The sequence below is a fragment of the Crenobacter caeni genome, assembly GCF_010435965.1.
Lineage (GTDB): Bacteria > Pseudomonadota > Gammaproteobacteria > Burkholderiales > Chromobacteriaceae > Craterilacuibacter > Craterilacuibacter caeni.
The window spans coordinates 275923-331238 of record NZ_JAAGAA010000002.1 but is presented as its reverse complement, the minus strand read 5'-3'; the positions used below and the strand labels follow the sequence as shown (position 1 = coordinate 331238).

The 55316-nt window shown below is 66.7% G+C and carries 57 protein-coding genes and 3 tRNA genes (2 of these 60 only partly in view); 10 read left to right on the top strand and 50 right to left on the bottom strand.

Annotation, left to right across the window (positions count from 1 at the left end; translation table 11 throughout):
* On the bottom strand, positions 1–204 hold the beginning of the coding sequence (gene phaR / locus GZH52_RS03725; RefSeq protein ID WP_163315152.1) for a polyhydroxyalkanoate synthesis repressor PhaR. It extends 363 nt beyond the left edge of the window; the window shows 204 of its 567 coding nt (coding positions 1–204); the start codon lies at positions 202–204; the stop codon falls past the left edge of the window.
* Between the two features lie 255 nt (positions 205–459).
* Here phaR and GZH52_RS03720 point away from each other — a divergent pair, with 255 nt between their 5' ends.
* Positions 460–1008 carry a phasin family protein gene (locus tag GZH52_RS03720; RefSeq protein WP_163315151.1) on the top strand — a complete coding sequence of 183 codons (549 nt, stop codon included), beginning with the start codon at positions 460–462 and terminating at the stop codon, positions 1006–1008.
* A 124-nt stretch (positions 1009–1132) separates the two neighbouring features.
* Entirely contained in the window at positions 1133–2260 is a 1128-nt protein-coding gene (locus GZH52_RS03715; RefSeq protein ID WP_163315150.1) for a M14 family metallopeptidase, read from the top strand.
* Positions 2261–2321: 61 nt separating this feature from the next.
* On the opposite strand, the gene GZH52_RS03710 is transcribed toward GZH52_RS03715, so the two are convergent.
* The 3 genes from GZH52_RS03710 to ygfZ form a co-directional block, all read right to left on the bottom strand.
* The gene (locus tag GZH52_RS03710) at positions 2322–4013 is read right to left on the bottom strand and encodes a cyclic-di-GMP receptor FimW-related protein (RefSeq protein WP_163315149.1); all 1692 of its coding nucleotides are present in this window, start codon (positions 4011–4013) and stop codon (positions 2322–2324) included.
* Positions 4014–4173: 160 nt separating this feature from the next.
* Positions 4174–4479 (bottom strand): H-NS histone family protein, encoded by a 306-nt coding sequence (locus GZH52_RS03705; protein ID WP_163315148.1) that lies wholly within the window; start codon positions 4477–4479, stop codon positions 4174–4176.
* Positions 4480–4557: 78 nt separating this feature from the next.
* On the bottom strand, positions 4558–5565 hold the full coding sequence (gene ygfZ / locus GZH52_RS03700; protein ID WP_163315147.1) for a CAF17-like 4Fe-4S cluster assembly/insertion protein YgfZ: 1008 nt from the start codon (positions 5563–5565) through the stop codon (positions 4558–4560).
* Between the two features lie 173 nt (positions 5566–5738).
* On the opposite strand from ygfZ, the gene GZH52_RS03695 reads away from it, so the two are divergent.
* The 3 genes from GZH52_RS03695 (at position 5739) to GZH52_RS03685 (ending at position 7192) form a co-directional block, all read left to right on the top strand.
* Positions 5739–5814 (top strand) — tRNA-Asn (locus GZH52_RS03695).
* A 139-nt stretch (positions 5815–5953) separates the two neighbouring features.
* Positions 5954–6412 carry a large-conductance mechanosensitive channel protein MscL gene (gene mscL, locus GZH52_RS03690; protein WP_163315146.1) on the top strand — a complete coding sequence of 153 codons (459 nt, stop codon included), beginning with the start codon at positions 5954–5956 and terminating at the stop codon, positions 6410–6412.
* Positions 6413–6634: 222 nt separating this feature from the next.
* Entirely contained in the window at positions 6635–7192 is a 558-nt protein-coding gene (locus GZH52_RS03685; protein WP_163315145.1) for a TMEM165/GDT1 family protein, read from the top strand.
* 57 nt (positions 7193–7249) lie between these two features.
* Here GZH52_RS03685 and GZH52_RS03680 read toward each other — a convergent pair whose 3' ends face one another.
* The 28 genes from GZH52_RS03680 to uvrB all read right to left on the bottom strand — a co-directional run bounded on the left by GZH52_RS03680 (position 7250) and on the right by uvrB (position 33183).
* The gene (locus GZH52_RS03680) at positions 7250–9043 is read right to left on the bottom strand and encodes a methyl-accepting chemotaxis protein (RefSeq protein ID WP_163315144.1); all 1794 of its coding nucleotides are present in this window, start codon (positions 9041–9043) and stop codon (positions 7250–7252) included.
* 169 nt (positions 9044–9212) lie between these two features.
* Positions 9213–10823, bottom strand: a complete 1611-nt coding sequence (locus tag GZH52_RS03675; RefSeq protein ID WP_163315143.1) for a methyl-accepting chemotaxis protein — start codon at positions 10821–10823, stop codon at positions 9213–9215.
* Between the two features lie 154 nt (positions 10824–10977).
* Positions 10978–11235 (bottom strand): acyl-CoA-binding protein, encoded by a 258-nt coding sequence (locus GZH52_RS03670; protein WP_163315142.1) that lies wholly within the window; start codon positions 11233–11235, stop codon positions 10978–10980.
* Positions 11236–11313: 78 nt separating this feature from the next.
* Complete coding sequence (locus tag GZH52_RS03665; protein WP_163315141.1) at positions 11314–11997, bottom strand: energy transducer TonB; 684 nt, start codon at positions 11995–11997, stop codon at positions 11314–11316.
* Between the two features lie 3 nt (positions 11998–12000).
* Positions 12001–12774 (bottom strand): DsbC family protein, encoded by a 774-nt coding sequence (locus tag GZH52_RS03660; protein ID WP_163315140.1) that lies wholly within the window; start codon positions 12772–12774, stop codon positions 12001–12003.
* An 11-nt stretch (positions 12775–12785) separates the two neighbouring features.
* Positions 12786–13943 carry a UbiH/UbiF family hydroxylase gene (locus GZH52_RS03655; protein ID WP_163315139.1) on the bottom strand — a complete coding sequence of 386 codons (1158 nt, stop codon included), beginning with the start codon at positions 13941–13943 and terminating at the stop codon, positions 12786–12788.
* Entirely contained in the window at positions 13940–15085 is a 1146-nt protein-coding gene (locus tag GZH52_RS03650; protein WP_163315138.1) for an FAD-dependent monooxygenase, read from the bottom strand. Before GZH52_RS03650 ends, GZH52_RS03655 begins: the two co-directional genes overlap by 4 nt.
* Positions 15082–16377, bottom strand: coding sequence for an aminopeptidase P N-terminal domain-containing protein (locus GZH52_RS03645; protein WP_163315137.1), 1296 nt, complete (start codon positions 16375–16377; stop codon positions 15082–15084). The genes GZH52_RS03650 and GZH52_RS03645 overlap by 4 nt, the downstream gene beginning before the upstream one ends.
* A gap of 26 nt (positions 16378–16403) precedes the next feature.
* Positions 16404–16772, bottom strand: a complete 369-nt coding sequence (locus GZH52_RS03640) for a VanZ family protein (RefSeq protein ID WP_163315136.1) — start codon at positions 16770–16772, stop codon at positions 16404–16406.
* 70 nt (positions 16773–16842) lie between these two features.
* Positions 16843–17568 carry a YebC/PmpR family DNA-binding transcriptional regulator gene (locus GZH52_RS03635; protein WP_136553979.1) on the bottom strand — a complete coding sequence of 242 codons (726 nt, stop codon included), beginning with the start codon at positions 17566–17568 and terminating at the stop codon, positions 16843–16845.
* Positions 17569–17652: 84 nt separating this feature from the next.
* Positions 17653–18444: a flagellar biosynthetic protein FliR gene (gene fliR, locus GZH52_RS03630; protein WP_163315135.1), complete on the bottom strand. Its 792-nt coding sequence runs from the start codon at positions 18442–18444 to the stop codon at positions 17653–17655.
* Between the two features lie 4 nt (positions 18445–18448).
* A complete protein-coding gene (fliQ, locus tag GZH52_RS03625; protein WP_136553975.1) occupies positions 18449–18718 on the bottom strand; it encodes a flagellar biosynthesis protein FliQ in 270 nt (89 codons plus the stop codon).
* A 19-nt stretch (positions 18719–18737) separates the two neighbouring features.
* Entirely contained in the window at positions 18738–19487 is a 750-nt protein-coding gene (gene fliP / locus GZH52_RS03620; RefSeq protein ID WP_163315134.1) for a flagellar type III secretion system pore protein FliP, read from the bottom strand.
* Positions 19484–19909, bottom strand: a complete 426-nt coding sequence (gene fliO, locus GZH52_RS03615) for a flagellar biosynthetic protein FliO (protein ID WP_163315133.1) — start codon at positions 19907–19909, stop codon at positions 19484–19486. Before fliO ends, fliP begins: the two co-directional genes overlap by 4 nt.
* Positions 19906–20304 (bottom strand): flagellar motor switch protein FliN, encoded by a 399-nt coding sequence (gene fliN / locus GZH52_RS03610; RefSeq protein ID WP_203525611.1) that lies wholly within the window; start codon positions 20302–20304, stop codon positions 19906–19908. The genes fliO and fliN overlap by 4 nt, the downstream gene beginning before the upstream one ends.
* Before the next feature lie 34 nt (positions 20305–20338).
* Entirely contained in the window at positions 20339–21349 is a 1011-nt protein-coding gene (gene fliM, locus GZH52_RS03605; RefSeq protein WP_163315131.1) for a flagellar motor switch protein FliM, read from the bottom strand.
* A 6-nt stretch (positions 21350–21355) separates the two neighbouring features.
* Positions 21356–21847: a flagellar basal body-associated FliL family protein gene (locus GZH52_RS03600; RefSeq protein ID WP_163315130.1), complete on the bottom strand. Its 492-nt coding sequence runs from the start codon at positions 21845–21847 to the stop codon at positions 21356–21358.
* 100 nt (positions 21848–21947) lie between these two features.
* Complete coding sequence (locus tag GZH52_RS03595) at positions 21948–22856, bottom strand: flagellar hook-length control protein FliK (RefSeq protein ID WP_163315129.1); 909 nt, start codon at positions 22854–22856, stop codon at positions 21948–21950.
* A 68-nt stretch (positions 22857–22924) separates the two neighbouring features.
* On the bottom strand, positions 22925–23365 hold the full coding sequence (gene fliJ / locus GZH52_RS03590) for a flagellar export protein FliJ (RefSeq protein ID WP_163315128.1): 441 nt from the start codon (positions 23363–23365) through the stop codon (positions 22925–22927).
* Positions 23366–23369: 4 nt separating this feature from the next.
* The gene (gene fliI / locus GZH52_RS03585) at positions 23370–24758 is read right to left on the bottom strand and encodes a flagellar protein export ATPase FliI (RefSeq protein ID WP_163315127.1); all 1389 of its coding nucleotides are present in this window, start codon (positions 24756–24758) and stop codon (positions 23370–23372) included.
* Positions 24751–25584 carry a FliH/SctL family protein gene (locus GZH52_RS03580; RefSeq protein WP_163315126.1) on the bottom strand — a complete coding sequence of 278 codons (834 nt, stop codon included), beginning with the start codon at positions 25582–25584 and terminating at the stop codon, positions 24751–24753. Before GZH52_RS03580 ends, fliI begins: the two co-directional genes overlap by 8 nt.
* Positions 25574–26572 carry a flagellar motor switch protein FliG gene (fliG, locus tag GZH52_RS03575; RefSeq protein WP_163315125.1) on the bottom strand — a complete coding sequence of 333 codons (999 nt, stop codon included), beginning with the start codon at positions 26570–26572 and terminating at the stop codon, positions 25574–25576. Before fliG ends, GZH52_RS03580 begins: the two co-directional genes overlap by 11 nt.
* Positions 26565–28286, bottom strand: a complete 1722-nt coding sequence (gene fliF / locus GZH52_RS03570; protein ID WP_163315124.1) for a flagellar basal-body MS-ring/collar protein FliF — start codon at positions 28284–28286, stop codon at positions 26565–26567. The genes fliG and fliF overlap by 8 nt, the downstream gene beginning before the upstream one ends.
* Before the next feature lie 49 nt (positions 28287–28335).
* The gene (gene fliE / locus GZH52_RS03565) at positions 28336–28656 is read right to left on the bottom strand and encodes a flagellar hook-basal body complex protein FliE (protein WP_163315123.1); all 321 of its coding nucleotides are present in this window, start codon (positions 28654–28656) and stop codon (positions 28336–28338) included.
* 15 nt (positions 28657–28671) lie between these two features.
* Positions 28672–29988: a sigma-54-dependent transcriptional regulator gene (locus tag GZH52_RS03560; protein WP_163315122.1), complete on the bottom strand. Its 1317-nt coding sequence runs from the start codon at positions 29986–29988 to the stop codon at positions 28672–28674.
* A complete protein-coding gene (locus GZH52_RS03555) occupies positions 29985–30683 on the bottom strand; it encodes a chemotaxis protein CheB (protein ID WP_163315121.1) in 699 nt (232 codons plus the stop codon). The genes GZH52_RS03560 and GZH52_RS03555 overlap by 4 nt, the downstream gene beginning before the upstream one ends.
* Positions 30680–31159, bottom strand: coding sequence for a low molecular weight protein-tyrosine-phosphatase (locus GZH52_RS03550; protein ID WP_163315178.1), 480 nt, complete (start codon positions 31157–31159; stop codon positions 30680–30682). The genes GZH52_RS03555 and GZH52_RS03550 overlap by 4 nt, the downstream gene beginning before the upstream one ends.
* 5 nt (positions 31160–31164) lie before the next feature.
* Positions 31165–33183 carry an excinuclease ABC subunit UvrB gene (uvrB, locus tag GZH52_RS03545; RefSeq protein ID WP_163315120.1) on the bottom strand — a complete coding sequence of 673 codons (2019 nt, stop codon included), beginning with the start codon at positions 33181–33183 and terminating at the stop codon, positions 31165–31167.
* 119 nt (positions 33184–33302) lie between these two features.
* On the opposite strand from uvrB, the gene pbpG reads away from it, so the two are divergent.
* Positions 33303–34163 carry a D-alanyl-D-alanine endopeptidase gene (gene pbpG, locus GZH52_RS03540; protein ID WP_163315119.1) on the top strand — a complete coding sequence of 287 codons (861 nt, stop codon included), beginning with the start codon at positions 33303–33305 and terminating at the stop codon, positions 34161–34163.
* A 48-nt stretch (positions 34164–34211) separates the two neighbouring features.
* Here the strand turns inward: pbpG and GZH52_RS03535 are convergent, their stop codons facing one another.
* From GZH52_RS03535 to GZH52_RS03505, 7 genes are all read right to left on the bottom strand, one after another.
* Positions 34212–35261, bottom strand: coding sequence for an ABC transporter ATP-binding protein (locus tag GZH52_RS03535; RefSeq protein WP_163315118.1), 1050 nt, complete (start codon positions 35259–35261; stop codon positions 34212–34214).
* On the bottom strand, positions 35258–36871 hold the full coding sequence (locus tag GZH52_RS03530; RefSeq protein WP_239057993.1) for an ABC transporter permease: 1614 nt from the start codon (positions 36869–36871) through the stop codon (positions 35258–35260). Before GZH52_RS03530 ends, GZH52_RS03535 begins: the two co-directional genes overlap by 4 nt.
* A 127-nt stretch (positions 36872–36998) precedes the next feature.
* Positions 36999–37991: an extracellular solute-binding protein gene (locus GZH52_RS03525; protein ID WP_163315116.1), complete on the bottom strand. Its 993-nt coding sequence runs from the start codon at positions 37989–37991 to the stop codon at positions 36999–37001.
* A 95-nt stretch (positions 37992–38086) separates the two neighbouring features.
* Positions 38087–39358, bottom strand: coding sequence for a flagellar assembly protein T N-terminal domain-containing protein (locus GZH52_RS03520; RefSeq protein WP_163315115.1), 1272 nt, complete (start codon positions 39356–39358; stop codon positions 38087–38089).
* A 2-nt stretch (positions 39359–39360) separates the two neighbouring features.
* Positions 39361–40083 carry an LPP20 family lipoprotein gene (locus GZH52_RS03515; RefSeq protein ID WP_163315114.1) on the bottom strand — a complete coding sequence of 241 codons (723 nt, stop codon included), beginning with the start codon at positions 40081–40083 and terminating at the stop codon, positions 39361–39363.
* Positions 40084–40157: 74 nt separating this feature from the next.
* The gene (locus GZH52_RS03510) at positions 40158–40784 is read right to left on the bottom strand and encodes a response regulator transcription factor (protein ID WP_163315113.1); all 627 of its coding nucleotides are present in this window, start codon (positions 40782–40784) and stop codon (positions 40158–40160) included.
* On the bottom strand, positions 40766–43420 hold the full coding sequence (locus tag GZH52_RS03505) for a PAS domain-containing sensor histidine kinase (RefSeq protein ID WP_163315112.1): 2655 nt from the start codon (positions 43418–43420) through the stop codon (positions 40766–40768). The genes GZH52_RS03510 and GZH52_RS03505 overlap by 19 nt, the downstream gene beginning before the upstream one ends.
* 130 nt (positions 43421–43550) lie before the next feature.
* On the opposite strand from GZH52_RS03505, the gene GZH52_RS03500 reads away from it, so the two are divergent.
* On the top strand, positions 43551–44741 hold the full coding sequence (locus tag GZH52_RS03500; protein WP_163315111.1) for an ABC transporter substrate-binding protein: 1191 nt from the start codon (positions 43551–43553) through the stop codon (positions 44739–44741).
* Between the two features lie 53 nt (positions 44742–44794).
* Here the strand turns inward: GZH52_RS03500 and GZH52_RS03495 are convergent, their stop codons facing one another.
* The 11 genes from GZH52_RS03495 to GZH52_RS03445 all read right to left on the bottom strand — a co-directional run bounded on the left by GZH52_RS03495 (position 44795) and on the right by GZH52_RS03445 (position 53408).
* A complete protein-coding gene (locus tag GZH52_RS03495) occupies positions 44795–45463 on the bottom strand; it encodes a GntR family transcriptional regulator (protein ID WP_163315110.1) in 669 nt (222 codons plus the stop codon).
* Between the two features lie 218 nt (positions 45464–45681).
* Positions 45682–45758 (bottom strand) — tRNA-Pro (locus GZH52_RS03490).
* A 29-nt stretch (positions 45759–45787) separates the two neighbouring features.
* Complete coding sequence (locus GZH52_RS03485; protein WP_163315109.1) at positions 45788–46135, bottom strand: MerR family transcriptional regulator; 348 nt, start codon at positions 46133–46135, stop codon at positions 45788–45790.
* Complete coding sequence (locus GZH52_RS03480) at positions 46122–46418, bottom strand: integration host factor subunit alpha (protein WP_136553916.1); 297 nt, start codon at positions 46416–46418, stop codon at positions 46122–46124. Before GZH52_RS03480 ends, GZH52_RS03485 begins: the two co-directional genes overlap by 14 nt.
* Positions 46419–46496: 78 nt before the next feature.
* Entirely contained in the window at positions 46497–48857 is a 2361-nt protein-coding gene (gene pheT, locus GZH52_RS03475) for a phenylalanine--tRNA ligase subunit beta (protein ID WP_163315108.1), read from the bottom strand.
* Positions 48858–48875: 18 nt separating this feature from the next.
* Positions 48876–49859 (bottom strand): phenylalanine--tRNA ligase subunit alpha, encoded by a 984-nt coding sequence (gene pheS / locus GZH52_RS03470; RefSeq protein ID WP_163315107.1) that lies wholly within the window; start codon positions 49857–49859, stop codon positions 48876–48878.
* A 114-nt stretch (positions 49860–49973) separates the two neighbouring features.
* A complete protein-coding gene (gene rplT, locus GZH52_RS03465) occupies positions 49974–50330 on the bottom strand; it encodes a 50S ribosomal protein L20 (RefSeq protein ID WP_136553910.1) in 357 nt (118 codons plus the stop codon).
* 10 nt (positions 50331–50340) lie between these two features.
* On the bottom strand, positions 50341–50538 hold the full coding sequence (gene rpmI / locus GZH52_RS03460) for a 50S ribosomal protein L35 (protein WP_136553908.1): 198 nt from the start codon (positions 50536–50538) through the stop codon (positions 50341–50343).
* A 158-nt stretch (positions 50539–50696) separates the two neighbouring features.
* Positions 50697–51221 carry a translation initiation factor IF-3 gene (gene infC / locus GZH52_RS03455; RefSeq protein WP_136553906.1) on the bottom strand — a complete coding sequence of 175 codons (525 nt, stop codon included), beginning with the start codon at positions 51219–51221 and terminating at the stop codon, positions 50697–50699.
* 32 nt (positions 51222–51253) lie between these two features.
* Positions 51254–53155: a threonine--tRNA ligase gene (thrS, locus tag GZH52_RS03450; RefSeq protein ID WP_163315106.1), complete on the bottom strand. Its 1902-nt coding sequence runs from the start codon at positions 53153–53155 to the stop codon at positions 51254–51256.
* Between the two features lie 176 nt (positions 53156–53331).
* Positions 53332–53408: transfer RNA gene (locus GZH52_RS03445), tRNA-Val, on the bottom strand.
* Positions 53409–53565: 157 nt separating this feature from the next.
* Here GZH52_RS03445 and tgt point away from each other — a divergent pair.
* The 3 genes from tgt to secD all read left to right on the top strand — a co-directional run.
* The gene (tgt, locus tag GZH52_RS03440) at positions 53566–54678 is read left to right on the top strand and encodes a tRNA guanosine(34) transglycosylase Tgt (protein ID WP_163315105.1); all 1113 of its coding nucleotides are present in this window, start codon (positions 53566–53568) and stop codon (positions 54676–54678) included.
* A gap of 131 nt (positions 54679–54809) precedes the next feature.
* On the top strand, positions 54810–55130 hold the full coding sequence (gene yajC / locus GZH52_RS03435) for a preprotein translocase subunit YajC (RefSeq protein WP_136553900.1): 321 nt from the start codon (positions 54810–54812) through the stop codon (positions 55128–55130).
* 54 nt (positions 55131–55184) lie between these two features.
* Positions 55185–55316 carry the start of a protein translocase subunit SecD gene (gene secD / locus GZH52_RS03430; protein WP_163315104.1) on the top strand. 1719 nt of this gene lie beyond the right edge of the window, so the window shows 132 of its 1851 coding nt (coding positions 1–132); it begins with the start codon at positions 55185–55187; its stop codon lies beyond the right edge, outside the window.

The window sequence follows — 55316 nt, the reverse complement described above, 5'->3', positions numbered from 1 at the left end:
CGAGCCGTTGCCCTCCTCTTCGAGGATGATCTGCAGCAGTACGCTGCGCGTGATGTCTTCCTGCGTCTTGGCGTCGACCACCTGCAGTTCGACATTCTCGAGCACCAGCTTCTTGACGTCTTCGAGCGTGATGTAGGAACTGGTCGCCGTGTCGTACAGCCGGCGGTTCGGATACTTCTTGATGACCCGTTTTTCGGTGTCCATTGGTCTCTCCCCCTTATGTGTTTTGCGCATTGCAGTGATATTACCCCTGCAATGCGCCAACGCAATTACCTTAGCATAAAAGCCACAGACTAGAGCAAGACTTCTAGTCGTATGTTGCACTGCGTGATAGATTGAAGGTGGATTGTGCACAGCACAAATCCATCCCGCAACAGCTTGCGCAACGATAAAGACAGCCCGGAGCAACGGGCGGCGAATTCCGTGACCAAATCCAACCCCGAACGGCAAAGGACGATCATGAACGCGACGACCGAACAGATCAGCAAATTCTCCCTGGGCAACTTCGAAGCAGCACTGCGCGTCGCCCAGATCACGCTCGACAGCACCGAGCGCCTGATGAAATTCAACCTCGAACTGTCCAAGCAGTCGCTCGAGGACAACGCACGCTTCGCGCGCGAACTGTCGGGCTGCACCGACGCGCAGGACGCGTCGCAGCGTTTCAGGCAGCTCGCCGGCGACGCCGTCGAGAAGAGCGTGGCGAACGCGCGCGGCTACTACGAACTGGTCTCGCAGACGCAAGGCGCGCTGACCCAGCTGGCCGAAGAGAGCATGGGCGAATTCAACAAGCGCCTGATCAGCCAGATCGAGACGCTGGCCAAGGATGCGCCGGCTGGCAGCGACGTCGCCGTCAACGCGGTGAAGACCTCGATCGCCGCGACCGCCGCGACGCTCAACAGCGTCGCCAAGAGCGCGCAGCAAGTGGTGCAGTTCGCCGACAGCAGCGTCAAGAACGCGGCCGAAGTGACGGCCGAAGCGGTCAAGGCCGGCGGCAAGCGCTCGGCCTGAGCCCGCCCCTGCGCCCCGCACACCCTGCCGACGGCAGGGTGTTTTGCTTCTGGGGTGCCCTCGGACGCGCGCAGGCAGTACAATTGGCGTTTACACTCGTCTTTTCGCCCGAGGTTTTATCCGGATGAACATCAGCAGCCAGTTCGACGCCGGCAGCGTCGAAGTCGTGAAGTGCGACGATTTTTCAGACATCCAACTGAAAATCCGCCAGGACAACGCGGCCTCCTTCGCCCAGTGGTTCTACTTCCGATTGCAAGGCGCGGCGTACCAGCCGTGCACGCTGCGTTTTATCAACGCGGCCGAATGCACTTACCCGGAAGGCTGGCAGGACTATCAGGCCGTCGCCTCGTACGACCGCAACAACTGGTTCCGCGTACCGACCCGCTTCGAGAACGGCGAGCTGATCATCGAACATGTTCCGCTGTCGGGCAGCGTCTACTACGCGTACTTCGAGCCCTACTCCTACGAGCAGCACCTGAACCTGGTCGGCCAGGCGCAGGGCTCCGGCCTGTGCCAGGTCAGCTGCCTGGGTTCGACCGCGGAAGGGCGCGACATCGACCTGCTGACCATCGGCCACGAGGTCGAGTCAGACCTGAAGATCTGGGTGATCGCCCGCCAGCATCCGGGCGAAACCATGGCCGAATGGGCGGTCGAAGGCCTGCTCAACCGCCTGCTCGACCCGCAGGATGCGAGCAGCCGCCTGCTGCTCGACGCGGCGACCTTCTACATCGTCCCCAACATGAACCCGGACGGTTCGGTGCACGGCAACCTGCGCACCAACGCGGTCGGCGCCAACCTCAACCGCGAATGGAACGCGCCGTCCGCCGAACGCAGCCCTGAAGTGCTCGCGGTGCGCGAAAAGATGCGGGAAACCGGGGTCGACCTCTTCATCGACCTGCACGGCGACGAGGCCCTGCCCTACGTGTTCGTCGCCGGTACCGAAGGCGTGCCCGCGTACAGCGAACACATCGAGATGCTCGAGGACCTGTTCAAGGATCAGTTCCAGCTGGCGTGCCCGGAGTTCCAGGACGAAGTCGGCTACCCGAAACGCGAAAAAGGCAGCGCCGACCTGTCGTGGGCAACCGCGTGGGTCGGCCAGGAATTCAACTGCCTCGCCTTCACGCTGGAGATGCCGTTCAAGGACAACGCGAACCTGCCGGACGACGACTACGGCTGGAGCGCCCAGCGTAGCCTGCGCCTGGGCGAGGCGCTGCTCACGCCGATGCTCGCCGTGCTGCGCTACCTGCGCTAAGCACACGGCGTACAAAAAAAGCCACGCGCTCGCGTGGCTTTTTTACTGGTCGGCTAGCGGATCAGGGCTTGGGCAGCGCTTCGACCGGGCGGATCAGTTCGATCTCGCACAGGCACCAGTCGGCCCCCTTCTCCAATACCCGCCCCAGCGCGATCAGGAAATGCTTGCCGCGCGCCGACATGTACTGCTGCTTGCCCAGCGCGTACGAGGCGCTGGCGAGGATCAGGGCGTTGACCTTGCGCCCCTCGCGCACGCAACCGACGAACAGCGCGATCTCGCCGCCTTGCCACACCCTGTCGGCCGGCAGCTGGGTCTCGGCGACCACCGGCCGGCCATCCTCGGCGCGCAAGGAAGCCGCGACCGGACGCTCGCTGACGATCTCCAGCCCGACAAACAGCTTCTCCGGCGCCGGACGCTTGATGCGGCGCACGATCCCAAGCCCCCACGAGTCCGCCTCCCGGTAGCCGATCAGCGAGCCTAAGTTGACCCACTCGCTGCCGGTCGAGGCCAGCGACAGCCCCAGACCGCTCGTACTCTGGTCCTCGACGTGCCAGGTCGGCAAGGTATCGGCCAGCGCGGCCGTCGCCTCCGTAGCCGGCGAGGCAGGCGCCTGGCGCAGCCGGCTGCGGCTGGTGACAAAGCCGTAAATGCGCAGCGCACCCGCGTCGTCGAACGATGCGTCGTCCTGCTTGGCGCGCACCTCGTCGGGCTGGCGGATCAGCTTGTGCAACACCGCCAGGCGGTGCGCGACCTCGAGCGAACGGCCGTTGACCAGCTGGCGGTCCGCCCGCTGGTAGGGGGTCGGCCGGTCAGCCCACTCGTGCACCAGCCTGTGCAGCAAGCCGCCGTCCAGCCCGTCGATATTCAGCCGCCGCAATTCGTCAGGCATGCGTCCGCTGTCGTACACGATGCGCCACGCGTTCATCGGCTCACAAATATCAGCCGTCCGCCAATAACGCTGCTGCCCCTCCGCACCGCCGGCACGCGGCCGGACAGGCGGCGCCCCGCGGGCCAGATCGACCATGAAGCTTGCATCGGCAGGATCACTCGCCAGATGGGTACGGTTGGCTAGCCTCAAGGCGAGCTGGTGCGCGGCGTAGACCTGCCGCGCCGAGAGGTTGCCCGCGTCAAGCAGGGCCGTCATCAGCAGCGCGATGTATTCGTCCTGGATCGTCGTGCCGGCACGGTCGTCGTACAGCACCAGCGGCAGGCTTTCCAGGCCGGCCCGCTCGGCCCATGCGTACAACTGGTTGACGTTCAGCCAGAACACGGGGTCAGGCGAGAAATGGCGGAAGTACAGCCACAAGGCGTGGTCGGCGCGGAACGCCAGCACCCGCGCGACCGCAAGCGGCAACAGGGGGCGGATCGACGCGTCCGCGAGCGCGTCGGCGCTGAAGAAACGCTGGTACGCGGTACTGAACACCTCGGCATAGCGGAGGATCTGTACGCGCAACTGCTCTTCGAGCACCCTGGGCATGCGGTTATTGAGCAGGTATTGCCCGCGCACGGCCTGCAACTGCGACCAGGACAGGCTGTTGAGCGCCAGCAGTGACTCGAGCTCGGCAAGCCCCAGCCTTGCATTCGCGCTTTCCGCGCAAAACAGCGCGACCCGGGCGCACAAGGCTTCGACGAGCGTGCCGCCTTGCTGCGGCGCCCACTCCGCGTACCAGTCAGAGGCCGCCTGCGCTCCGCCGAACGGGTCACCGGCCTTGCGTTTTGCGGCGCCGAACGACAGGAAATCAAGCTTGCTCAAAATGCCACCTCCATTACCCTTGCGCCCCGACAATGATAGACAGATTCTGTCCCAATGATAGCAACTTCGCTGGCCCGTCGCTTAAGCAGGGCCCAGCTTGCCCGTAAAAAACCAAAAGCCGCGACCGAAGCCGCGGCTTTTTGGCAAATACCCGCTTCAATCAGATCGCCAACTGCTCCAGCGTCTTGCCTGCGGCCAGTTGTTCGACAACCCATACCGGCTTGCGGCCGCGACCGGTCCAAGTCAGCGACGCGTCTTCCGGATGGCGGTATTTGGCCTCGACCGGCTTGCGGGTAGCGGCCGGCTTGGACAGTACATCTTCGACACTCAGACCGAAATTGCGAGCAATTTCAAGGATCTGCTTGCGGGCTTTCGCTTTTTCTTCCTGCTCGCGGCGGGCAATTTCTGCCTCGACGTCGGTTTTCAGCTGGACGAGTTCGACATAAGACAGCGAATCGAGCTGCATATTGGTTTCCTTTGGTGAACAACTCATATACCGACAAATTAGCGAGCGACCGCAAAAAGGTCAAGAACCCCCGCTAAATTAATTATCCAAATCCGGAATCTCATACGGCAATTGCAGCCTCGTCAATACCGAATCGACACTCGGACAAATGATACCCTTCTCCCACGCGGAAACCATCACCACGACCAGGGCTTCACACCCCTGATCGGGTAATTCTGCCGCGTAGGCAACTTGACCGATTTCGGTTTCTGGCGACTCGGCGCCCTGCAACGGCATTCCGGGCGCCAGAGGAGCGGCGGAATATACCCGGAACAGTCGCCGCTTGGTTTTACCCAGATACTGCATGCGGGCGACGATTTCCTGCCCTGGGTAACAGCCCTTGCGGAAATTGACCGCGTCCAGCAATTCCATATTGGCCATTTGCGGCACAAACGCTTCCTGGGTCGCCTGTACGACCCAGGCAAACCCGGACGCAACAAACCGGCCGTCTGCCCAATTGCGCCCGGCCACGCCGATCTTGCTATTTTCAAGCGCAGAGGACAAACGACTGTCGTCGCCATCCCTGGCGACGACCAGCACGCCGGCGTGCGGCAGGCGGATCGCGGTCACGCCAGCAGCTCCGGTTTGCTGCATCGCATTGGCAGGCATTGCCAAATCAAGCCCCGCCAACAGGCGTTCCGCCCCCGGTTCATCGAGCAATAACGGGAGCGTATCGGCCGCCTGGAAATTGACGCGCGAACGCAATACGAACATGCGCAGCCGGCGTACCACCTGTTCGGCCAGGTCGGCGGCCAGCAACATGAAAAAGCCGTCGCCGTCACGCCAGAGCAGCATATTCGCCAGCATCCGGCCTTTGGCATTCGAGTACGTCGTATATTGCGCACGAGCACCGTCCAATTGCCGCACGTCATTGGAAAGCTGCCCCTGCAGGAAGGCCTCCGCATCCTCGCCGTCAATCCGGTACAGGGCGAAATGTGCAAGCGGCGCACACAGCCCCGCATCGTCGCCTTCCTTTGCCCCCAGCCATTCCCCGTCGACCTTGCGTGCGCCCTGTGCCTCAAGCCAGGCCTCGATCAGATTTGCCATTATCGCCATCCTTTGTCTGCGCGCGGCGGAAAGTCCGGCCGCACTTTGCATCGCGCTTGTGAAACAAGATGCCACACAGATGCGGGCGGGCAGCGGCATTTCAATCGTCCGGCGGCCGACACGAAAGGGGTTGACAGTACAAAGCACCGCCAGTATAGTCCGCCTCTACCAATTCCCTGATAGCTCAGTTGGTAGAGCGACGGACTGTTAATCCGCAGGTCGCAGGTTCGAGCCCTGCTCGGGGAGCCAGATTCAAAAAGCCGCGCAACAAAGCGCGGCTTTTTTCATGCCCGCGCGCAATGCACGCTTGCTGCCAGACCGGATGCCCCACTAGGATGGGGAGGTTTCAATCCTATCTTGCATCTGATCCCTGCGGAGATTTCAAATCATGACCATCCTCAAGGAATTCCGTGAATTCGCCGTGCGCGGCAACGCGCTGGACCTGGCTGTCGGCGTGGTGATCGGCGGCGCGTTTGGCACCATCGTCAAATCGCTGGTCGACGACATCATCATGCCACCGATCGGCATCCTGCTCGGCAACGTCGACTTCTCCAACCTGTTCTTCGTCCTGAAGGAAGGCAGCAAGCACGTCGGACCGTACGCTTCGGTCGCCGCGGCGAAGGAAGCCGGCGCCATCACGCTGAACCTCGGCCTGTTCATCAACGCAGTGATCAGCTTCACCATCATCGCCTTTGCCATATTCGCGCTCGTCAAGGTGATCAACCAGTTGCGCCGCGAGAAGCCGGCCGAGGCGCCGGCGCCGGACAGCAAGGCCTGCCCGTACTGCTGCTCGCAGGTGCCCATCGCCGCGACGCGCTGCCCGCAGTGCACGTCCGCTCTCGACTGAGGCGCTTGCCGCGAATGCGGCTTTCAAATATCATGCGTCCCGTTCTGGGGGAGTAGCCTCGGCGCGAACGCGACGCCGGCCGGTATCAACAGACTTGGCGCAAGCCATGGTACCGGCAACCTGATCCAGGTCTGGCAAGACCCATGACGCCACGGGGTGCCCACGCGGGGCTGCCACGCCGTCGCGTCATGGCCTACTTGCAGCCCCCTGGATCTCTCCTCCATGGAAGCCCTGTTCTTCTCCACCGGCATCGTCGCGCTGGCCGAAATCGGCGACAAGACGCAGCTGCTCGCGCTGCTGATCGCCGCCCGCTACAAGAAACCCGTTCCCATCATCCTCGGCATTCTGGTCGCGACCCTGCTCAACCATGCCGGCGCCGCCGCCCTGGGCAGCTGGATCACCGCGCTGCTCGGCCCGGACACCTTGCGCTGGATCCTCGGCGCGTCGTTCATCGCGATGGCGCTGTGGATGCTGATACCCGACAAGCTCGACGACGACACCCGCCTGAGCGAGCGCTTCGGCGTGTTCGGCGCGACGCTGATCGCGTTCTTCCTCGCCGAAATGGGCGACAAGACGCAGGTGGCCACGGTCGCGCTGGCCGCTCGTTACCACGAGACGGTGATGGTCGTCGCCGGCACCACGCTCGGCATGATGATCGCCAACGTCCCGGCCGTGCTGCTGGGCGAAGTCGCCGCCAACAAGCTGCCCAAGCATGTCGTCCACCGCTTCGCGGCCGGCCTGTTTGCGGTGCTGGGCGTGGTCACCCTCGCGCTGCGCTAGCCTGGCAAGCAAACAGCCCCGGCAAGGCCGGGGCTGTTTGGCAGGGGAAAACCCGTTTCAGTCGCCCAGCAGCCGCTGCGGGTCGAAGCCGATGCGCAGCGCGCCCCAGTGCCGGCCGGCGACGCGCACCGGCAGCGCGAGCTCGGACAGCACCTCGCCAGTGTCGCGCGCATAGGTCTGCATCAGCAGCGGCGCTTCGTTGCGCGCCGAGCGCAGGCCGACTTCGTCGCCGAAGATGCGCTTGTCGCGGCTATGCACAAGGTCGAGCGCGGCGTCGCCGCTGGGTGGCCGCGAGAAGGCGGCGTTATGCGTCGGCGCGTATCCGTTGGCGTCGACCAGCAGGCAGTAGCAGGCCCCCCGGTGAACGGAGAGCAGGGCGTCGAGCAACCCCTGCAATTCGCGCTCGATCTCAGCATCGTACGCGGTGTGGTATTTGACCGGGTTGGTGCCGGCGATCTGCCGGTACTGCCTGTCGTCGATAGCGATGCCGGCCGCGCGCCACAGCGCCAGCCGTGCTTCCAGCGTCTGGCGCAGCGCCTTGCCGGCACTCACCAGCGCGTCGAGCGCGCCCTCGCCCAGCACGAAACGCGACACCAGCGCCTGCACGTCCTCGGCGGCACCTGAGAGCTGTCGCGATACCTGCGTCGAGTCGCCCAGCTGGCGACTGACGTCTTCGCTCAGCGCGTGTACCGTCATCACGTTCTGGTTGACCTGGGTGTTGGCGACCGAGAAACGCTCCATGGTCACCGCGATCTCGGCGAGGCTACGCGTCGCCCCCTCGAAGTCGCCGACCATCTTGCCGAAGTGGCTGGACGCCTTGTCGACCGCCTCGCGGGCGTTGACCGTGTCCTGCGAGATCAGGCGCGTCTCGTCCAGCGTCTTCCCGACCAGGTTCAGCATGCCGTCGATATTGCCCGAGATGTCCTCGGTGGCGACGCGCACCTTCTCGGCCAGCTTCCTCACCTCGTCGGCGACCACCGCGAAACCGCGGCCGGACTCGCCGGCGCGCGCCGCCTCGATCGCCGCGTTGAGCGCCAGCAGATTAGTCTGGTCGGAAATATCCTTGATCAGGGTGACCACCTGCAAGATGGTCTGCGAACGTTCGTTCAGGCTGCCGACGGTCTCGCTGAAACGCCCGACCTGGCCGTTGATTTCGCCGATGCGCTGCGCGACTTCGCACAGTTCCTGATAGGACGCGCGGGCGACGGCAAGGTTGTCCTGCGTGGTCGTCGAAATCGCCATGGTCTGCCCGCTGACCTGCTCGATGCCGACCGCGTTCTGCGCGCTGACCGACTGCACTTCGGCCGTCAGCGCGTCCTGCTCGCGCGCGACCTTCAGCGACGCGCCCAGATTGTTGCGCGTGCGCACCGAATCGACCGCGATGCGGATCGTCGTCGACTGCACCTTGCCGATGATCTCGCGCATCTTGTGCAGGAACTGGTTGTGCGCGTCGGAAAGCTCGCGGATCTCGTCGTAGGTGGTCGCCGGGATGCTGCCGGAGAGGTCGCCCTCGCCGGCGCCGATCTGGCGGAAGATGCCGATGATCATCCTGAGCGGCCGCACGATCAGGTAGCGCAAATACCACACCATGAAGGCGGTCAGCACGAAACACAACAGCCAGGTCGCCAGCGACAGCCACTGCGTGCGTTCGATCAGGGCGAGTGCCCCAGCGCGGGCGTCGCCGGACAGCCCGCTGCCCACCAGCGCGCGGATGTCCTCCAGCGCAAAGTAGAGGTAGCCGACCATCGCCAACTGGAACAGGCTGACAAAGAAGAAACTGCACAGCTTGCGCCCGAGCGTGAACCAGAAGGTCCGCTCGACCCATTCGTACGCGCGCATCCAAAATTGCATGGTATCTCCGGCCATTTTTATAGTAGCCCAAGCATAAAAGCGGGGGGTTTAGCGAGTGTATATCCAAATTGGATTTACCACACTCAGACAAAGCAATATTGCCGTGCACATGTAACAAAGCCGCATGCATCCAAGCATACGGCTTTGCCGGCGGGCGCTCTGGCGTCGCTCAAACGCGGTAACGAGCCACCTCGACACGCATTTTCTCAGCCAGCATTTCGAGCGACTGCGAACGCGCGGCCGCCTGTACGGTCGCCGCAGAGTTGGCCTCTGCCATCTGCGCGACCTGCTCGACCTGGCGGGCAATGTTGGCCGCCGCCTGGCTCTGCTCGCCGATGGCGACCGCGATCTCGCCGACCAGTTGGCCGCTTTTCGCCGCAGCGGCAACGACTTCATCCATTCGTGCGCGTGCACTGCCTGCACCTTCCAGCCCGCTGGCGACCTGCTGCTCGGCCGAGCGCATGCGCTCGAGCGCACCACCAGAAACGCGGCGCACTTCGTCGATGATGGTCGCGATATGGCTGGTCGAACCGGCGGTACGCTCGGCGAGCTTCCTGACCTCGTCGGCGACCACCGCGAAGCCTCGGCCGGACTCGCCCGCTCGTGCCGCCTCGATCGCGGCATTGAGCGCCAGCAAATTGGTCTGCTCGGCGACGTCGCGGATGATATTGACCACCGCGATCACCTCGCCCATCTGGCGGTCGAGTTCGGCCAGTTGCCCGCCCGCCTCGCCGACCGATACGGCGACCGCCTCGACGCCGCTGGCGGTATCGCCGATCGCGGCGTGCCCATCGCCGGCCTGCTCACCGGCCTGGCGGCACAAAACGTCAGCCTCCTGGGTGCGCTGGGCGACCATGCCGATGCTGACCGTCACCTCTTCCACCGCAGCTGCCATTTCGGCAGCCGACGCGCTTTGCTGGGTCGACGCCGCCGACACCGCCTGCGCGCCACCAGAGAGCTCGCCCGCGGCTGCCGATACGTCGTCTGCGCCGCTGCGCAACGTCGCCAGGCTCTGCTGCAATTGAACCAGCAGACCATTGAGCTGGGCGAGCATCGCGGCAATCTCGTCGTTGCCCGATGCATCGAGACGGCGGGTGAAGTCTCTCGTTTCGGCGATCTCACGCACACTATCCCCGGCGCGGCGCAAGCTGCCGGCCACCTGCCGCCCGAGCAAGGAGCCGATCACGCCCAACAGCAGCAAGGCCGCGACGAAGGCACTGCCTAACAACCACTGCGCCTGACTATAAGCCGCCGCTGCGTTGGCTTTACCCACCGCCACCCAGTCAAGGTTGTACTTCAGGTAGTCGCTCATCACCTTGTTGAGCGCGTCCATCTTGCCGACCGCGCCCAGCAGCAGCAAAGACGCCTCCTCGTCGCGGTTCTGCCGCGACAGCTCGCGCACCTGATCCAGCACCTGGTCCAGCCCGGCAAGTTGCCGCTTGAGTTCGGCGTACAACGCACGGTCCTGGTCGTCATACAACAGGGGCTCGTAGGCGGTGAGCTGCTTTTGCAGGTCCTGCTCGAGCCTGGCGATCTCGGACTCGATCTGGGCCATCTGCGTGTCGTCCTTGCTCAGCAGGTGCAGCTGGGTGCGCTGCTGTAACGCGAGGTAATCGGCGCGCACGTTGCCGAGGATGGCGACGCTGGGCAGCGTGCTGTCGAACGCACCGTTCAACTCCTCCCCCATCTTCGAGAGCTGGTACAACCCGATTGAGGCGGTCAACGCGGTGGCTGACACCCCGATGGCGACCAGCGCCGCCAGCTTGCTTACGATCTTCATGCTGCGAATCCCCAGTTTATTTTTTAGGTTTGCGTAAACATTCTACCCGCAATGACATTGACACCGCGCGTAACCGAACCCCGACTTGAGCTGTATCAACCCCATGCAAAACGGCCCCTCGCGAGGGGCCGTTTTGCATGGGGTCGGTCCGGGATCAGGCCTTCAGGCTTTCGACCAGGTCGACGTATTTCTGCATCGCCTCGTCGGCGGTCAGGCCCTTGCACTTCTCCCACGCCTCGTACTTGGCGCGGTTGATGAAGTCCATCATGCCCGGCTTCTCGCCCTGCACGTCGCCGGCACTCGCCTGCTTGAACAGCGAATAGAGCTGCAGCATGGTCGCGTTGTCCGGACGCTCGGCGAGGGAGGTCACGTCTTTTTGTGCTTGTTCGAAAATGTTCTTCAGATCGGACATGGTGTTTCCTCGTGTGTCTGCATTATTGATGCGCGGCGGCGATCCGCCTGCGTGCCGCCATCTTAACCCAACCATCAATTACATGGACATACCCACCGCGATCCGCTTGTAATGGCGGACCGCGACGCCGCCCTTCATGCCCGGCTCGAAACGGGCGCGCCCGAACACGTCGAGCGCCACCGCCTCGAGCACGCCAGGCGGCGACGCGCTGACCACCTCGACAGCGTCGACGCTGCCGTCCGCGGCCACGTACACCAATAGCTCGAGCTGGGCGCCACCTTCGGGCGTTGCCGCCGGCGTGGGCAGTTCGATCGGCGAGAGCGGCTGCGAGGGGCTGTCGAGCAGGCGCGCGGGCCAGTACTCGACACTGCCGAAGCCGCGCGGCGCGTCCGGCGCGCCAGGCGGATCGGCCGCTTCGGCTCCGAGCGACGGTACAACGGGCGGCAAGGCCTCCGTCCCGGCGGGGTGGTCACGGGGTTCTGCGGGCGGCGCGGCGTCCGGCTCCGGGGCATCCGGCGGCAAGGCGTCGCGGGCGGACGGGGAAGCGTCCGCTTGGTCAGACCCCTCCGGCAGGTCGGCAGCAGGCGCCTGTGTGACGGCGGAGGGCGTCGGCACGGCCATGGGCGGGGCCGGCGCGAACACGCGCAAGGGCGCGCCCGGCAAGCCGCTGGCCGCCTGCGGCGCCGCCCACAGCCGGACGGCGGCCCAGTGCACGGCAAGCGACGCGGCCAGCGCGATCAGAAGCCCCCTGCCCTCAGCCACGCGTCACTTGCGCGCGAGGCGCTTCTCGATTTCCTCGGCGGGGATCGCGCCGGCGACCAGTTCACCGCTCTCGAACACCAAGGCCGGGGTGCCGGAGATGCCGTACTGCTCGGCCAGCTGGGCGACTTCGGCGATCGGCGCGTCGCACTTGCCGTCGCCCTGAGGCTGCTTGCCCTCGCGCATCAGCGCGGTCCACGCGGCGGCCGGGTCGGCGCTGCACCAGACCGCACGGCTCTTGCGCTCGGCGTCCGGGTGCAGCTGCGAGAGCGGCATCAGGAAGGTGTAGACCGTCACGTTGCCCAGCTTGGCGATGCTGTCCTTCTCCAGACGCTTGCAGAACGGGCAGTCCGGGTCGGAGAACACCACCAGCTTGCGGCTGCCGTCGCCGCGCACGTCCTTGATCGCCTTGGCAAGCGGCAGCTTGGCGAAGTTGATTTTCTCCCTTTCGCCCTCCGCCTTTTTCGCAAGCTGCTCAGCCCTCTCCCCTGTAACGCTCTTTTGATTTACAACGTCAACGATTTCGCCGATCACAAGGTGCTTAGAGTCTTTGTCGCTGTAAATAACTTGGTAATTCACTTCAACGCCGCGCTTGGAGCGAATCACAACCTCGTACAGGCCGGCGACCGGGCTGGGCGCGACGCTGACCACTTCGCGGTCGGGGAAGCGCGCGGTGAACGCCTTCTTGACGGCGTCGGCGCTTGGCGCGGCGTCGCTGGGCGAGCACGCCAGAAGCGGCAGGGTCAGCAAGAGCGTGGTCAAAAGACGGGAGGGAGTCATGCAGTGTCCTTTCAGAAGCCGACCGCGCGGCGCGCGAGTTCGCGCCGCACCATCGGCAGTTTGTCGGTCAGGGTCAGCCCGGTGTTGCGCAGCCAGGAGAGGCCGGGCAAGTCGCGGGCAGTAAACAGGGTGAACAGGCCGTCGCAGGTCGCCTGCATGGTGCGCACCGCCTCGCGCCGGCTGCGCTCGTAGCGGCGCAACAAGAGGTGGCTACCCGCGTCGGGCGCGCGCGCGAGCAAGGCTTGCAGCGCGATCGCGTCGCCGAAACCCAAGTTGACGCCCTGCCCGGCCAGCGGGTGGACGGTATGCGCGGCGTCGCCGACCAAGAGCGCGCGGGTGCCGATCACCCGTTCCGGGCGGATCAGCCGCAAGGGGAAGGCGGCGGCCGGCGTCAAAAGCTCGAACGCGCCAAGCGCATGGCCGCCGGCGGCGGCGACCCGCTCGCACAGCTCGGTGGCCGGCAGCGCGGTGAGCGCGTCCGGGTCTGCGCTCGACCAGACGATGGAGACGCGGTTGCCCGCCATCGGCAGCCAGGCGAGTACGCCGTCGCCGGTGAACCACTGGCGGGCGACACCGCCGTGTGGTTTCTCGCACGCGAAGTTGGCGACCACCCCGCTGTGGCCGTAAGGCTTGACCGAGGCGTTGATGCCCAGTTGCCCGCGCAGCCACGACGACGCGCCGTCGGCGCCGATCACCAGCCGCGCCTCGCGCTCGGTGCCGTCGGAAAAGCAAACGCGGGCGCTGCGGGTGTCGGACGCGAACGACTGTGGCGAGACGCCGGTCAGCCGCTCGACGCCAGCGTCCTCCAGCGCGCGCCACAAGGCGGCGAGCAGCCAGCGGTTCTCGACGATCCACGCCAGGGCGTCGGTGTCGGCGTCTCGCGCGTCAAAGCCGATGCGGCCGCCGGCGTCGCCTCGCACGTCCATCGCCGTGATGGTGCCGACGCGCGCCATGTCCGGCCACGCGCCAAGCGCCTGCAAGAAGGCGCGGTTGGCCGGGCTGACCGCGTAGATGCGCGCATCCCACCCCTCTTCCAGCGCGGAAAAGTCGGGCGCGCGCTGCTCGACGAGCGCGACACGCTGTCCGGCGCGGGCGAGCGCCAAGGCGCTGGCGGCACCGACCAGGCCGCCGCCGATCACCAGGATGTCTTCATTGTGCATGCCGTTCATACCCCGAAAACCAGATGGCCGGCGAAGCGCCGGCGCAAGCCGGGCAAGGCGTCGATCAGCGTCATCGCCGTGCCGCGCGCGAGCGACACCGGCGCGCCGGCGCCGTCGAACACGCGCACCAGGCTATGGGTGAAGCCGACCACCGCGTGGCTGTCGACGCGCCGGGCGGCCGCGTAGCGCGCCAGGAGCGCCGCCTCGCCCGGGTCTGCGGCGCCGGCGAGCAGGTCCGCGAGCGTCGCTGCGTCGCGCAGGCCAAGGTTCAGCCCCTGCGCGGCGACCGGGTGCATGGTCTGCGCGGCGTTGCCTATCATCGCCGTGCGCCGGCTCACCACCCGGTTGAGCTGGCGCAGCGCCAGCGGGAAGCGCGCGACCTCACCCACCTCGCGAACAAAGCCCAGCCTGTCGCCGAACGCCTGCTGCAACTCGGCCGCGAGCGCAGCGGGGTCAGCCGACAGACGCTCGGCATCGGCCGGACTGCGCGTCCACACCAGCACGAAGGCGTCGCCGTGCGGCAGCAGCGCGAACGGGCCGGCCGCGGCGAAGCGTTCAAAGGCGACGCCGGCAGGCGGCTGGTCAAACTTCACGCCGGCGATCAGCGCACACTGTCCGTAGTCGTGCACGCGGCGCAGCACGCCGGGCAAGGCCTCGGCCAGCGGCCCGCCATCGGCGAGCACCGCCAGGCGTGCGGTCAGCGTACCGCCGTTCGCCAGCCGCAACCTCGCGTAGCGCGACAGGGTGTCGACACCCGCGACACGGCAGCCGTATTGCACGGCGACGCCGGCTTGTTCGAGCGCGGCCTCGAGCGCGGCGACCAGCACCGGGTAGTCGACCACCGCGCCCAGATGGGCGAGCCCCAGGTCCGCGCCGTCGATGCGGGTGCGCCCGGCAAAGCCTTGCTGCGACACGTGCACGCGGTCGATCGGCGTCACCGCACCCGGCGGCAGCGGGCAGACGTCTTCGAGCATCGCGAGCGACGCGGACGAGAGCGCCAGCGCGCGCGCGTCGCGCGGCACGCTGCGCGCCTCACGCGCCTCAAGCGCGACCACCTGGCGACCCTCGCGCGCGAGGCGCAGGGCCAACAGGGCGCCGACCGGGCCGGCGCCGACGATCGCCACTTCGGCGTGCAGGTCGGTCTTGCTCATTTCATCCCCATCAGTGCTTCGATGTCGGCGACCGCCTTGGGCACCGCGTCGGTGTACACCTCGCGCCCGATTGCCGTCACCAACACATTGTCTTCGATGCGCACGCCGATGCCGGCAAGCGCGGCCGGCACGTCGTCGGCCGCACCGATATAGAGGCCTGGCTCGATCGTCGTGCACATGCCCGGCTCGAAACGCCGCCATTCGCCATCCAGCCGGCGGCTGCCGACGTCGTGTACGTCCAGCCCGATATAGTGGCCGACGCCGTGCATGTAGTAGCGCTTGTACGCGCCGGACTCGATCGCGCCGTCGACCGTGCCGTCCAGCAGTTTCAGGTCGATCAATCCGCGGGCGAGGCAAGCGAGCGCCGCGTCGGCCGGCGCCGACAGTGAAGCGCCCGGGCGCACCGCGTCGATCGCCGCCAGTTGCGCGGCGAGCACGATCTCGTAGACGTCGCGCTGCGCGCCGGAAAAACGGCCGTTCACCGGGAAGGTACGCGTGATGTCGCCCGCGTAGCCGCCCAGTTCGCAGCCGGCGTCGATCAGCACCAGTTCACCGTCGGCGAGCCGCGCGTTGTTGGCGGTGTAGTGCAGCGTGCACGCGCGCTCGCCGCCGGCGACGATGCTCTCGTACGCGGGCGTGCGCGCGCCGTGGCGGCAGAAGGTCGCCAACAGTTCGGCCTCGAGTTCGTACTCGTAGCGGCCCGGCCGCGCCGCGTGCATCGCGGCGATATGCGCATCCGCCGAGATGCGGCCGGCGCGGCGCAACAAGGAAAGCTCGGCCGCGTCCTTGATCAGCCGCATCTCGTCAAGCGTCGCGGCAAGGTCGGCAAAGCGCGCGGGCGCGCGCCGGCCGCGCGGCTCGCCCCCCCTGAGCACGCCAAGCGCCGCGTTCACCGTCGCATCCAGCGCCGCGTCGCGCCCGAGCGGCCAGGCGACGCTCCCTGCGCCATCGAGCAGGGCCGGCAAGCGCTCGGCAAGCTCGGCGATCGGGTAGGCCTCGTCGAAGCCGTAGGACTCGATAGCGCCCTGCGGGCCGACACGCGCGCCCGTCCAGCGCTCGGCGTTTTCGTCGCGCGCGCGGCAGAACAGCACGCTCTTGCCGCTGCGGCCGTCGATCAGCGCGAGCGCCTCGGGCTCGTTGAAGCCGGTCAGGTAGTAGAAGCTGCTGTCCTGGCGGAACGGATAGGTGTTGTCGCCGTTGCGCGACACCTCGCGCGCGGCGCCGATCAGCGCGACGGCGTCGCCCAGTTGGCGGGCAAGACGGCCCCGGCGGCCGGCATGGTTGGCGTACATCGGGTCCCCTTGCAGAAACGGTGAATTCAGCGGCCAATGAATGACAAAAGTTTACCCGAACGGCCGAGCACTGCCCACCAAAGCGCCAGCGCACAGGCGCCGCCGGCCATGTCTGCCAGCGCGTCGAACGGGTCGGCCATGCGGTCCGCCGTGAACGCGCCCTGCGCAAGTTCGGAGAGCACGGCCCACAGCGCGAGCGCCGACATGAGCTGCCACGCGCGTGCGCGCCAGGCGGGCACCAGCAGCAGGCCCTGCACGAAGAAGAGCAGGAAGTGGCCGAGCTTGTCGTAATGCTCGAACGGCGGCGGCTCGCCCGAGCCTGGCTTGAACAGAAACCACCAGCTCAATCCCCACCACACGAGTGTCAGCACCCGCCACGGCACGCTTGCCGCCATCTCCCCTCCTTGCCTTACGGCACAAAAAAGGCCTGCGCGATGCGCAGGCCGCTGTCGCTTGCCGCCGTGCTTACTCGTCGAACACGGCCGAGGTGTACACGTCCTGCACGTCGTCGAGATCTTCGAGCGCGTCGATCAGCTTCTGCATGCGCAGCGCGTCGTCGCCGGCAAGCTCGGTCTCGTTGAGCGCCTTCATGGTCACTTCGCCCATCTCGGCCTTGAAGCCCTGCCCTTCGAGCGCCGCCTGCACGTCGGAGAACTCCCACGGGCCGGTGACCACTTCGATCGAACCGTCGTCGTTGCTGACCACGTCCTCGGCGCCTGCCTCGAGCGCGGCTTCCATCAGCGCGTCCTCGTCGGTGCCCGGCGCGAACAGCAGGTAGCCGCAGTGCTTGAACTGGAACGCGACGCAGCCGTCGGTGCCCATATTGCCGCCGTACTTGCTGAACGCGTGGCGCACGTCGGCGACCGTCCGCGTCTTGTTGTCGGTCAGGCAGTCGACCATCACGGCCGCGCCGGCAATGCCGTAACCTTCGTAGCGGCATTCCTCGTAGGTGACGCCCTCAAGCTGGCCGGTGCCGCGCTTGATCGCGTTCTCGATATTGTCCTTGGGCATCGACTCGGCCTTGGCCTTGTCGACAGCCAGGCGCAGGCGCGGGTTGGCGCTCAGGTCGCCGCCGCCCATCTTGGCGGCAACGGTGATTTCCTTGATCAGGCGGGTGAAGACCTTGCCGCGCTTGGCGTCCTGGCGCCCTTTGCGATGCTGGATGTTCGCCCATTTGCTGTGACCTGCCATAGTTGCCTCGGTATGCGTGGCGGGGCGCGGGGCCCCGCGGTGGTAACAAGAATCTCAGGCGCGAATTTTAGCAAAAAGCGGCGGCTAAGGCTTGGGCGGCAACCACAAGGCCCGCGCGAAGGCAAAAGACTCGCCGTACAGCGTCTCGATCGCCGGCAGCAACAAGGGCAGCGACAGGTAGAGCATCACGAAGCCGATCAGCAGGGTCAGCGGAAAACCGAAGGCGAAGATGTTGAACTGCGGCGCGGCGCGCGTCATCACGCCGATCGCGAGGTTGGTCACCAGCAAGGCAGCGATCACCGGCAGCGACAGCCACAAGCCCCAGCTGAACAGGTGGCGCCCCCACATCGCGAGCGCCTCGAGGCTGCGCCAGGGAAAAGGCGAGCCCACCGGCAGCACGGTAAAGCTGTCGATGAGCACCGACAGCACGATCTGCGGCCCGCCGAAGGCGAGGAACAGCAGGGTGACGAACACCGAGATCACCCGGCCCAGCGCCGGCACCTGCGCCGACTGCGCGGGGTCGAAGAACATCGCGAAACCCAGGCCCATCTGCATGCCGGAGAGCATGCCGGCCATCTCGACCGCGGTGATCGCGATGCGCAGCACGAAGCCTATCATCGCGCCGATCAGGAGCTGCTGCACCAGGATGGCGACGCCTGCGGCCGACACCAGCGGCACCGCCGGCAAGGGCGGCAGCATGGGCGCGACAAGCACGGTGATCGCCAGCGCGAAGCCCGCCTTGAAGCGGCGCGGGATCGCGCGCGAGGAGAATACCGGCTCGGTCAGGAACACGCCGAAGACGCGCGCGAACGGCCAGACGAAGTAGGCGACCAGCGCGTTGATCTGCGCGTCGGTGATGACGAGGGCCGCCGCCATCGATCTAGCCGATCGCGCCGGGGATGCTGCGGTACAGGCGGATCGTGAAGTCCATGATGGTGTTGAGCATCCACGGCCCGGCCAGGATCAGCACGATGAAGAGCGCGATCAGCTTGGGGATGAAGGTCAGCGTCATCTCGTTGATCTGCGTCGCCGCCTGCAGGATGCTGACCAGGAGGCCGACCAGCAAGGAGACGCCGAGCACCGGCGCCGCGATCAGGATCAGCGTGAACAGCGCCTGCTGCACCAGGTTGATGACAAGTTCCGGACTCATGGCTTACCCCAAAATTGCGTCAGCGCTGCGCGAAGCTTTGCACCAGCGAGCCCAGCACCAGCGTCCAGCCGTCGACCAGCACAAACAGCATGATCTTGAACGGCAGCGAAATGATCACCGGCGACACCATCATCATGCCCATCGCCATCAGGATGCTGGCGACCACCAGGTCGATGATCAAAAACGGGATGAAGATCATGAAGCCGATCTGGAACGCGGTCTTCAGCTCCGAAATCACGAAGGCCGGCACCAGCGTCTTCAGGGGCACGTCGGCCGGGGTCGCCGGTTTCGCGCTGCCGGAGACCTCGATGAAGAACGCGAGGTCGGTCTCGCGCGTCTGCGTCAGCATGAACGCCTTCATCGGCCCGGCCGCCTCGTCGGCCGCCTGCATCATGGTGATCCTGTCGTCCGAGAACGGCACCCACGCCTTCTGGTACACCGTCTCCAGCGTCGGGGACATGATGAACAGGGTGAGGAACAGCGACAGGCCGACGATCACCTGGTTGGGCGGCGACTGCATGGTCCCCAGCGCCTGGCGCAGCAAGGAGAGCACGATGACGATGCGGGTGAACGAGGTCATCATCAGCACCATGGCCGGGATGAACGACAGCCCGGTCATGAAGAGCAGCATCTGTAGCGACAGCGAGTAGCTCTGCGCGCCCCCCGGACCGGGCGTGCTGCTCATCAGCGGCAGGCCGGCGGCGAGCGCCGCACCCGGCAGCGCCAGCAATAGCGCCAGCAATAGCGCCAGCAATAGCCGGCGGCTCATTGGCCGCCCCCCTTGCGCGCCTTGGCCAGCGTATTCGCGAGGATGCGCGAGAACGACTCGGGCAGCGCCGTTTGCGGCGCCTCGGGCGCGTCGTCGGGTTTGGCCTGCTTGTCGAGCAGGGTCACGCTGCCGGCAGTCACGCCGAGCACCAGCCACTGGCCGCCCTGCTCGACGATGACCACCCGTTCCTTCTGGCCGACCATCACGCCGCCGACCACACGCAGGTGGCGGCTCGCGCCCAGCGCGCCGCCACCGAGGCGCCGGGTCAGCCAGGCCGCGCCGACGATCAGCGCGAGCACCAGCGCGAGCGAGAGCAGCACCTGCATGAGGCTCGCCCAGCCGGACGGTGCCGCCTGCACGGCGTTTGCCTGCGCCAAGGCGGCAGGGGGCAGCAGCCACAGCGACGACAGCAGCCGCCTCATTTTTGCAGGCGCCGGATCCGTTCGGTCGGCGTGATGATGTCGGTCAGGCGGATGCCGAACTTGTCGTTGACGACGACCACCTCGCCCTGCGCGATCAGGCAGCCGTTGACCAGCACGTCCATCGGCTCGCCGGCGAGCCCGTCCAGCTCGACGATCGAGCCTTGCGCCAGCTGCAACAGGTTGCGGATCGCGATCTTGGTGCGGCCAAGCTCGACGGTCAGCTGCACCGGAATGTCGAGGATCATGTCCAGGTTCTGCGACAGCGCGCTGCCCGCTTGCGGCGCGGCCTGCGAGAGTTCCTGGAACAGGCCGCTGGCGGGCTGCGCCTCCGGCTGAGGTGCCGCGCCGGCCGTCGCTTCGGCCTGCTCGGCGAACGCCGCCGCCCAGTCGTCCATCACGTCGTCGGCGCTATCCTGCGTCGAAGCGTTTTCACTCACGTTCGGAGTCTCCCTTGTCACTTTCGGCCAGCTCGTGCACGCCGGCCAGTATCTTGTCCACGCTCAGCGCGTAATGTCCGTCGACCGTGCCGTACCGGCCCTCGAGCACCGGGATGCCCGACACGTCGGCGACCACCTTCTCGGGAATGTCGACCATCACCACGTCGCCGACCTTCAGCCCGAGCACGTCGCCCAGCGTGACGCGCGCGTGGGCGAGCGTGGCGGCCAGGTCCACCTCGGCGGCCTGCACCTGGCGCGACATCAGGCTGACCCAGCGGTTGTCCACCTCGGTACGGTCCGCCTGCATGGTGCTCGAGAGCACGTCGCGGATCGGCTCGACCATCGAGTAAGGCAGACAGACGTGGAAGTCGCCGCCGCCGGCGCCCAGTTCGATGTGGAAGGATACCGCGACGACCACCTCGGTCGGCGTCGCGATGTTGGCGAACTGGGTGTTCATCTCGCTGCGCAGGTAGGTGAACTCGATCGGGTGGACCGGCTCCCACGCTTTCTGGTACTCGGTGAACACCACCTGCAGCATGCGCTGGATGATGCGCTGCTCGGTCGGCGTGAAGTCGCGCCCCTCGACGCGCACGTGAAAGCGCCCGTCGCTGCCGAACAGGTTGTCGACCACCAGGAACACCAGGTCCGGGTCGAAGATCAACAGGCCGGTGCCGCGCAGCGGCTTCACATGGACGAGGTTGAGGTTGGTCGGCACCACCAGGTTGCGGATGAACTCGCTGTACTTCTGCACCCGCACCGGCCCCACCGAGATCTCGGCGTTGCGGCGGATGAAGTTGAAGAGGCCGATGCGCAGGTTGCGCGCGAAACGCTCGTTGATGATCTCGAGCGTCGGCATCCGGCCGCGGACGATGCGCTCCTGGCGGCCGATGTCGTAATTGCGTACGCCACTGGCGTCGCCGCCGTCGACCTCGTCCTCGGTGTCGCCGGTCACCCCGCGCAGCAGCGCGTCGACCTCTTCCTGCGACAGGATGTCGTCAGCCATCGCCGCTTACTGCTGCTGGATGATGAAGGAGGTAAAGAGGACGGTCTCGACCGGCTCGGGTCCGGGCTGGCCGATCGCCTCGTTCATGATCTTCTTGACCTGCGCCTTCAGGCGCACCTTGCCGTCCGCCGTCGACAGCTCTTCGGCACTCTTGGACGACAAGAGCAGGATCAGCCCGCTGCGGATCTTGGGCATGTACTGGACCAGGGTCTGCTTGGCTTCGGCGTCATAGAGCTGCGCCTGCAGTTCGACCTGCAGCAGCGCGTCGCCACCGGCGAGGTTGACGACGAAGGGCTCCATTTTCTCGAACACCGGCGGCCCATCCGGCTTTTTTATTTGCGGCTCGGCCTGCGCCTCAGCCGAAGCAGGCTGGTGCAGGAACATGTAGGCGCCAAGGCCGCCAACCGCTGCGATCAGGATCACCAGCAAGGTGATCACGATCAGCATCAGCTTGTTGCCGCCGCCGCCACTGACCGCCTTCTTCTTGTCTTCTGCCATGAATTAAGGTCTCGCGCCTGAAATCAATACGAAATCATGAAAATATATGAACGCATTGTCCCAGAAACGACCATCTGCTGACCAGACGGCAGACGCAAAATCAGGCGCGAATGCTCAGCCCCGATGCAATTGCGTGCGCGGACTGCACAGCGCCATCCAGTTCGGCCACCACGAAGTCACCGTCTTCGCCCCGGCCGCGCCCCTTGCCGGGCGCCTGATCGTGCGACTGGCGACGATCCCCGTAGGAGACCTGCGCGTCGGTCAGCTGGATGCCGCTTTGCGCGAGCATGCCGGAGAGGCGGGCAAGGCCCTGTTCGACCGCGTCACGCGCCTGCGGCGTCGCGGTGACAAAGGTCAGCTGCGCCTGGTCCTGGCCGAGCTTGAGCGACACCTCGATCGGCCCCAGGTTGGCGGGGCTGACCTGGATTTGCGCGCTCTCGGCCTTCATCTGCACGAGGCCGCCGACCTGGGTCGCGAACGCACGCTGCCACGCCTCGTCGCGGCCTAGCGGGGTGGCGATCGACAGCGATACCGGCGCGCCGGCATGCTCGCCGCCGGCACCGGTCACGGCAACAGACGCCGCGCCGGCCGGCAAGACTTGCTGCTCGGCCACCGCCTGCTGCGGCAATTTCTTGCCGCCCTGCCCTGCGCCGTGCGCAAGCTGGCGCGTCAGCTCGAGCAGGGTATCGGCCGCGGCTGCCCCTGCCTCCGCAGCGGGTTCCATGGACAGTCCGGGTTGCGGCAAGGGTTGCGGCTGGATCGCCTGCGGCAACACCGCCAGCATGGGTACGGCCTGCGCGTTCGCCTGAAGCGAGCCGGCGTCAAGCAAGTCAGCCGCCGGCTTGCCTGCCGGACGCTCGCCCGGCGCCGGCGCGGCGGCGGACAGGCTGCCGACCTGCATGTCGAGCAGGTCGGCAAACAAGCCGCCGGGCAAGGCGGCGGCGCGGGCCACGCCCGGCAAGCCAGAGCGGCCGGGCAACATGGAAGCAAGCGTTACGGAAAGCGTCATCGGAACAGGACCGGTCTCAACTCGGGATTTACCCAAATCAAGCAAGAATGGTGCCACAGAAGAAATGCTCAGGAAGTCCCCGGACGCCGGGAATTGCGGGCAGCGAATTCGTCGACCAGCTTCTGCTCCCGTCGCCGCTCCACCAACTGGGCACGGGCCGCCTCGCGCTCGGCGAGCGTCTGGTACGCCTTGAGCTTGCGCCGCTGGGCGAGCCAGGCTTCGCGCTCGAGCACGTAGCGCTGGCGCGCGCGGTCGACCTCGCGCTCCTGCGTCTGGCGCGCGTCGGTGAGCTTGCCGAGGAAGGCGCGAAAGTCGAGATAGCGCTCGACCCCCATGCCGCCGCGGCCGGCGTCGACCAGACGCCCCTGGTAATCGGCGATAAACGCGTCCACCTGCGCGAGCCGCTCCTCCTGTGCCGCAAGCTGCGCCTGCGCCGCCTGCATGCGGTCGGCGGCCTGCTGCTGCGCCTTTTGCGCGAGGTCGATCAGGAAGTCGAATTTGCCGGCCACGGCGTCAGCCTGCCAGCGACTGCTTCAGTTGCTCGCACGACGAGGCAAAGTCATGCGCCTCGTGCTGCGGCTGGGTCAGGAAGGCCACCTGCTGCAACTGGCGGCGAATCGCCTCGTCAAGCAGGGGGTCCGACCCCGGCACGTAGGCGCCGACGCTGATCAGGTCGCGGCTGCGCTGGTAGCGCGAGAACAGCTGCTTGAAACGGCGCGCCGCGTCCAGGTGCTCGCGGCTAACCACGTCGACCATCACCCGCGAGATCGACTGCTCGATGTCGATCGCCGGGTAATGCCCGGCCTCGGCCAGCGTGCGCGAGAGCACGAAGTGGCCGTCGAGGATCGCGCGTGCCGAATCGGCGATCGGGTCCTGCTGGTCGTCTCCCTCGGAGAGCACGGTATAGAAGGCGGTGATCGAGCCGCCGCCTGCCTCGCCGTTACCAGCGCGCTCGATCAGCTGCGGCAGCTTGGCGAACACCGACGGCGGGTAGCCGCGGGTAACCGGCGGCTCGCCGATCGCCAGCGCAATCTCGCGCTGCGCCATCGCGTAGCGGGTCACCGAATCCATCAGGAGGAGCACGTCCTTGCCCTCGGCGCGGAAGTGCTCGGCCAGCGCGGTCGCGTACGCGGCACCGTGCAACCGCATCAAGGGCGGGGTATCGGCCGGCGCGGCGACCACCACCGAGCGCGCGAGGCCTTCTTCGCCCAGGATGTTCTCGATGAAGTCCTTGACCTCGCGTCCCCGCTCGCCGATCAGGCCGACCACCACCACGTCGGCACGGGTGAAGCGCGCCATCATGCCCAACAGCACCGACTTGCCGACGCCGGAGCCGGCAAACAGGCCCAGGCGCTGGCCGCGACCGACGGTCAGCAGGCCGTTGATCGCGCGCACGCCGACGTCGAGCACGTCGCGCACCGGCGTGCGCGTCAGCGGATTGAGGGGGTCACTGTAAAGCGGCGCGGTCGCGTCAAACGGGGCCGGCCCGCGGCCGTCTAGCGGCCGCCCGAGCGCGTCGAGCACCCGCCCGAGCAGGCGCGAGCCGACCGGTACCTGCCGGCCGCTGCCGCGGGACTTGCCGGCGAAAGGCTCGCCGTAGCGGGGCGGCACCCTGTCTTCCAGCGGGACGACCGCGGTCCCCGGCAGCAGACCCTGGATGGGGGCAAGCGGCATCAGGAACAGGCGGTCGGCCGAGAAGCCGACCACCTCGGCCTCGATGCGCTCGCCGTGGCCGCACTCGATCAGGCAGGCGCTGCCCACCGGCAGGCGCAGGCCGGTCGCCTCCATCACGAGGCCGGTCACCCTGGTCAGAAACCCTTGGCGGCGGCCGCGCGGCACGCCCTGCAGGCGCTGCCGGCACGCGTCCAGGTAGTCCTGCTGGCGGGCGAGCCAGTCAGCCATGCGCGTCCAGCCCCAAAGCCTCGCGCAGCTGGGCGGTGCGGGTCTCCAGCGAGAGGTCCAGCCGGACCACCGGCGAATCGATCACGCAACCGCCGCGCGCGAGCGACGCGTCGCCCTGCCAGCGCACCGACAGCTGCGGATATTGCCGCGACAGGAAGTCTTCCAGCGCGGCCGCATCGTCCGGGTGCAGGCGCACCGTCAGGCGGGTCAGCTCGGATGCGAGCGGCGAGAGCGCCTCGTCGACCAGCCGGGCAAGCGCCTCTGCATCGGCGGCGAGCTGCTCGCCGGCCAACCGGCGGCCGACCTCGAGCGCCAGCGCGGCCAGTTGCGGCGCGAGCGACGCCTGCAGCGACGCGAGCCCGGCGTCCCAGGCGGCCAGGCTCTCCTGCAGCGGCTGCCACAACCCGTCAAAGCGTGCCGCCGCCGCGTCTTCGGCCTCGCGCCGGCCGTTTTCCAGCCCCTGGGCGAAGCCTTCCTGCTCGCCCTCGGCACGCCCGGCGCCGTAGCCTTCGCTGCGGCCGGCCTCGAAGCCGGCCTGCCACGCTTCCTGATGGATGGTTTCCAGTTCGGCCGCGGTCGGGTAGCCGACCGCCGGCGCCGCCTCGGCGAGCACCGCTTCGAGCGGCGGCGCCCCGGCAGCGTCTTCCTGCGGCAACGCTTCCAGCGCGCGCACAACCTCCTCGGCAGTCACCTGCGAGAGCAGCGCCAGCGGGTCTGCCGGCGCATGCTGGGCAGCCTTGCCAGGCTGCGCCGAGCCCAGCTCGCCCATGGTCCAGCGTTGCCAGTCGCCCAGGCGCTCGGCGCCGATGATCGCGTTATTCGACAAGGCCCTCGTCCCCGCCCTTGCTCGCCAGCACGATCTGGCCTTCGTCGGCCAGCTTGCGCACGACCTTCAGGATCTCCTTCTGCTCGGCCTCGACCTCGGAGAGCTTGACCGGCCCCTTCGCCTCCAGGTCGTCGCGCAGCATCTCGGCCGCGCGCTGCGACATGTTCTTGAAGATCTTCTCGCGCATCTCGGGGCTGGTGCCCTTGAGCGCGATGACCAGCGAGTCGGACTGCACTTCGCGCAGGATGGTCTGGATCGCGCGGTCGTCGATATCGAGCATGTTCTCGAACACGAACATCTTGTCCTGGATGCGCTGCGCGAGTTCCGGGTCGTATTCGCGGATATAACCGAGCGCGGACGCCTCGACGTTGGAGCCGAGGAAGTTGAGGATGTCGGCGGTGAGGCTGATGCCGCCGGCCGCGCTCTTCTTGATGCGGTCGGAGCCGGACAAGAGCTGGGTGAGCACCTCGTTCAGTTCGCGCAGCGCCTGCGGCTGCACACCTTCCAGCGTCGCGGTACGGATCAGCACCTCGTTGCGCAGGCGCTCGGGGAAGTGGGCGAGAATGCCGCTGGACTGGTCCGGTTCGAGGTGAACGAGGATAGTCGCGATGATCTGCGGGTGCTCGTTGCGGATCAGGTCGGCAGCGGAGCTTGCGTCCATCCACTTGAGGCTTTCGATGCCGCTGTGGTCGTTGCCCTGGGTGATCTTGTCGAGCAGGTTGGCTGCCTTATCCGGCCCCAGCGCCTCGATCAGCACGTTGCGCAGGTACTCGTCGGTCGCACCGATGCTCGCGCGCGCCGCGCACTCCTCGCGGAACTTGGCGACCACGTCGTGGATCTCGCCGTGGCTGACGTTGTTGACCTGCGCCATCGCCAGGCTCAGCTTCTGCACTTCCTTGGGGCCGAGGTACTTGAACACCTCGATCGCCTCGTTCTGGCCGAGGCCGAACAACAGCACGGCGCTACGGCGGATGCCCGCTTCACTCATCGGCAATCCACTCCTTGATGATCTGCGCCGCCATGCGCGGGTCGGTCTTCACCAGTTCGCGCGCCGCCTGCAAGGCGGCGTCGTAGTCGAGACGCTGCTTCTCCTGCGGCGTCATCTCGACGCCGCCAGTGCGGCCATCCATGTCCTCGTCGTCGCCGGCGACCGCCAACAGCTTGCCGCCGCCGACGGCAGCCGCCTCGGCGCTGCCAGGTTCAGGCAAGGGCGGCGCCGGCGGACGCACGATGTCGCGCATGATGGGCCGCACCACACCCAACAGCAGGTAGGCCAGCGCGATCGCCAGCAGCGCGTACTTGAACAGTTCGCCGCCGTTGTCGCTGACGTAGCCGACGACCTTGTCCTGCAGCGTCGGCGGCAAGACGGCGTCGGCGAATGCCGCGTTGACGACGTTGACCGAGTCGCCGCGCTCGGCGTTGTAGCCGATCGCCTCGCGCACCAGCGCGTTGACCTGCTCGATCTCGCGCGCGGTCAGCGCGGTCGGCTTGAGCGCGCCGTCCTTGTCCGGCACCAGCTTGAAATTGACGACCACCGCAGCCGACAGCCGCTTGACCTGCCCCTTGGGCTGGCGCAGGTGCTGGATGGTCTTGTCGACTTCGTAGTTGGTGGTGATCTCGCGGCGGGTAGCGCCGGTGGGCGTCAAGGGCTGTCCCGACAGCGTGACGGTGCCGGGCGCGGCGCCCGGTGGCAAGGACAGCGGCGCCGACGCCGCCGACGGCGGCTGGTTGGATAGCGCGCCCGGCACGCCGGACGGTGTGGGCGCGCCATTGCCCAGGCTTTCCATGATCTGCTGGCTGCGCGTCGCCGACGGGTTGGGCGACGAGTTCGGGCGGTAGGTCTCGGAGGTCTGCTCAAGCTCGGAGAAGTCGACCTGCGCGGTCACCTGCGCGTGCGCGTTACCCTTGCCGAAAATGGGCTCGAGGATGGACTCGACGCGCTGCGCGTAGTCCTTCTCGATCTGGCGCACCAGCCCCAGCTGGCGGCGGTCGAGACCCGAGCCGTTTTCAAGCTCGGTCGCACCGGAAATCAGGTTGCCGTCCTGGTCGACGATGGAGACGTTCTTCAAGGGCAGGTTGGGCACCGAGCTGGAGATCAGGTGCATGATGCCCGCGGTTTGCGCGGCGTCCATCACCCGGCCGGGGTGCAGGGTCAGCATCACCGACGCGGTCGGCAGTTCGCGCTCGCGCACGAACACGCTTTGCTTGGGGATCGCCAGGTGGACGCGCGCCTGGCGGACGGCGGACACCGACTCGATGGTGCGGGCAAGCTCGCCCTCGACGGCGCGCTGGTAGTTGACCTGCTCGGAGAACTGGCTGATGCCGAATTTCTGCCCGTCCATCAGTTCGAAGCCGGTACCGCCGGCCTTGGGCAGGCCCTGTGCGGCAAGCTTGAGACGCACGTCGTACAGTTGGTCGGCCGGCACCGAGATCACGCCGCCTTCGCCCAGCTTGTACGGCACGTTCATCTGCTGCAAGGCGGCGGTGATCTGGCCGCCGTCGCCGTCGGACAGGTTGGAGAACAGCACGCGCTCGTCCGGCGCGCGGTTGAACAGCACCAGCGCGACGACCAGCGAAAACACCGCGGCGAGCGCGGCGAAGAAGAGCAACTTCTTGTTGTTGGGCAGCGCCTTGAAGCGGTTTGCCGCCTCTGCTACCCGGCCTTTCCAGGCCGGCGTCGTGTTGTCGACCAATTCAGCCATATGGGAGAAGTTTCATCCGATGTCCCCAGCCATCGGAACGCCGACGACATCAGACCTGGGTGTTCATAATTTCCTGGTAAGCCGACACCAGCTTGTTGCGCGCCTGCGTCATGGTCTGGAAGCTCAGGCTCGCCTTCTGCATCGACACCATGACGTCCTGCACATTGACCGATTCGTCGCCCAGCTCGAAACGCTTCTGCAAGTCCTGCGACGCCTGCTGCACGCTGTTGACCTGTTCGAGTGTCGCCTTCAGCACGTCGCCGAACTCGACCGCGGGTGCGGCCTGGGGAGCGGCGGCACCCTTGCCCGCCGCCAGCGCCTGCATCGCGCGCATCTCGCCGAGCAACTGGTTGATTCCCTGCGCCGACATGCCCTGACTCCTTAATTACTCGGCCCCTTCGCGGTAGCGTTGCAGCTTGTAGCGCAGGGTCCGTTCACTGATTCCCAGCCTTTCGGCCGCCATTTTCCTGACACCGCCCACCTGAGAGAGCATCTCGAGGATATGGCGCTTCTCCAGGGTCTTGATGTCTGCGTCGTCACCGACGCTTGCGGCAGGAAGGGAATCTACGGCAAAACCGCCACCCAGCATCAATTCGGCGGCAGTAACTTCCGCCGAACCGGCAAGAATTGCCGCCCGCTGCATGGCATTGTCGAGCTCGCGGATGTTACCGCCCCAGTCATAGGCCGTCAAATGACGGGCGGCGCCGGCCGACAGCGCGACGCGCGGCAGTCCTTCCTGTTCGCGATGTTTATCCAGCAAGAAGCGCGCCAGAGGCAGGATGTCGTCCCTGCGCTCGCGCAAGGCGGGCACCCGCAGCGGAAACACGTTGAGGCGGAAATAGAGGTCTTCGCGGAAACGCCCGGCCGCCACTTCGGCGGCCACGTCCCGGTTGCTGGTCGAGAGCACGCGGATATCCAGGCGGATGGTGCGCGTTCCGCCGACCCGTTCGAGCTCGCGCTCCTGCAGCACGCGCAAGAGTTTGGCCTGCAGCGCGAGCGGCATCTCGGTGATCTCGTCGAGCAGCAAGGTGCCGCCCTGAGCCTGCTCGAACTTGCCGGGCAGCGCCTGGGTTGCGCCGGTGAACGCGCCCTTCTCGTGGCCGAACAGGGTGGACTCGAGCAGGTTCTCGGGAATCGCCGCGCAGTTGACCGCGACAAACGGACCGTCGGCGCGCTTGGAGTGGCGGTGGATGTAGCGCGCCAGCACTTCCTTGCCCGAACCGCTCGGGCCGCTGACCAGCACCGACGCGTCCGAACGCGCGACGCGGCCGGCGACCGACAGCAACTGCCGCATCGCGGCAGACTCGGCGACGATGCCCTCGTCCGCCCCGCCAGGTGCGAAGAGCGCGTGCTTTTCGACTTCGGCGATCAAGGCGGCGGGCTCGAAGGGCTTGAGCAGGTAGTGCGCGGCGCCGGCGCGCAACAACTCGATCGCGCGTTCGATCACCCCGTACGCGGTCATCAGCACGAAGGGCACGCCGGGGTGGCGCTCGGCTATCCGGGCGAACAGGGTGTAGCCGTCCATCGGCGCCATCTGCGCGTCGGACACCACGAGGCCGACCGCCTCGCGCGCGAGCACGTCAAGCGCGGCCTCGCCGTCGGCAGCCTCGAGCACCGGGTAACCGGCCAGCGACAGGGTGTCGACGATGGCTTCGCGCAGGTCTGCGTCGTCCTCGACGACCAGGATGGGCAAGGTATTCATGGGGAAGTTCTGACAGGAATGCGCTGGCGGCACAGCGCCGTCAGCCTGGGAGCGATTTCGGACAAGGACAGCACCTCGTGCGCAGCGCCGCGCAGGATCGCCTCGCGCGGCATGCCGAACACGACGCAACTTTTCTCGTCCTGCGCGAGCGTGTAGGCGCCCACCTCGCGCATCTCGAGCAAGCCCTCGGCGCCGTCGCGCCCCATGCCGGTGAGGATCACGCCGAGCGCCTGGCGACCGGCGACGTTGGCGACCGAGCGGAACATCACGTCGACCGACGGCCGGTGGCGGTTGACCGGTGCGCCGCGGTCAAGCTGCACCGTGTAGCCGCCGGCGGGTGTCGCGCGCAGCAACAGGTGGGAATGGCCGGGCGCGACGTAGGCGACGCCGGCTTGCACCGGCTCGCCCGCCTCGGCCTCCTTCACGCGGATCCGGCACAGCGAGTCGAGCCGTTCGGCGAACGAGCGGGTGAACATCTCGGGCATGTGCTGCGAGATCACGATGGCGGGGGAGCCCGCCTCCAGCGCCGAGAGCACGACGCGCAGCGCCTCGGTGCCGCCGGTCGACGCGCCGATCGCGATCAGCGGCTGCCGCCCGGGCGCCGGCGCGCGCGCGCGCGCGAGGATCGCGTCGGCGCTGAGGCTGGGCGACACCTCGATCGGGGGCAGCATGGTGCCGCTCGGTCGCGCGCTCATGCCAACACCCCTTCGGCCGCCAGCCTGGCGACCCAGCGCTCCGCGGCCGCCTCGGCAAGGTCGAGCACCGCGTCGAAGCCCTCGCCTCCGCCGTAGTAGGGGTCGGGAACCTCCATGCCCGGCTCGATCACCGACAGCGCGAGCTCGACGCGCGCGCGCGCGCGGGCCGGGCGCAGGCGGGCAAGCGCGGCGAGGTTGGCCGCGTCGGCGGCGAGGATCAGGTCGAAACGGCTGAAGTCGGCGACGACCACCTGCCGCGCACGCTGACCCGACAAGTCGTAGCCGCGCCGCGCCGCCGCCTGCTGTGAGCGCCTGTCCGGACGCTCGCCGGCGTGGTAGCCGTGGGTGCCGGCCGAGTCGACCGTCACCCGCCCAGCGAGGCCCGCTTCGCTCAAACGCGCGCGCAACACCGCTTCGAATGTTGGCGAGCGGCAGATATTGCCCATGCAGACAAACAGGATCGCGTAGTCGGTCATCGTCTTCACAGGTCGTTGACAAAAGCCAGCTCGCGCAGCGCCTTGAGCTGGTCGCGCAGGCCGGCGGCCTTTTCGAATTCGAGGTTGCGCGCGGCTTCCTGCATCGCCTTCTCGAGGTCGCGGATCTCGCGGGCGAGCGCCCTCTCGTCCATCATCGCGACGCGCGCCTCGGCCTCGACATGGCCGCGCTCGCGCTTGTCCGGCGCGTACACGCCGTCGATGATGTCGCGCACCTTCTTCTCGATGCCCCTGGGCGTGATGCCGTGCTCGAGGTTGAACGCGATCTGCTTGGCGCGGCGCCGTTCGGTCTCGTCGATCGCGCGGCGCATGCTGTCGGTGATGCGGTCGGCGTACAGGATGGCGCGCCCGGCCAGGTTGCGCGCCGCGCGGCCTATGGTCTGGATCAGGCTGCGCTCGGAGCGCAGGAAGCCTTCCTTGTCCGCGTCGAGGATGGCGACCAGGCTCACCTCGGGGATGTCCAGCCCCTCGCGCAGCAGGTTGATGCCGACCAGCACGTCGAACATCCCCAGGCGCAGGTCGCGGATGATCTCGACCCGCTCGACGGTGTCGATGTCCGAGTGCAGGTAGCGTACCTTCACGCCGTGCTCGGTGTAGTAATCGGTCAGCTGCTCGGCCATCCGCTTGGTCAGCGTGGTCACCAGCACGCGCTCGCCGCGCCCCTGGCGCAGGCGGATCTCGGAGAGCAGGTCGTCGACCTGGGTCGCCACCGGGCGGATCTCGATCTCGGGGTCCACGAGGCCGGTCGGGCGCACCACCTGCTCGACCACCTGGCCGGCGTGCTCGTGCTCGTAGGTCGACGGCGTCGCCGACACGAACACCGCCTGCGGCATCAGCCGCTCGAACTCGGGAAACTTCAGCGGCCGGTTGTCGGCTGCGGAGGGCAGGCGGAAGCCGTACTCGACCAGGTTCTGCTTCCTCGCGGCGTCGCCCTTGTACATCGCGCCGATCTGCGGGATGGTCACGTGGCTCTCGTCGATGAACATCAGCGCGTTCTTGGGCAGGTAGTCGATCAGCGTCGGCGGCGCCTCGCCCGGGCCGCGCCCGGAAAACAGCCGCGAGTAGTTTTCGATGCCCTTGCAAAAGCCCATCTCGTACAGCATCTCGAGGTCGAAGCGGGTGCGCTGCTCGATGCGCTGCGCCTCGACCAGCTTGCCTTCCTTCTGGAAGTGCGCGACGCGCTCGGCCAGTTCGACCTTGATGCGCTCGCACGCGGCGAGCACCTTGTCGCGCGGCGTCACGTAGTGGCTGGACGGGAACACCGTGTAGCGGCCGACCCGCTGCCGCGTCTCGCCGGTGAGCGGGTCGAACAGCGACAGCCCCTCCACTTCCTCGTCGAACAGCGAGATGCGCAGCGCGAGCTCGGCCGATTCGGCCGGGAACACGTCGATCACGTCGCCGCGCACGCGGAAGGTACCGCGCGAGAAGTCGACGTCGTTGCGGTCGTACTGCATGGTGGTCAGCCGGCCGATGATCTCTCGCTGGGCGAGGCGCTCGCCCTCCTTCAGGTGCAGGATCATCTGGTGGTAGGACGTCGGGTCGCCGATACCGTAGATCGCCGACACCGTGGCGACGATCACGCAGTCCGGCCGCTCGAGGATGCTCTTGGTCGCCGAGAGCCGCATCTGCTCGATATGCTCGTTGATGCTCGAGTCCTTCTCGATGAACAGGTCGCGGCTGGGGACGTAGGCTTCGGGCTGGTAGTAGTCGTAGTAGGAGACGAAGTACTCGACGGCATTTTCCGGGAAGAACTCGCGCATCTCGCTGTAGAGCTGCGCGGCCAGCGTCTTGTTGTGTGCCATGATGATCGCGGGACGCCCGGTGCGCGCGATCACGTTGGCCATGGTGAAGGTCTTGCCCGAGCCGGTCACCCCGAGCAGCGTCTGGTAGGCGAGACCGTCGTCCAGGCCCTCGACCAGCTGGCCGATTGCCACCGGCTGGTCGCCCGCCGGCGCGAACGCCTGGTGCAGGCGGAACGGGCTGTCGGGGAAGGTTTGCACGCTCATTTTCGTCTCCGGCGAAAGTCTGTCGCAGCCGACCTATAAAACGGCTGCGCAGCAACGGGTTTTACGCTTAAAATCGCGCACATACGCAATCGACAACCCGTCACATGGAGCCTCACGGGATGCTGAAACTCATCTCTGCCCTCGCAGCTGGCGTGTTCGCCCTCTCCCCGCTCGCCCAGGCAGCACAGCCAGTTTACCATCTTGCCGCGTTCCAGCAGAGCGCGCCGCACCTCAGTTCCAACTCGGTGCTGGTCGTCAACACCAGCACCGGCGACACCCTGTACCAGAAAAACGCGAATGCGCGCGTGCCGATCGCGTCGATCACCAAGCTGATGACGGCGATGGTGATGCTCGACGCCGGCCTGCCGATGGACGAGGTGCTGACCATTTCCGACGCAGAGATCGACCGCCTGAAGAACACCAGCTCGCGGCTGGCCGTCGGCACCTCGCTGACCCGCCGCGAGATGCTGCTGCTCGCGCTGATGTCGTCGGAAAACCGCGCCTCGCACGTCTTGTCCCGCTACTACCCAGGCGGCACGCAAGCCTTCGTCGCGCGCATGAACGCCAAGGCCCGCGCGCTCGGCATGCGCGACACGGTGTTCTACGACCCGACCGGGCTCGACATGCGCAACAGCTCGACCGCGCAGGACCTCTCGCGCATGGTGCGCGCGGCGTACGGCTACCCGCTGATCCGCCAGTACAGCACCTCGACCGAACACGACGTGTACGGCCGAGGCGGCCGCGCGTTGCACTACCGCAACAGCAACGCGCTGGTGCGCGAGGGCGAGTGGAACATCGGCCTGTCCAAGACCGGCTACATCCAGGAAGCCGGCCGCTGCGTGGTGATGCAGGCGACCGTCGGCGGCCAGCCGCTGGTGATCGTGCTGCTCGACGCCAACGCGCCCAGCGCGCGCACCAACGACGCGCGCACCATCAAGACCTGGCTCGAGGCCCAGCCGGGCCACTGGCTGGCCGGCTAAACCCGGTCAATCGCTGACGTAAAGAAGCCCCGCGCAGCGGGGCTTCTTTCATTGGCGCCTGAACGCGATCAGGTGGTCGAGTTCGAGGCGGATGCCGATCGGCTCGCCCAGCGCGTGGTCGTGGTGGCTCGCCACCTGCGAGAGCACCCGCTGGCCGGACGGCAACGCGAGCGTATACAGGAAGTCGGCGCCGCGGAACACGCGGGCGACCACCGTCGCCTGCACCGGGCTTGCGTCGTCGTGCACCACGTCGTCCGGGCGCAGCAGTACGTCGACGTCGTCGCCGGCGGCAAAACCCAGCGGCAACAGGCCGCAGAACTCGCCCAGCTCCAGGCTCAGGCAGCGCGGCGCGGTCACTCTGCCCGGCACCAGCACCCCCTGCCCGATGAAGTCGGCGACAAAGCGCTGCGCCGGCTCGTGGTAGAGCGTGTACGGCGTCGCCCACTGCAGGAGGCGCCCGCCCTGCATCACGCCGACCTTGTCGGCGACCGCGAATGCCTCGTGCTGGTCGTGGGTGACCAGGATCGCGCTGACGCCTTCGTGCTTGAGGATGTCGCGCACCTCGCGGCCGAGCCGCTCGCGCAGGTCGACGTCGAGGTTGGAGAACGGCTCGTCCAGCAGCAACAGGCGCGGCCTGGGCGCGAGCGCCCGTGCCAGCGCGACGCGCTGCTGCTGGCCGCCGGAGAGCTCGTGCGGGTAGCGGCGCGCCTCGGCACCCAGCCCGACCAGGTCCAGCATCGCTTCGACCCGCGCGCGCCGCTCGGCACGAGGCAGCGCGGACAGGCCGAAGCCGACGTTATCCTCGACATTCAGGTGCGGAAACAGTGCGTAGTCCTGGAACACCATGCCGATCTCGCGCTCGTGCGCAGGCACGCTGACGCCGTCGCCGGCGAGCAGCCGCCCGCCCAGCCGGATGCTGCCCGCGGCGATCGGCTCGAAGCCGGCGATGGCGCGCAGCACCGTCGTCTTGCCGCAGCCCGAACTGCCGAGCAGGCAGCCGATCTCGCCATCATGCAGAGTGAAGCTCATGTCGTCGATCACGCGCGCTACGCCGTAGGCGTGGCTGACCGACTCGAAAACCAGCAGATCCTTCGTCATCCTTTGTTTTCCTCACGCGAGAGTAGGATCACCGGCAGCAGGCCGGAGAGCACCAGCAGCACGGCCGGCAAGGCGGCGCGCTCCCACTCGCCTTCGCTGGTCAGGGTGAAGATGCGCACCGCCAGCGTGTCCCAGCCGAAGGGGCGGGTCATCAGCGTGATCGGCATCTCCTTCATCACGTCGACAAATACCATCAGGAGGGCGGTAAAGAGGCCGCCCTTAAGCAGCGGCAGGTGCAGGCGGGCAACCAGGCGCGCGCCGGTCAGCCCCAAATTGCGCGCGGCCTCTTCCTGCGAGCGGCTGATTCGGTGCATCGCGGCGTCGACCGGTGCGTGGCCGACCGCCATGAAGCGCGCGACGTAGGCGAGCAAAAGGACCGCGAGCGAGCCCTTCAGGATCGAGCCGGTACCCTCGGGCAGCCACGCGCCGAAGAGCGCGATCAGCTGGTTGTCGAGCCACGCCACCGGCACGAACACGCCGACCGCGAGCACCGTCCCGGGCACCGCGTAGCCGAGCGTCGCGACGCGCGACAACAGCCGGTTGAAGCCGCCGCCGTCGCGGCGCACCGCATACGCGAGCAGCAGCGCGGCCGCGCCGACCAACAGCGCCGCCATCGCCGAGAGCATGAGCGAGCGCAGCGCGTTGTCGACGAGCACCGCGTTCGCTTCCTCGGCCCAACCCTGGTACGCCCACCACAGCACCTGGCCGAAGGGCAGCACGAAGGCCATCAAGAGCACCAGCGTCGCCCATGCCGCCGCCGCCCACCCCTGCACGCCGGCAAGCGCGATCCTCGGCTGCTGCCCGCCGCGCGCGCTGGCGGTGTACGCGCGCCGGCCGCGCGCGCGCTGCTCGAACACCACCAGCACGAACACGATGAACACCAGCATCGACGCGAGCTGCTTGGCGGTGTCCAGCGAGAAGAAGCTGAACCAGGCCTTGTAGATCGCCGAGGTGAACGCGTCGAAGTTGAACACGGCGACGGTGCCGAAGTCGGCCAGCGTCTCCATCAGCGCGAGCATCAGCCCGCCCATGATCCACGGCCGCGCCATCGGCAGCGCGACGCGCCAGAAGCCCTCGGCACGCGACAGGCCGAGCGACTGGCCGACCTCGAGCGCGCGCCGCCCCTGCGTCGCGAACGCACCGCGCGCGAGCAGATAGACGTAGGGGTAGAACGCCAGCGACAGCACCAGCACCACGCCGCCACTGGAACGCACCGACGGCACCCACTCCGACGACCCCGTCCACGCCCGCGCGAGCGTCTGCACGGGGCCGGTGTAGTCGAACAGGCCAAGTTGGGAGAAACCCAACACGTAGGCAGGCATCGCCAGCGGCAGCATCAGCGCCCAGTTAAAGAAGCGCCGCCCCGGAAACTCGTACACGGCGACCAGCCACGCGAGCGTGACGCCGATGGCGAGCACGCCGGCGCCGACGCCAATGAGCAGAATCGCGGTATTGACGGCCAGTTGCGGCAGCAGGTAGTCGATCAGGTGCGCCCAGATCCCGGGGTCCGGGTTGAACAAGGCAGGCAGCAGCACGCCCAGCGGCACCAGCGTGCACAGGCTGAGCAAGAGCACCGGCAAGCGCCAGCGCCAGACGGCGGCAGTTTTCAAGGCAGGCAAAGCAGACATCTTGGGCAGGCGCCGCAACGGCGCCCGGGTTCCGGGCATCATCAAGACTGACGATTATACCCGCATAAAAACGGCGGCAGCCCGGAGGCCGCCGCCGGCAGGTCATCGCTTAGCGGTAACCGGCACGGTCCATCAGCATCACCGCCTCGGCCTGGCGGCTGCCGGCGTTGGAGACGTTGATCAGGTTCTGCTTGAACGGGCCCCATGCGGCCACCTTGACGTCCGGCTTCACCTTCGGGTTGACCGGGTATTCCATGTTCACGTCGGCGAACAGGTTCTGCGCCTTGGTCGACGACAGCCATTCGATGAGGCGGGTCGCCGCAGCTTCCTTCTTGGTGTAGCGCGCCAAGCCGGCGCCGGAGATGTTGACGTGGGTGCCCTTGCCCTTCTGGTCGGCCCAGAAGATGCCCAGCGGCAGGTCCGGCTTCTTCTCCATCAGGCGGCCGTAGTAGTAGGTGTTGGCGATGCCGACGTCGCACTGGCCGGCAGCGATCGCTTCGAGCAGCTTGGTGTCGTCCGGGAAGACGTCGGTCGCCAGGTTGTCGACCCAGCCCTTGACGGTCTTCTCGGTGGCGACCTTGCCCTGCTCGGCCAGCATCATCGCGACCAGCGACTGGTTGTACACCTTCTTCGAGGTGCGCAGGCACAGCTTGCCCTTCCACTTGGACGAGGCGAGGTCGGCGTAGCTTGCAAGGTCGGCCGGCTTGACCTTCTGGGTGTTGTAGAAGATGGTGCGCGCGCGGATCGACAGGCCGGTCCAGTTGTGCGCCGGGTCACGCAGGTGGGCCGGCACGTTGGCGTCGATCAGCTTGGACTTGTACGGCTTAAGGAGGCCCATCTGGCTGGCCTGCCACAGGTTGCCCGCGTCGACGGTCAGCAGGATGTCGGCCGGCGAGTTCGCGCCCTCGGCCTTCATCCGCTCCATCAGCGGGCCTTCCTTGTCCATCACGTAGCGGACGCTGTCGCCGGTTTCCTTCTGGTAGGCGTCGAACAGCGGCTTGACCAGCTGCTCGCCACGCGCGCCGTAGACCACCAGCTCTTCGGCCTGTGCAACACCGGCCACAGCGGCCAGCACCGCCCCCATCATCAGCGTCTTCTTCACGTCACAACTCCCGGTTATCGGATTAGGTGCGAAAATGATAATCGCAATGATAATGGTTATCAAGTACCAGATGAACGACGCGGTTTCCCGCCCGCTCAACGCCGCGGGAAACGCAACAGGTCGCCGGTCTGCGCCGCGCCGCCGCGCATCACGCCGATGGCAAGGCGGGGCTGCACCTGGCTGAGCATCAGGTCGCCGACCAGTACCTCGCTCATGCCGATATCGCGCCCGGCCGCGTCGCGCACCTCGCTCGCCGGCTGCGGCCGGTACACCATCAGCCGGTCGCCGGCCTTCAGCCCGTCTACCGCACCGGCGTCGACCACCACCTGCCCGCCCTCTGCACGCGCGACGCGCGCGGTAAACGGCAGGCAGCCGATATTGAGCGCCAAGCGCTCGACCGCCCGGTCGAGCACGGCGGACAGCATCCGTCCATAGTCGCTGCTGCCCAGTTGCCAGGGCGTGAACGCGCGCGCCGACGACGGCGCGACATCTCCGCTGGCCTCACCCTCGAAACGCTCGTCCATCAGCAAGGCGCCGGTCAGCCCGTCGTACAGCCAGACGTCGACCACGAAACGGCGCGCGGTGGGCGAAACCTTCAGGCTGCCGCCGACCAGACCGGCAAACGGGCCGGTGTAGTCGGCAGCGCCGGCCGTCGTCCCCGGCGCACCGAACAGCGAAAAGCGCGGCGCCTGGCGTACCACGGCGGTGTCGACGACACGCCCGGCGAGCACGAACTGCGCGCCGCTGCGCTCGGCAAAACCGCGCGCGGCGGCGCGACCGGCCAGCGGCGACGCCCCCTGGCCTGCGAACAGGGTGTAGCGGCTGCCATCCTCCACACTGGCGACGTCGCGCATCGACAGGCGGCGCGCCAGTTCGGCGGGCAGCCAGGCGGATATTTCGCCCAGACCCGCCGCCTCGCGCGGCACATCCAGCGGGAAGAAGGTCGTCAGCGCGCGCCGCTTGAGGAAACGCCCGTCGGGCAAGGTGCTCCCGGCACACGCCGGGGCGGCGCTGACCGGCGTGGAGGCCGGGATCACCGCAGGGGCCGGAATGGCCGGCTCGTCGTCGACGACCACGCGCAGGTAGAGCAGGCCGTCTGCCTCGCGCTCGCCGACGACGCGAACCGTCCCCTGCACGGGCGGGGCGGCCAGCATCGACGACTCGGCGAGCACGCCGGACGCCGACTCGCTCTGTCCGGCGTAGCGCCCGCCCTGCTGCACCGCGACCTGGCGTCTGGCGTCGTCCAGCGCGAGTTCTCGCGCCGCGCTGCGCCCGGCCCCCAGCGAAGCGATCCCCTCGGCCTCGTAGCGCGCGCCGTGTGCCGCCGTGGCAAACACGCACGCCAGCAGGCAGGTCAGGCGCCGCATGCTCATTTGGACAGGTAGAAGTCGCTGCCCCAGGCGCAGCCGTTGCCGGTGCACGCGGAGAGCTTTTGCGGTTGTGCAGGCGCGGGCATCGCCTCGGCGGCACGCTGCACCGGCGGCGCAGCCAGTGCGCCTTGTTGGCGCAGCGCGTTCTGGTACGCCTTGTAGAACGACTCGTCGAGCACCAGCTCGGCGACCGTCTCGGCGCTGCCGTCGACCTTGACCTGGGTCGAGACGATGCGTACGCCGCGCAGGTAGGCATCGACGTAGACACGGAAGATGTCGTTGACCGCGATCAGGTTGGACACCGCGCTGCTGCCGGTCAGGCGGAAGCCCTGCACCTCTTCGGCGATCGCGCGGTAGGCGTCGAGCTGCGACGCACGGATCGCCAGCAAGCGGCGCTGCGGCGCCGACAGCGAACTAGCGAACGGCGGTGCGCCGCGGCCGGTCACCCGCACGCGGTACGCGTCGAAGGCGGCGACGGGCGCAGCTTCGGTCTTGACGACGACTTTCTCCTGCACCACGACGCGCGGCGGCTCGCCGACGCCGGCGTAGCCGCCACCGAGCAAGGTGCCGCCCCGCCCCGTTGCCGGCTGGCTGGTGACGCCGGCCGGCGCCTCGGCGACGACCATCCAGCCGCCCGTACGCGCGGCAGGCAGCCCGCCGGCCGCCGCAAGGCCCGAAACACCGGCGAGCACACCGGCGAGGATAGATTTGCAGACTTTCATCGGTTTTACCGCGTGGACGATGGGGGAATGATACTTTATCGACCAATACGCCACATGCTTTATGGCAGGCAGGCTCAAGGCAGTGCGCGTTCGTCCGCCGCGCTCATCACCGCGTGGATCAGCTCGGCAACCGAACGCACCTGCATCTTGTCCATCATCTTGCCGCGGTGCACCTCGACGGTCTTGATGCTGATCCCCAGCGCGTCGGCGATCAGCTTGTTCATCTTGCCCTGCACCACCAGCTCGAGCACCTCGCGCTCGCGCTGGGTCAGCGACTCCAGGCGCGCGCCCACCCGGGCCCGTGACTGCGCCTGCGCCTGCTGCTGCGACGCCAGCGCCAGCGCACGGTCAACGGACGCGAACAGCGCCGCCTGGTCGAACGGTTTCTCGTGGAAATCGAACGCCCCCTGCCTGAGCGCCTGCACCGCCATCGGCAAGTCGCCGTGCCCGGTGATGAAGATCACCGGCCAGCGCACGTCCCGCGCGCGCATTTCATCGAGCAGCTCGAGCCCGGACAGGCCGGGCATGCGCACGTCGGCGACCAGGCAGGCCGACTCGGCAGGCGAGATGGTTTCGAGCAAGGCCTCGGCGCTGTCGTGGCCGCGCGCAGGGTAACCGTGGCTGTCGAGCAGCCACAACAGGGAATCGCGGAAGGCTTCGTCGTCGTCAACGACGTGGACGGTCAGGGCAGGCTTGGACATATCTGTTCGGCGATCGGCAAGGTGAGGTGGAAAACGGCACCAGCGTCGGCGTGCCCGAGCCACAAGTGGCCGCGGTGCTGCTCGACGATGGTGCGGCAGATATTGAGCCCCATCCCCATGCCGTCAGGCTTGGTGGTGAAGAAGGCGTCAAACAGCGAAGCGCGCAGCGACTCGGGCACACCCGGGCCCTGGTCGGCGACGGTCAGCTCGACCTGGCGCGTGCCGGCCGTCGCGCTGAGCACGACGACGCGGCGTGCGGGAGGCAAGGCGCGCATCGCGTCAAAACCGTTCCTGATCAGGTTGAACAGCACCTGCTCGATCAGCACCGCGTCGACCTCTACCGGCGGCAAGCCTGACGGCAGCCTCACCTCGACCCGCGCCGACTGACGCCTCGCCTCGATCTCGGCCAGCGCCAGCGTGGCGTCGACCAGCTCGGCGAGCGCGTGCGGCGAGCGCACCGGCGCACTTTGTTTGACGAAGTCGCGCACGCGGTGGACGATCTGCCCGGCCCGTTCGGCCTGCACGGCGACCTTTTCCATCACCGGCAGCAGCGCCGCCGGGTCGGCACGCCCCTGGTGCAGCCGTTCGATGCAACCGCGCTGGTAGTTGGCGATCGCGGACAGCGGCTGGTTCAATTCGTGCGCGAGGGTGGACGCCATCTCGCCCATGCTGATCAGGCGGCTCTTGGCCTGCATGCGCTGCAGCTGCTGCGCGTACTCTTCGCTCGCCAGGTGCTCGCGGGTGGTATCGAACACCATCACCATGCGCGCGTCGCGCCCGTTGACCCAACGGATCGCGCGGCGGCGCACCGACAGCCAGCGCTCGAGCCCGCCCGACGGCCAGCAAAGTTCGTAGTCGTCCTCGGCCTGCCCGGCCTGCAGCCTCGCCAGCGTCAGGTCGCAGCAATGCTCGCCCTCCACGCCGCCGATCAGCTCGTGGTAGCGGGCGTTGCTGAAGTAGCGCTCGGCGCTGTCGGCGTCGACCACCGCGACGGCCGCGCCCAGCCCCTCGAATACCGCGACGAAACGCTCGTGCTCGGCCATCAGGCGCCGCCTCGCCTCCTCGCGTTCGGTGATGTCGGTCATCGCCGCCATCCAGCCGGTCTGCACGCCGTCGGCGCCGATCAGCGGCGACATCAAGAGGTGGCCGTAGAACAGCGCGCCCCCCTTGCGCTGGTAGACCTGCTCGTACCCCTCTTCGGCAAAGCCGCCGGCCATCGCCGCGCCGAGCGCCCGCATGCAGCGCTCGCCCTCTTCGCCCGGCAGCCAGTAAGGATAAGGCGGCAACTGGCCGACCAGCTCTTCGACCGCGTAGCCGGTAATCCGGCAGAACGCGGGGTTCACGTGCAGGATGCGCCCGTCAAGGTCGATCGCCCGCACGCCGACCGACAGCGAATCTTCCATCGCCTTGCGGTAAGCGGACTCGGCACGCAAGGCCTGTTCGGCGCGCCGCGTCGCGGTCAGGTCGCGCCCGGACAGGAACAGCGTCTGGCTGCCGGGCAAGGGGCTGACGGCCCACAGTACCCAGCGCTGCCGGCCGTCCCGCCCAGCGACCACCGTCTCGACCATGCGGTCGTTCAGCGCGTGCGCGAGGATCTCCTCCAGCTCGGCACGCACCGCTTCGCGCGCGTCGGGCGCAAGGTAGCTGAGCAGGGAAGTCCCCAGCAGGCGCGCCTCGTCGTAGCCGAACAGGCGGCACAGCGCCGGGTTGAGTTCGGCAAGCGTCATGTCCGCACGCACGACGGCCAGCATTTCCTGCGACAGCCGGTAGATGCGGTTGCGCTCGTGTTCGGCGTCGATCCGCGCGCGGATATGGCGCGACAGGGAAAGCAGGCTGACCAGCGTCAGCAGCGAGAGCCCGCCGATGGCCAAAAGCTGCAGGCTGGGCAGCGGTGTCAGCGGCTGGCGAAGCGGGCGCGCTTCGACGCGCATGCCGGTGCCGGGCAAGGCGAGCCTCGCCACCGCACCGGGCAGCAAGCTCCGCTCACCGCTCTTGGCGACCTCGGTTTCTTCGCCGCCAATCAGCGACAACTGGTATTTCTTGGCGAACCACGCCGGCGGCAGGCGGCGCAGGAAACCTTCGGCGTCGAATACCGCGACCAGCGCGCCCTTGAACACCCTGCCTTCGCGCAAGGGCAGCAGGATGGGAATGCCCCAGCGGCCGTCGGCATCCTTGAACGGCCCGACAAACTGCGCACCGTCATGCTCGGGCAATTCGGCCCAGGCCCGCGCACCTTCGATTTCACGCATGAAACCGAGGCGCGCGTCACTCGATCGCGCGCCCCACTCCGGCTCCCCGTCCCGGCCCAGCCGCGCCACCAGCGCAAGCTCGGGTGTATTGGCGACCAGTTCGGCGATCTGCGCCTCCATGCCGCCCCCGCCGGCGGGCAGAGCCTGCGCAAAGGCGTACAGCAGCGACAGGGCATCCTCGAGGCGCAATTGCAGGGTCTGTTCGGCCCACTGGCTGTCGCGCATGAGCTCGCCAGAACGCACCCTCGCCTCGCGCTCGTCGAGCATCCACACCGCCGTCCCCATTGTCAGCACGAACAACAGGATCAGGGTGTTCGGGATCAGGCGCAGCCAGCGGGTGTCGAGCCGCGAAAACAGCGCGCCGTTGGGCGGGTACAGCCTCGGCATGCGAAAAGGATGGATAGTGGAGCCTTGATTCTAACCGAGCAGGCACGGCGGCGGCAGACAAGATATACAAAATGCATTCACTGGCCGGGTAATTCGGGCGACAATGGCGCCATCCAATGCCGGAACCGTCATGCTTCGCCTCGTACTGGCCCTCTGCTTGCTGGCCGTCGCCAGCCCCGTGCACGCCGCCCCGCCCCCGCTGCGCGTCGGCGTGATCGGTGCATTCACCGGCGGTTCGGCGCCAATGGGGCTGGCCATGCGCGCCGGCATCCGCCTGGCCGCCGAAGAGATCAACCGGACAGGCGGCATACTCGGCCGCCGGGTCGAACTCGTCGAACGCGACGACGGCGGCGTGCCTGCCGTCGGCACAAGCCACGCCCGCGCGCTGAGCACGCCACCCGCCGTCGACGCGGTCATCGGCTTCGTCAACACCCCGGTGGCGCTGCCCGCGCTCGACCTGTTGCAGGCACGCCAGGTGCCGACGCTGATCGCGGTGGCGACCGCCAGCGAACTGACCCGCCGCCATGCCGGCGAAGCCACCCACTACATCTTCCGCGTCGCCACGCCGGATACCTTGCAGGCCGAGCTGATCGTGCGCGAGGCCATCGGCGAGCAGGGCCTCAGAAGGGTCGCCATCCTCGCCGACAGCTCGGCGTACGGTGCAGGCGGCGAACGCGAACTGACGCACGCCCTCGCACGGCGCGGGCTCACCCCGGTGCTCGTGCAGCGTTTCGGCGCGCACGAGCGCGACCTGGGCGGCGCGGTGCGCGCCGCCCGCGAGGCCGGCGCCGAACTCGTCTTCACCTACGCGCTGGGTCCGCAGCTGGCCGCGATCGCCGACGCGATGGCCCAGCAGGGCTGGCGGGTTCCACTGATGGGCAGCTGGACGCTCGCGCTGCCCAACTTCATCGACCATGCCGGCCCGGCAGCGGAAGGCGCCCGCATGGTGCAGACCCTGATCGAAGACGGCAACGACCCCGTGCAGCAGGCCTTCGTAGGCACCCTGCGCACGCGCCAGCACACCCGCCGCATCAGCTCGCCGGTCGCGGCGGCACAGGGACACGACGCCCTGCTGCTATGGGCAGCTGCCCTCAGGCAGGCGGGCAGCCACCAGCCCGACGCGGTCGTCGCGGCGCTGGAGCAGCTGCGCGAACCGGTCGACGGCGTGCTGGCGCGCTACCACCGGCCGTTTTCCCGTCACGACCACGAGGCCGTCGACGCGCGCATTCCGCTGATCGGCGTGGTGCGCGGCGGCCGGGTCGGCTTTGCCCACCCGCAGGACAAGGCAAGGCTCCGTCCCGACCTGACGCGCGCACCATAGCCGACAGGCCGGTCAAGCCGGCCTGTCGCGGGTGTCAGCAGGGAATCAGGCGTTCAGGCGGACTGTTCCTGCAGGTACGCTTCGAGCGCGCGGCCGGCGGACAGGATATGGAAACGGATGAACTCGGCAGCCTCTTCGACCCTGCGCTCCCGGCACAAGCGCAACAGGCGGCTGTGCTCTTCGTGCGCGCGCGCCATCGTCTCGGTGAACAGGATCTGCATGCGGGTGTAGCGGTCGGTCTTGTTGTGCAGCGACTCGATCAGCGCCAGCGTGTTCGGGCGTTCGGCCGAACGATACAGGGCAAGGTGGAAGCGCGAGTTGAGCTCGCCCCAGTGGCGCACGTCGCCGCTTTGCAGCGCCTCCTCGAATTCGTCGAGCGTAGCCTGGGCCAGCGCCAGGTCGTCTTCGGTCTGGCGCGGGATAGACGCGGCAAGCAGCGCGCTCTCCAGTTGCGAGCGGATCTCCAGGAACTCGAGCACGTCCTCGAACGACAGCTTGGAAACCAGCGCGCCCTTGTGGTCGATGATCTGGATCAGGCCCTCGGCCTCGAGCTGGCGCAGCGCCTCGCGCACCGGGACACGGCTGACACCGTACTCGTTCGATAGCGCTTCCTGGCGCAGCTGCTGGCCGTCGGCAAACTCGCCGGACAGGATGCGCTTGCGCAACGACTCGGTCACGGCGCTGGTCAGGGTCTGGCGCTTGATCGGCTGCATGATGGTCATCGGGAATCCGGATCCTGCCCTATCGTATACATGATAATTGGATTGATTATACGAAGACTGAACGAACGCACAAGCCCATCATATGACATAAAAGTAACAGTCATGCCGGCAGCTGGGCACGCCAAGGTTGCCGCGCGGCAAAGGATGGCCGTTCCGTGCGGCGGGCATCAGACAAAGAAAAAGGCCACCGTTACCGGTAGCCTTTTTCTTTGAAACTGTGGTCGGGGCGAGAGGATTCGAACCTCCGACCCCCTGCACCCCATGCAGGTGCGCTACCAGACTGCGCCACGCCCCGACCGAAGAGAGCGCATTATATTTGCAAACTCAGCTTTTGCCAAGCCCAAGATCGAGCCAGTCGAGGATGGACTGCAATTCCTTGCGCACTTCCTGCGCGGTGACGGGCAGCGGCTGCTCGCCCTGCTGCGCCAGGCGCTGGCGTGCCCCCTGGATGGTGAAACCGTCGTCGTACAGCAAGCCGCGGATCCGGCGCACCATCAACACCTCGCGGTGCTGGTAATAGCGGCGGTTACCGCGGCGTTGCACGCGCGAGAGCTGGGAGAACTCCTGTTCCCAGTAGCGCAGGATATGGGGCTTGACCCCGGTCAGCTCGCTGACTTCACCGATGGTGAAGTAGCGCTTGGCCGGGATCGCCGGCAGTTCAGCGGCCTTCATGGTTTTGCTCGACCATGCCTTTCAGTTTCTGACTCGCATGAAAAGTTACCACACGGCGAGCGGTGATGGGAATTTCCTCCCCGGTCTTGGGGTTGCGACCGGGACGCTGCGGCTTGTCGCGCAGCTGGAAGTTACCGAAGCCGGACAGCTTCACGCTGTCACCGACCTCCAACGCGACACGGATTTCCTCGAAAAAAGACTCCACCATGTCCTTGGCTTCGCGCTTGTTCAAACCAACCCGATCGAACAGCAGGTCAGCCAACTCGGCTTTTGTCAAAGTCATGCAATACCTCGAAACGGCCAACTCAAAAATGATCCCCCGCCCAAGGCGGGGGATTCGTGTTTAAAAAACAATAGGATATCAGAAGCGCAACACGGCGTGGTGCTCTTCGGCAGCCGCGGCGACCATCGCGGCGATCACCGCCTCGACGTCCTCGTCGTTCAGCGTGCGGTCCATCGCCTGCAGCTGCACGCGCAGCGCGAGGCTCTTCTTGCCCTCTTCCACGCCCTTGCCGCGATACACGTCAAACAGCGCGACCTCGGTCACCAGTTCGCCCGCGACCTTGCGCAGCGTCGAGAGCAGCGCAGCGGCTTCGACCGATTCGGCGACGACGAAAGCGAGGTCGCGCCGCACGCCCTGGAAACGCGACACCGCACGCGCCTTGACTGGCGTGCGCGATTGCAGCGCGGCAAAGTCGAGCTCGAACAGCACCGGCGCCGACGGCAGGTCGTACGCCTGCACCCAGCGCGGGTGCAGCTCGCCCAGTACGCCGACCACTTCGCCGTCGACCAGCACCTCGGCCGCGCGCCCCGGGTGCAGCGCGGGATGCGCGGCGCGGCGGAACTCGGCCACGCGCGGGAACAGCAGCGCCTCGACGTCGGCCTTCACGTCGTAGAAGTCGACGCGTTCGGCACGCATGCCCCACTGCTCGGGTGCACGCGCCCCCCAAGCCAGCGCGGCAACCTTTTCCGGCTGCACGAAGGCCTCGCCGTCCTTCTTGAACACGCGGGCGATCTCGAACACGCGCACGCGCGGCTGCTTGCGGTTGAGGTTGCCGCACAGGGTGTCGACCAGGCCGCCGATCAGCGTCGAGCGCATCACGCTCATCTGGCTGGCGATCGGGTTGATCAGGCGTACCGGGTCGGCGTTGCCGGCAAAGTCGGCTTCCCAGCGCTCCTCAACGAAGGCGTAGCTGACGATCTCCTGGTAGTCGCGCGAAGCGACCATCTGACGCACCGCCTCGCGCGGACGCAGCTCTTCGGGCTGCGCCAGCATGCGCTGGCCGCTCTTCGGCGCGTCGGACGGGATGTTGTCGTAGCCGTAGACGCGGGCCACTTCCTCGATCAGGTCTTCCTCGATGCGGATGTCGAAGCGGAAGCTCGGCGCGGTGACGACAAAACCGTCGTCGACGGCGCGCGCGGGCAGCGCCAGGCGCGCAAGGATGGCGGCGATCTCGTCGGCCGTCAGGCTCACGCCGAGCACGCGCGCGACGCGCGCGGTGCGCAGCTTCACCTCGGCGCGCTCGGGCAGCTCGCCAACCGCCTCGGTCAGCGGGCCGGCAGCGCCGCCGCAGATCTCCAGCACCAGCGCGGTCGCACGTTCGATCGCTTCACGCTGCAGCATGAAGTCGACGCCGCGCTCGTAACGGAACGAAGAGTCGGAACCGAAGCCCAGACGGCGCGCCTTGCCGGCGACTACCTCGGGCGCGAAGAACGCGCTCTCGAGGAAGATGTCGCGGCTGGCGGTGGTCACGCCACTCTCCAGCCCGCCCATCACGCCGGCGATCGCCAAGGCCTTCACGTCGTCGGCGATCACCAGGGTATCGGCCGACAGCGTCACTTCTTTCTCGTTCAGGCAGACCAGCGTCTCGCCTTCTTGCGCGAAGCGCACGGTGACGCCGCCGTCGAGGCGGGCGAGATCGAACGCGTGCATGGGCTGGCCCTGCTCGAGCAGCACGTAGTTGGTAATGTCGACAATCGCCGAGATCGAGCGCAGGCCGGCGCGTTCGAGGCGCTCGCGCATCCAGCGCGGCGTCGGCGCGGCTGCGTCCACGCCCTTCACGACACGACCGATATAGCGGCCACACGCCTTGCCTGCGTCAAGCCGGACGGTCTTCGTGTCGTCGATGCTCGGCGCCACCGCTTGCGGTACCAGCGGGCTAAGCTCGCTGCCGGTGAGCGCGGCGACTTCGCGCGCGAGGCCGCGGATCGACAGGCAGTCGGCGCGGTTGGGGGTGATCTTCAGCGTGAACAGCGTGTCGTCGAGCGACAGGTAGTCGCGGATGCTCGCGCCGACCGGCGCGTCCGCATCCAGCACCAACAGGCCGTCGACCTCGTCGGGCACGCCGATTTCCTTGCCCGAGCACAGCATGCCATTCGATTCGACACCGCGCATCTTGGTCGGCTTGATCTTGAAGTCGCCCGGCAGCACGGCGCCAGGCAGCGCGCATGGCACTTTCAGGCCGACGGCGACGTTCGGCGCGCCGCACACGATCTGCACCAGTTCCCCGAGGCCGACATCGACCTTGGTCACGCGCAGGCGGTCGGCGTTCTCGTGCTTGGCGACTTCCTTCACTTCGGCGACGACGACGCCGCTGAACGCGGGCGCCGCCGGCTCGGTTTCCTCGACTTCGAGGCCGGCCATCGTCAGCAGGTAAGAAAGCTCGTCACTGGACAGCGACGGGTTGACCCAGCTTCTCAGCCACTTTTCGGAAAATTGCATGTTTGGTCTCCGCCGCGATCAGTTGAACTGTTTGAGGAAGGAAAGATCGTTCTCGAAGAAGAGACGCAGATCGTTCACGCCGTAGCGCAACATGGCGAAGCGGTCGAGGCCGATGCCGAAGGCGAAGCCGGTGTACTTTTCCGGGTCGATATTGACGTTGCGCAGCACGTTCGGGTGGACCATGCCGCAACCGCCGACCTCGAGCCAGCCCTTCTCGCCCAGCACGTCGATCTCGGCCGACGGCTCGGTGAACGGGAAGAACGACGGACGGAAACGCACCTGCAGGTCGTCACGCTCGAAGAAGCGGCGCAGGAAGTCGGTCACAGTCGCCTTGAGGTCGGCAAAGCTGACGCCCTCCTCGACCCACAGGCCTTCCATCTGGTGGAACATCGGCGAGTGCGTCGCGTCCGAGTCGACGCGGTAGACACGGCCGGGGGCGATGATCTTGATCGGCGGCTCGTTGTCCAGCATGTAGCGCACCTGGATCGGCGAGGTGTGCGTACGCAGCACGTCGCCACCCACTACGTAGAAGGTGTCCTGCATCGCGCGGGCCGGGTGGTCGGCCGGGATGTTCAGCGCCTGGAAGTTGTGAAAGTCGGTCTCGATCTCGGGGCCGTCGGCCACTTCAAAACCCAGCGAGCGGAACAGCGTCGTGATGCGTTCGAGCGTCAGCGTCACCGGGTGCAGGCCGCCGTTGCCGGTGCCGCGGCCGGGCAGCGTCACGTCGAGCGCCTCGGCGGCGAGCTGGCGCGCCAGTTTTTCGGCGTTGATCGCGTCGCGGCGCGCGTTATGCGCGGCCTCGAACGCCTGCTTGGCGGCGTTGATCACCGCGCCGGCAGCCTTGCGCTCGTCGGCGCCGAGCGCGCCCAGTTGCTTGAGCAGGCCGGTGATCTCGCCGCTCTTGCCCAGGTAGCGGGCCTTGACCTGCTCCAGTTCGACCAGGTCGGACACGGCGGCCACGGCGGCCAACCCTGCCTGTAGAATCGCGTCCACGTTGTTCATTGCTGACACCCTGAGGTAAGAAAACTGACCGCACGCCCATGCGTCGGGTCAGCTCTCTTGGAAGTTTCACGAAAAAAAAGGGAGGCTCGCGCCTCCCCTTGCAGCGACCCGCGATCAGGCGAGCTTGGCTTTAGCCTGCTCGACGATCTGTGCGAAGGCCGGCTTGTCGAACACGGCCAGGTCGGCCAGGACCTTGCGGTCGATTTCGATAGCGGCTTTCTTCAGGCCGTTCATGAACTTGCTGTACGACAGACCGCACTCACGCGCAGCGGCGTTGATACGGGCGATCCACAGCTGGCGGAACTGGCGCTTCTTCTGGCGGCGGTCACGGTAAGCGTACTGACCGGCCTTCATCACCGCCTGCTTGGCGATGCGGTATACGTTCTTGCGACGGCCGCGGTAGCCTTTCGCCAGAGCGAGGATTTTCTTGTGACGGGCGCGAGCGGTTACACCGCGTTTTACACGAGGCATTTATTACTCCTTAGGCGTAGGGCAGCATTGCACGAACAGAGGCCATATTGGTTGCATCCACCATGGTGGTGCCACGCAGTTGGCGCTTGTTCTTGGTGGTCTTCTTGGTCAGGATGTGACGTTTGAACGCGAAGGAACGCTTCACACCACCATTGCCCAGAACCTTCAGGCGCTTTTTGGCGCTCGATTTGGTCTTCATTTTCGGCATGGAAAATACCCCAGCAGAATTGAGTTAGATTAGATGCAGGGTGGACCGGCTTGCGCTGGCCGCTTGGGAACCGCTACATCACGCTTTTGCATGGCTTTGAAGCCATAAAACCGACACGGCAGGTCACCCTGCCGTGTCAAGACGACGATTATACCCGATTATTTCTTTTTCGGGGCAATCATCATGACCATCTGGCGGCCTTCGAGACGCGGGAACTGCTCGACGGTGCCAACCTCGACCAGATCAGCCTCGACGCGCTTCAAGAGCGCAAGGCCGATATCCTGGTGGGCCATTTCGCGGCCTCGGAAGCGCAAGGTCACTTTGGCCTTGTCGCCGTCCTGCAGGAAGCGGATCAGGTTGCGCAACTTGACGTTGTAGTCGCCGTCGTCAGTACCCGGACGGAACTTCACTTCCTTGATCTGGATCTGCTTTTGCTTGGCCTTGGCTTCCTGCCGCTTCTTGGACAGCTCGTACTTGTACTTGCCGTAGTCCATCAGCTTGACAACCGGAGGCTGCGCGTTCGGGGAAATCTCCACCAGATCAACGTCGCGCTCTTCGGCAAGTGCCAGCGCCTCCCGCATGCTCACAATACCGAGCTGCTCACCTTCATTCCCTACCAGACGGACCTCGCGAGCGGTAATCTCGCCGTTGATCCGTGGTTCGCGTTCCTGAGCGATAGCCAAATCTCCTATAGATAATCGATCGAATCCGGGGCTCAGGCCTGCGGAAGTTCCGCAGCCAGCCGGGCCGAGAAGGCGTCCAGGGTCAGCTGACCCAGATCTTCGCCGCGCGCCCGGACTGCCACCAGTCCGTCAGCCTTCTCCTTGTCGCCGACGATGATCTGGTACGGCAACTTTTGCAGGCTGTGCTCGCGGATTTTATAACCGATCTTCTCGTTCCTCAAGTCAAGCTCCACGCGGAAGCCTTGATTTTTCAGCGTTTGTGCGACTTCGGCCGCGTAATCCGCCTGCGCCTCGGAGATGTTCATCACCACCATCTGCACCGGCGAGAGCCACAGCGGGAAGGCGCCGGCATGGTTTTCGATCAGGATGCCGATGAAACGCTCGAGCGAGCCCAGGATCGCGCGGTGCAGCATCACCGGGCGCTTGCGGCCGTTGTCCTCGGTCACATACTCGGCGTCCAGACGCTCGGGCAACACGAAGTCGAGTTGCAGCGTGCCGCACTGCCAGGAGCGGCCCAGCGCATCCTTGATGTGGTACTCGATCTTCGGGCCGTAGAACGCACCCTCGCCCGGAAGCTCTTCCCATTCGACGCCACAAGCGGACAGCGCGTCACGCAGACCTTGTTCGGCCTTGTCCCACACCTCGTCGGAACCAGCGCGCTTCTCGGGGCGCAGGCTCAGCTTGATCGCGACATTGTCGAAGCCGAAGTGCTGGTACACCGCCATGGTCAGCTCGTTGAACGCACGCGCCTCCGAATTGATCTGCTCTTCGGTGCAGAAGATGTGTGCGTCGTCCTGCACGAAGCCGCGCACGCGCATCAGGCCGTGCAGCGCACCGGACGGCTCGTTGCGGTGGCAGGCGCCGAATTCGGCCAGACGCAACGGCAGGTCGCGGTACGAACGCAGGCCCTGGTTGAACACCTGCACGTGACCCGGGCAGTTCATCGGCTTCACCGCGTAGTCACGCTTTTCCGACTCGGTGGTGAACATGTTGTCACGGTAGTTTTCCCAGTGGCCGGACTTCTCCCACAGCGTGCGATCCATCACCATCGGCGTCTTGATTTCCTGGTAGCCGGCGGCGGTCAGGGTACGGCGCATGTACTGCTCGATGTTCTGCCACAGCGTCCAGCCCTTCGGGTGCCAGAACACCATGCCCGGCGCCTCGTCCTGCAGGTGGAAGAGGTCGAGCACCTTGCCCAGCTTGCGGTGGTCGCGCTTCTCGGCTTCTTCCAGCATGTGCAGGTAAGCGGCGAGGTCTTCCTTCTTCGCCCACGCAGTGCCGTAGATGCGCTGCAGCATCTCGTTCTTGCTGTCGCCGCGCCAGTAGGCACCGGCGAGCTTCATCAGCTTGAACACCTTGAGCTTGCCGGTCGACGGCACGTGCGGGCCGCGGCACAGGTCGGTGAAATCGCCTTCCTTATAAAGGGACAGCACTTCACCCTGCGGGATCGCCTCGATGATCTCGGCCTTGTAGTGTTCGCCGATGCTCTTGAAGTAGGCGATGGCCTCGTCGCGCGGCAGCGTGTAGCGCTCGACCGGAATGTCCTGTTTGGCGAGCTCGGCCATCTTCTTCTCGATCGCGACCAAGTCTTCCGGCGTAAACGGGCGCTTGTAGCTGAAGTCGTAGTAGAAGCCGTTCTCGATTTCCGGCCCGATGGTGACCTGCGCGTCAGGGAACAGCGTCTTCACCGCGTACGCCAACAGGTGGGCGGTCGAGTGGCGGATCACCGACAGTCCGTCGGCGTCCTTGTCGGTGATGATGGCAAGGTCCGCGTCGCGGTCGATCAGGTAGGAGGTATCCACCAGCTCGCCGTCGACCCGGCCGGCCAGCGCGGCACGGGCGAGGCCAGCGCCGATCGAGGCGGCTACGTCGTGAACGGTCACGGCCTGTTCGTACGAGCGGACAGAACCATCGGGAAGGCGGATATCGGGCATGACAACTCCAGCTTTTTGAGGGCGCACCACAAGGCACAAAAAATGGGCAAAAAAAAAGTGCGGCTCGAGCCGCACTTTTTTATATCACATGAAGCACCACCGGGCCCGGTCAACGAGTTCGTGTGGTCTCGGTAGTTCGGAACATTTCCGCGGTTCCTTCATGTGTTTCGGTATATTGGTAGGCACGATTGGATTCGAACCAACGACCCCCACCATGTCAAGGTGGTGCTCTAACCAGCTGAGCTACGTGCCTGTCGATTTCGCCGCTTCGCTTCGTTTTGGAGTTCAGCGCCGAATCAGTGAGGCGAATAGTACAGACCCCCGTGCCGCCTGGCAAGCACTTTTTGCAAAAAACTTGAAATCGCCGCTTTGAGCTATACTGGCGCGTTGATTTTGCACGACATTTCCCCATGCTCAAGTTTACCGTACACAAGACTTCCGGCGGCGCGCGCCGCGGCACGCTCGAACTGAACCACGGCACGGTTGAGACGCCGGTGTTCCAGCCGGTCGGCACCTACGGCTCGGTCAAGGCGATGAGCCCGCTCGAGCTGAACGAGATCGGCGCCCAGATCATCCTCGGCAACACCTTCCACCTGTGGCTGCGCCCGGGCCTCGAGGTGGTCGAGTCGTTCGGCGGCCTGCACGCCTTTATAGGATGGGACAAACCCATCCTCACCGATTCGGGCGGTTTCCAGGTATTCAGCCTGGGCGACCTGCGCAAGCTGACCGAGGAAGGCTGCACCTTCCAGAGCCCGGTCAACGGCGACAAGCTGTTCCTGTCGCCGGAAATCTCGATGAAGATCCAGACCGTGCTCAACTCGGACATCGTGATGCAGCTGGACGAGTGCACCCCGGGCCAGGTCGACCACAAGACCGCCCAGGCGTCGATGCAGATGAGCCTGCGCTGGGCCGCGCGCTCGCGCCAGGCGTTTGACGACCTCAGGAACCCGAACGCGCTGTTCGGCATCGTGCAGGGCAACCTTTATACCGATTTGCGCCAGAAGTCGCTCGACGGCCTGATGGAGATCGGCTTTGACGGCATCGCCATCGGCGGCCTGTCGGTGGGCGAGCCCAAGCCCGAGATGTACCGCATGCTCGAAGAGATGCGCGACATGCTGCCGGCGGACAAGCCGCACTACCTGATGGGGGTGGGCACGCCGGAAGACCTGGTGCAGGGCGTCGCCAACGGCGTCGACATGTTCGACTGCGTGATGCCGACCCGCAACGCGCGCAACGGCTGGATCTTCACCCGCTACGGCGACATCAAGATCAAGAACGCCTTCCACAAGATGGACCACCGCCCGCTCGACGAGGAATGCGCGTGCTACGCGTGCCGCAACTTCAGCCGCGCCTACCTGCACCACCTGCACCGCACCGGCGAGATCCTCGGCGCGCGCCTCAATACCATCCACAACCTGCACTACTACCAGGAACTGATGGCCGAGATGCGCGAGGCGATCGAACAGGACCGTTTCGCCGACTGGCGCGCCGGCTTCCACGAAAAACGCGCGCGCGGCGCATGACACAGGGAACCCCGTCCGCGCAACACGGTCGGACGGGTTCCGCGGCGGGCATGGTTGGAAAAGCCACCCGCCGTCGCTACAATCACCGGTTCACCCTAGCGGCCCCATTCCACCCTTAGAGGGAGTTAACGATGTTTATTGCCCCCGCCCACGCAGCAGGTACTGCTGTAGCCGGCTTCGATTTCATGCAGTTCCTGCCGATGATCGTGATCTTCGTGCTGTTCTGGTTCCTGCTGGTGCGCCCGCAGCAAAAGCGCATGAAGGAACACCAGAAGATGCTGTCGGAAGTCCAGAAGGGCGACGAAGTGGCCACCCAGGGCGGCATCGTCGGTCGCGTGACCAAGGTGTCCGAGCAGTACCTGAACATCGAGATCGCCGACAAGGTCGAGATCACCATCCAGCGCTCCGCCGTCGCCGGCAAGCTGGAAAAAGGCACGCTCAAGTCCCTGTAACCCCCCAAGGACAAGCCGCCCGCGGGCGGCTTGTCCTCTTTCCTGCCCATTCCCATGAACCGCTACCCGCTCTGGAAATACCTCGTCATCGTGGTGGCGCTGATCGTCTCGGCGCTGTACACGCTGCCCAACTTCTACGGCGAGACCCCGGCGGTGCAGATCTCGAGCACCCGCCAGTCGATGCCG

What these genes read in the sequence shown, in the direction of transcription:
- GZH52_RS03720 (WP_163315151.1), top strand. Translation starts at nt 460, where the DNA reads ATGAACGCGACGACCGAACAGATCAGCAAATTCTCCCTGGGCAACTTC.
- GZH52_RS03715 (WP_163315150.1), top strand. Translation starts at nt 1,133, where the DNA reads ATGAACATCAGCAGCCAGTTCGACGCCGGCAGCGTCGAAGTCGTGAAG.
- GZH52_RS03705 (WP_163315148.1), bottom strand. Translation starts at nt 4,479, where the DNA reads ATGCAGCTCGATTCGCTGTCTTATGTCGAACTCGTCCAGCTGAAAACC.
- ygfZ (WP_163315147.1), bottom strand. Translation starts at nt 5,565, where the DNA reads ATGGCAAATCTGATCGAGGCCTGGCTTGAGGCACAGGGCGCACGCAAG.
- mscL (WP_163315146.1), top strand. Translation starts at nt 5,954, where the DNA reads ATGACCATCCTCAAGGAATTCCGTGAATTCGCCGTGCGCGGCAACGCG.
- GZH52_RS03685 (WP_163315145.1), top strand. Translation starts at nt 6,635, where the DNA reads ATGGAAGCCCTGTTCTTCTCCACCGGCATCGTCGCGCTGGCCGAAATC.
- GZH52_RS03680 (WP_163315144.1), bottom strand. Translation starts at nt 9,043, where the DNA reads ATGCAATTTTGGATGCGCGCGTACGAATGGGTCGAGCGGACCTTCTGG.
- GZH52_RS03675 (WP_163315143.1), bottom strand. Translation starts at nt 10,823, where the DNA reads ATGAAGATCGTAAGCAAGCTGGCGGCGCTGGTCGCCATCGGGGTGTCA.
- GZH52_RS03670 (WP_163315142.1), bottom strand. Translation starts at nt 11,235, where the DNA reads ATGTCCGATCTGAAGAACATTTTCGAACAAGCACAAAAAGACGTGACC.
- GZH52_RS03660 (WP_163315140.1), bottom strand. Translation starts at nt 12,774, where the DNA reads ATGACTCCCTCCCGTCTTTTGACCACGCTCTTGCTGACCCTGCCGCTT.
- GZH52_RS03655 (WP_163315139.1), bottom strand. Translation starts at nt 13,943, where the DNA reads ATGAACGGCATGCACAATGAAGACATCCTGGTGATCGGCGGCGGCCTG.
- GZH52_RS03650 (WP_163315138.1), bottom strand. Translation starts at nt 15,085, where the DNA reads ATGAGCAAGACCGACCTGCACGCCGAAGTGGCGATCGTCGGCGCCGGC.
- GZH52_RS03645 (WP_163315137.1), bottom strand. Translation starts at nt 16,377, where the DNA reads ATGTACGCCAACCATGCCGGCCGCCGGGGCCGTCTTGCCCGCCAACTG.
- GZH52_RS03640 (WP_163315136.1), bottom strand. Translation starts at nt 16,772, where the DNA reads ATGGCGGCAAGCGTGCCGTGGCGGGTGCTGACACTCGTGTGGTGGGGA.
- GZH52_RS03635 (WP_136553979.1), bottom strand. Translation starts at nt 17,568, where the DNA reads ATGGCAGGTCACAGCAAATGGGCGAACATCCAGCATCGCAAAGGGCGC.
- fliR (WP_163315135.1), bottom strand. Translation starts at nt 18,444, where the DNA reads ATGGCGGCGGCCCTCGTCATCACCGACGCGCAGATCAACGCGCTGGTC.
- fliQ (WP_136553975.1), bottom strand. Translation starts at nt 18,718, where the DNA reads ATGAGTCCGGAACTTGTCATCAACCTGGTGCAGCAGGCGCTGTTCACG.
- fliP (WP_163315134.1), bottom strand. Translation starts at nt 19,487, where the DNA reads ATGAGCCGCCGGCTATTGCTGGCGCTATTGCTGGCGCTATTGCTGGCG.
- fliO (WP_163315133.1), bottom strand. Translation starts at nt 19,909, where the DNA reads ATGAGGCGGCTGCTGTCGTCGCTGTGGCTGCTGCCCCCTGCCGCCTTG.
- fliN (WP_203525611.1), bottom strand. Translation starts at nt 20,304, where the DNA reads ATGGACGACTGGGCGGCGGCGTTCGCCGAGCAGGCCGAAGCGACGGCC.
- fliM (WP_163315131.1), bottom strand. Translation starts at nt 21,349, where the DNA reads ATGGCTGACGACATCCTGTCGCAGGAAGAGGTCGACGCGCTGCTGCGC.
- GZH52_RS03600 (WP_163315130.1), bottom strand. Translation starts at nt 21,847, where the DNA reads ATGGCAGAAGACAAGAAGAAGGCGGTCAGTGGCGGCGGCGGCAACAAG.
- GZH52_RS03595 (WP_163315129.1), bottom strand. Translation starts at nt 22,856, where the DNA reads ATGACGCTTTCCGTAACGCTTGCTTCCATGTTGCCCGGCCGCTCTGGC.
- fliI (WP_163315127.1), bottom strand. Translation starts at nt 24,758, where the DNA reads ATGGCTGACTGGCTCGCCCGCCAGCAGGACTACCTGGACGCGTGCCGG.
- fliG (WP_163315125.1), bottom strand. Translation starts at nt 26,572, where the DNA reads ATGAGTGAAGCGGGCATCCGCCGTAGCGCCGTGCTGTTGTTCGGCCTC.
- fliF (WP_163315124.1), bottom strand. Translation starts at nt 28,286, where the DNA reads ATGGCTGAATTGGTCGACAACACGACGCCGGCCTGGAAAGGCCGGGTA.
- fliE (WP_163315123.1), bottom strand. Translation starts at nt 28,656, where the DNA reads ATGTCGGCGCAGGGAATCAACCAGTTGCTCGGCGAGATGCGCGCGATG.
- GZH52_RS03560 (WP_163315122.1), bottom strand. Translation starts at nt 29,988, where the DNA reads ATGAATACCTTGCCCATCCTGGTCGTCGAGGACGACGCAGACCTGCGC.
- GZH52_RS03555 (WP_163315121.1), bottom strand. Translation starts at nt 30,683, where the DNA reads ATGAGCGCGCGACCGAGCGGCACCATGCTGCCCCCGATCGAGGTGTCG.
- GZH52_RS03550 (WP_163315178.1), bottom strand. Translation starts at nt 31,159, where the DNA reads ATGACCGACTACGCGATCCTGTTTGTCTGCATGGGCAATATCTGCCGC.
- uvrB (WP_163315120.1), bottom strand. Translation starts at nt 33,183, where the DNA reads ATGAGCGTGCAAACCTTCCCCGACAGCCCGTTCCGCCTGCACCAGGCG.
- pbpG (WP_163315119.1), top strand. Translation starts at nt 33,303, where the DNA reads ATGCTGAAACTCATCTCTGCCCTCGCAGCTGGCGTGTTCGCCCTCTCC.
- GZH52_RS03535 (WP_163315118.1), bottom strand. Translation starts at nt 35,261, where the DNA reads ATGACGAAGGATCTGCTGGTTTTCGAGTCGGTCAGCCACGCCTACGGC.
- GZH52_RS03520 (WP_163315115.1), bottom strand. Translation starts at nt 39,358, where the DNA reads ATGCGGCGCCTGACCTGCCTGCTGGCGTGCGTGTTTGCCACGGCGGCA.
- GZH52_RS03515 (WP_163315114.1), bottom strand. Translation starts at nt 40,083, where the DNA reads ATGAAAGTCTGCAAATCTATCCTCGCCGGTGTGCTCGCCGGTGTTTCG.
- GZH52_RS03510 (WP_163315113.1), bottom strand. Translation starts at nt 40,784, where the DNA reads ATGTCCAAGCCTGCCCTGACCGTCCACGTCGTTGACGACGACGAAGCC.
- GZH52_RS03505 (WP_163315112.1), bottom strand. Translation starts at nt 43,420, where the DNA reads ATGCCGAGGCTGTACCCGCCCAACGGCGCGCTGTTTTCGCGGCTCGAC.
- GZH52_RS03500 (WP_163315111.1), top strand. Translation starts at nt 43,551, where the DNA reads ATGCTTCGCCTCGTACTGGCCCTCTGCTTGCTGGCCGTCGCCAGCCCC.
- GZH52_RS03495 (WP_163315110.1), bottom strand. Translation starts at nt 45,463, where the DNA reads ATGACCATCATGCAGCCGATCAAGCGCCAGACCCTGACCAGCGCCGTG.
- GZH52_RS03485 (WP_163315109.1), bottom strand. Translation starts at nt 46,135, where the DNA reads ATGAAGGCCGCTGAACTGCCGGCGATCCCGGCCAAGCGCTACTTCACC.
- GZH52_RS03480 (WP_136553916.1), bottom strand. Translation starts at nt 46,418, where the DNA reads ATGACTTTGACAAAAGCCGAGTTGGCTGACCTGCTGTTCGATCGGGTT.
- pheT (WP_163315108.1), bottom strand. Translation starts at nt 48,857, where the DNA reads ATGCAATTTTCCGAAAAGTGGCTGAGAAGCTGGGTCAACCCGTCGCTG.
- pheS (WP_163315107.1), bottom strand. Translation starts at nt 49,859, where the DNA reads ATGAACAACGTGGACGCGATTCTACAGGCAGGGTTGGCCGCCGTGGCC.
- rplT (WP_136553910.1), bottom strand. Translation starts at nt 50,330, where the DNA reads ATGCCTCGTGTAAAACGCGGTGTAACCGCTCGCGCCCGTCACAAGAAA.
- rpmI (WP_136553908.1), bottom strand. Translation starts at nt 50,538, where the DNA reads ATGCCGAAAATGAAGACCAAATCGAGCGCCAAAAAGCGCCTGAAGGTT.
- thrS (WP_163315106.1), bottom strand. Translation starts at nt 53,155, where the DNA reads ATGCCCGATATCCGCCTTCCCGATGGTTCTGTCCGCTCGTACGAACAG.
- tgt (WP_163315105.1), top strand. Translation starts at nt 53,566, where the DNA reads ATGCTCAAGTTTACCGTACACAAGACTTCCGGCGGCGCGCGCCGCGGC.
- yajC (WP_136553900.1), top strand. Translation starts at nt 54,810, where the DNA reads ATGTTTATTGCCCCCGCCCACGCAGCAGGTACTGCTGTAGCCGGCTTC.